Source organism: Alkalidesulfovibrio alkalitolerans DSM 16529, assembly GCF_000422245.1.
Taxonomy (GTDB): domain Bacteria; phylum Desulfobacterota; class Desulfovibrionia; order Desulfovibrionales; family Desulfovibrionaceae; genus Alkalidesulfovibrio; species Alkalidesulfovibrio alkalitolerans.
The window spans coordinates 282,064-338,763 of the sequence record NZ_ATHI01000026.1 but is presented as its reverse complement, the minus strand read 5'-3'; the positions used below and the strand labels follow the sequence as shown (position 1 = coordinate 338,763).

The window sequence follows — 56,700 nt, the reverse complement described above, 5'->3', positions numbered from 1 at the left end:
CGGCCGCGGCCGGGAAGGCCGCGCGGCATCTTGCCCATGCCGGGCATTCCGGGCATGGCGGGCAAGCCTTTCTTGCCCTTCTTCCCGCCGCCCATCATGTTCTGCATCATGGCCCGCATCTGGGTGAAGTTGGCGCACAACTGCTCGACCTCGGCCACCGTCGCGCCGGAGCCCTTGGCGATGCGCGCCTTGCGGCTCTTGTTCAAAAGCTCGGGGCGGCGGCGCTCGTCGCGGGTCATGGAATCGATCATGGCCTCGACGCGCCCGAGTTCCTTCTCCGGCATGTTCAGCCCGCCGAGTTGCTGCGAAAGCTTGCCCATGCCCGGGATGAGCTTCAAAAGCCCTTCGAGCGAGCCGAGCTTCTTCAGCCTCCGCATCTGCACGCGAAAGTCCTCGAAGTTGAACGAGGCCTCGCGCATCTTGTCCTGAAGGGCCTTGGCCTCGTCCTCGTCGATGGTCGTCTGGGCCTTCTCGATGAGCGTCATCACGTCGCCCATGCCCAGAATACGCGAGGCGATGCGATCCGGGTGGAAGACCTCCATCTCGGAAAGCGCCTCGCCAAGACCCACGAACTTCACGGCCTTGCCGGTCACGGACTTGATGGACAGGGCCGCGCCGCCGCGCGCGTCGCCATCCATCTTGGTCAGGACCACGCCGGAGATATCCAGGCGCTCGTCAAAGCTCTTGGCGACGTTGACCGCATCCTGGCCGGTCATGGCGTCGGCCACGAAAAGTATTTCCGCCGGGGCGCACTTGTCCTTGATGCGGGAAAGCTCCTCCATCAAGGGTTCGTCGATGTGCAGGCGGCCCGCGGTGTCGTAAAGGATGACGTTGCAGCCTTCCTCGCGCGCCCGCGAAAGCGCGTCGGCGCAGATGTCCACCGGATTCATGTCGGGCGTGGACGGATAGACCGGCACGCCGATCTGACCGGCGAGCTTGGTGAGCTGGTCGATGGCCGCCGGGCGGTAGACGTCGGCCGGGACCAGGTAGGGCTTCATCTTCTTCTCGCGGCGCAGCCACAGGGCGATCTTGCCCGCCGAGGTGGTCTTGCCCGAGCCCTGAAGGCCGACCATCATGATGCCCGCCGGGGTCTTGCCGCGCAGGTCGAGCTCGGTGGTCGAGCCGCCCAGCAGCCCCACCAACTCCTCGTGGACGATCTTGACCACCTGCTGGCCGGGCGTGAGGCTCTTCATCACCTCCTGCCCGAGCGACTTCTCGCGCACGCGGTCAACGAAGTCCTTGACGACCTTGAAGTTGACGTCGGCTTCGAGCAGCGCCAGGCGCACCTCGCGCAGGCCCTCGCCGACGTTTTCCTCCGTCAGCTTGCCCTGGCCGCGAAATCGCTTGAAGACTCCCTCGAGCCGTTCGCCCAAACTTTCGAACACGAGCGTCACTCCGCCGACGCGCCGCAGGGGAATGTCGGGCCCCGGATGCTCCAGACCCTCTCCCCGCGCCGGTTCACGATCAATACGTCTTTGCCGGGACGACCCGGCATCCCCGGCCACAGGGCGCACCACGCCCTCCTGTGCCGGAAAGACGGTGACCGTTACTTGAGATGCCCCTTGGAGTCAAGCAAGGCGGCCACACTACACAGCCATGACCAGCATGGTCTACAAACGTGAAAAAAATCATTCGAACGGGTGTACAGTTTGCAGAGCCGTCCGCAGCGATCGCCGCTTTCCCCAGCAAGACTTTTTTATAACGTTATTTCGACCTGTTCCACGGCATGTTTTCCGCAGCGACATTTCGAGAGCCAGTTTGAAAGGGGTGTGAAAAAATAAAAACAAGTTCTTTCGTTGCGGATTGTTAGCCTGTTCAGACTTGACGCCCCCCATTTCACGCCTGATATACCGTACCAGAAAACGGCAGGTCTCCAAATTTGCGCCATATGCCTCGCAGAGTTCACCAAGCGCGCCGGACTTGCCATACATCCGGCCACGCGGGCACAACCGGGTACGCATGAGCAGCGAAGCGACACAAACAGCCCCGCCGGACCTTAGGGCGACGCTCGCCGCGGCAGGTATCGAACTGTCTGGCGACACGGCTTGGCCCGTCTTCAAGGACGACCCCGTGGGACGCCACACGCCCTCGGTAGCCTCCCCCGATTCTCAGCCTGTCGCCATCTCCAGCGCGCACTTCAACGTCGATCCCCAAACCGGCGACATCACTTCACGCGGCTACGGGCTGGTCGTCCTGCGCGACGGCGAACTGCGCGTGAAGCCGCTGCTCAAGATCTGCGACGACAGGACAGTGCTCAAGGCCACGCTCTTCCACCGCGACTTCCAGGGCGCGGAAGTGACCCCGGAGCGGTTGTCCGAAATGCTACAGCGCATGGCCGTGAGTGCGCCGCTCGAACAAAACGCCGTGGCCGAGGCGCTGGCCAAGGCCCGCAAGACCAAGGCGGCCGTTCCCGAGGTGGCAGTGGCCCTGGGCAGCCTGCCCGAAGAGGGACGCGACGGCTTTTTCGAACCCGCGGTGCAGCTCGCCGAGCCAAGCCAGGAGAAATACGGCGCCGAGGCCGACAAGCAGGGGCAGGTGGACCACCGCGAGCGCTCCACCCTGCGTCTGGTGAGCCAGGGCGAATTCCTGGGACGGATCGTGCCGCCCGTTCCCGGAACAGAAGGCCGCGACGTCTTCGGCAACGTCATCCCCGCGCCCGAGGTCAAATCCGCGCAAATCGTCGCGGGCGAAGGCGTGGACGTCTCCGACGACGGCTTGTCCTTCTACGCCGCGATCCCGGGCAACCTCACCTTCGAGGACGGCCGCCTGAAGGTGAGCGACATCCTGAAAGTCGAAGGCGACGTGGACTTCAACACGGGCAACATCCGCCTGGAACGCGGCACCATCTACGTCACGGGCTCGGTGCAAGACGGCTTCATCCTCGAAACGCCGGGGGACGTGATCGTCAAGGACTCGATCTACGCTGCAAACGTCACGGCGGGCGGCGACATCACCGTGGACGGCGGCCTGTTCACCTGCGGCGCGGGCAACGCCGTGGCCGGGGGGACCATCACGGCGCAGTTCATCGTTGGTGCGCGCCTTGAGGCCGAAAAAGACGTCGTGGCCACGCACAACATTTCCAATTCAAACGTGCGCGCGGGCGGGAAGGTCCTGTGTACCAAAGGCAAGGGCGTCATCGTCGGCGGCGTGGTAAAGGCCATGGGCGGCGTGGAGTGCCGCGACGCCGGGTCCGAGTTCGGCGTGCGGACCGTCTTCTTCCTCGGCCCTGAGGACATTTCCGACGAACGCAAGGAACTGCTTGCCAAGCGCAAGAAGATCCGCCGCGTCATCGATCAGATCGACGCCGCGCTGGGCAAAGCCCCCCCTGCCGAGATCCTTCGCCGCACCCCGCCGGAAAAGCGCAGACAGGTCGCCCAACTGCTCAAGATCCGGATAGGCGGCCAGAATGACCTCAAGGAAATCGAAGGGATGCTGGAAGCCGAACGCGCCAAGGCCATGCAACTCGCCCGGGCCTCCCTACGCGTCCTCTCGAAGGTCTATCCCGGTGTCATGGTCAAGGCCTTCGGCCATGTCCACACCTTCGAAACCCTGCACAACGCCTGCACCATCCGCTTCAATCCGGAGACATCCGTCTTCGAGATCACTTGACCCGTTCGGGCCAGCTCCCGGGCGTCGTCCGACGCGTTGACGCGAGAAGTCGAAATCCCCTTTCTGCGCGCAACGCTGCTGCTTTTTCTGTCCAACCATGCTACGAGCACGGAAAAACGATTCCGGAGGCTTTCATCATGGATCCGATGTCCACACACGGCGCGTTTTCCTGGAACGAACTGATGACCACGGACGTGGAGGCGGCCAAAAAATTCTACGCCGCACTCTTCGGCTGGACTTTCGAGGCTATGACCATCGAGGGCGACGGCCCGGAAACGGGCATGACCTACACCTCGGCCAAACTCGGCGACGACTGGGTCTGCGGCATGATGGCGACGCCGTCCAAGGCCGAAGGCGTCCCTCCGCACTGGGGTTCCTACGTCACGGTGCGCGACGTGGACGAAACCCTGGCGCAGGTCCAACAGCTCGGCGGCAAGGTTCTGGTCCCGGCCTTCGACGTCGAGGGAGTGGGCCGTATGGCCGTGTTCCAGGACCCTCAGGGCGCTGTGCTCTCCATAGCCGCCTATCTCCCCCAAGGCTGACCGGCCGCGCTCGCCGACCGGAGAAGCTCAGGCCCAGGCCTCGTGCGCGGCTTGCATGGCCGCCGCGACCAAACCCTCGTCGCGCCGCCTGGCTAGGCAGGCCACGTACAGCGGCATGGAAAGGCGAGCTTGGGGCCAGATCACGCCAAGTCCCCGGGCTTCGAGGTCGAGCGCCGTGTCCTCGCGCATGAAGGCGAGTCCGAGCCCGGCCACGACGAGTTCGCGCATCACGTCCTCGCTGTCCGAAAGCGTGACCGTGCGCGGACTTATGTCCAGCTTGCGGAAGAGGGCCTGGCCGTCCTCGTAGCAGGGGCATTCCGTGGCCGTCCAAAGCCAGGGCATGGCAGCCAGATCCTCGATGGGCGCCCCTTCGATGCGCTCGCGCCAGGCAGCCGGGCCGACCACAAGCACACCCGTTTCGGCGAGCCGCTCCTTGACTATTCCCTCGGCGTCGCGCCCGGAAAAAATGAAGCCCACGTCCATTTCGCCCCGGCGCAGGGCGTCGGGCACCAGAATGGACTGGCTCTGCATGAAGGCCGGGGAAAGGCCGGGGTGGCCGCGCCCAAGCGCTTCTTGCAGACGCCCCACGCGCAGATGGCTCGGGTCGGTGTTCATGCCGATGCGCACCACGCCGAAGACATCGCCGCGCAGCGCCGCCGCCTCCTCACGCACCGCCCGGGCGGCTTCCAAAGCTTGATCGGCCTTGGCCTTGAGCCTTCTTCCCGCCTCCGTCAGGGCCATGCCGCGCGGGGTGCGCGCGAAGAGAGCCACTCCAAGCTCGTCCTCCAGGGCCTTGATCTGGGCGCTCACGGACGACGGGCTCAGGTGCAGCCGCTCGCCCGCGCGCGTCAGGTGTCCTTCCTCGGCCACGGCCGCGAATGATTTCAGCTGGTACAATTCCATCGCCGACTTCCCATCCGCCTTCGGTCAGACCGAACGACACGTTCGGAACTTCCCGTTGGATTGCGCTTTGTAGTGTGATGTAGAGTCCACGTCAAGGATGCACTCCACATTGCGAAGCGACATCCCTCACTCATAACACGCCAGCCAGAAACAACATGACGCGCACAAGGGAGCATATGGACATGAAAGATATGCAGAGATCGGCACTCTTTTTTGCACTCGCCCTCACCGCACCCCTCGTGACCATTACCACGCCCGCATGTGCGGAAGATCGTCTGCCAGAAACAGCAGAGATACAGTCATCCTGCTCCATGCAAGGCGGATTGTACGGAGTTGAAGAGGAGATATACTGCCTGAACTACTTCGGAGTGCGCCTGGGACGCCTGACCCACAGTCTCATGCCCTCGCTTTGCCTGGCTTGCACCCTGATCTGCGACGAAGAGGACCTGGACTACGCGCGTTGCCGTGAACGTTGTGCCCGCGCCTGCGGGCTGGAGAACGGGGGGACTTCGGTCGTGGCCCGCGTCGGCTCTTCCCCCTTGGCCTTGACCGGAAGCCGTTAGGAAAAACTCCTTTTCGTGCGGGCCACTCAAGAAACGTCGGATGCAAGGTGCAGGAATGCGGCTTTACAGTCGGGGGAAAAGCGTTAGACTTTCTCGATGAACGCGCCGCTCATCCTGCTTGATTTCGACGGCACCATCGTCGACTCCCTGCCCTCCATCGTCCACGCCACGCAACGGACCTTTGTCGAACGCGGCCTGGCCGCGCCGGAACGCGAGGACGTGCGCCTAGCCCTGCACGACGGCCGAGGACTGGAGTTCTACCTTTCGCGGCTCGCCCCCGGCCTTTCCCCGGAAGAACCCGAGATGGAGGATTTCATCACGCACTGGCGGGACATCTATGCGCGCGAGGCCCACGGCCTGACCCGGCCCTTTCCCGGGGCACGCGAGGCGCTCGAAAGCCTTCACGCCAGGGGAGCGGTCCTGGCCGTGGTCAGCAACAAGAACGAACCGGCGCTGATCGAGGCGTTGGCGCGCATGGGACTGGACGATCTGTTCGCGGCCGTGGCAGGACAGACCCCCGACCGTCCCAAAAAACCCGACCCCGCGCCTTTTGTCCAGACCATAGCGCCGCTGGTGCAAGATTTCGATCCCGGCCGGGTGCTCATGGTGGGCGACAGCGAGGCCGACCTGCTCTTTGGCCGGGCCATCGGAGCTCGGGCCTGCTTCGCGGCTTACGGTTACGGCGATCCCAAAGTCTGCGCCGCGCTGGCCGACACCGTGGTTGACGACGTCACGGGCATCCCCATGCCCTAGAAACAGCTATCGAGTGACGTAATACCAACCCTGCGTGTGGCAGTTCCGTGGAGAATTGCTCCGCGCCTCGACTACCTTCCCTCCGGCCTGCTCAATGGTCCGTACGACCACGTCCATGGGCAGGGCGTGCATCTCCATGACTGGCCGATCCGCTTCCGACCCAGCCTTGGCTCTGTTTTCCCGAGTCTCGGACGATGGCTCGATCGCGGCCTCGACGACCACCGGAGTGCATCCGCCGTCGGGCAGCGGCTTCTCGTTGAAGTCTACAACCTCAATCACCGCCAAAAAACGACCGCATGTCGCCGGCGATCTGAGGGGTATGTCGATGTCCGCTTCCTGCCCCGGCAGGAGTTCGCCAGGAATGGTTTGGCTGCAGTGAAACGGGTGCAGCACCTGACCGTCCGGCGTGCACCAATGGACAACGACGCGCATGGGCAGCGGAGGTTCAACGGTCTTGCCCCAAACATGATCGCCCGTGTTCTTGACGCGCACTGAGATCGCCGCCCGACCGCCTTCTTCCATGGACACGAATGGGGCGGACACCCGCACTTCGGCCTTCAGCCCCGTGTTTGGAAATTCAAACCGGTGCAATTTGCATGGAGCCTGGAACGCGAGCAATCCACCGGGAGCCAGCACGCGCACGAACTCTCGAACATAGCCCAGACTCACGCGCGGGTGTATGTGTTGCAAGACGTGTTCGGTGTAAATCAAATCGAATGTTCCGCTCTTGAAGCGACGCAAATCGGGAAAATCGTTGAGCACGTACGTGCACTTGGCGCCGTGCCTGTTGAACCTGCGCGCCTGGTCGATCATGGATTGGGCGATGTCCACCCCGACGCAACGCTCGAAGAGAGAAGCCAGGGACTGCGTCAACCGTCCGACGCCGCATCCGAAGTCAAGGGCTAGGCGACGGCTACGCGGCAGGCCATTGGCGTCCATCCACTTCTCAAGCAAAGCCACTTTTCTTCGCCCTGTGGCGAAGAACTCGTCCGGCTCCCATTTATTATTGAACTTTTCGGGAACGGTCGCGATCGCCCACAAGGGATCTTCGCGGCCAAACTTTTCCCAATTCCGCTGCAACGTCTGCAAATACATGGCTGATCCCTTTGTCATTTTTTGCCAAGCCCATGAGTTCGGCCAGATTCAGCAGAAATCGTGCCAGCATTCAAACTGAACGCGCTCTCCTCCCCTTGACCACCCTGCGGGCATGGACTATTTGAACAAATGACGAAGCGACGCCGCCTTCACCGGGCGGCGTGGTCTTTTTTTGTTTTTCACGCGCCGTATGCGCCACATCACCCAGGACAGAGGTTTGACGGACATGGATCGGATTCCCATCACTCCCGAAGGATTCCGCCAGCTCGAAGAAGAACTGGCGAAGCTGAAGAAGGAAAGGCCCGAGGTCATCCAGGCCATCAAGGAGGCCCGCGAGGAGGGCGACCTGAAGGAGAACGCGGGATACGACGCCGCCCGCGAGCGCCAAGGCATGCTTGAGGCGCGCATCAACTACATCGAATCGCGCATGGCCCGCTTCGAGATCATCGACCTGAAGACGCTCTCGGGCGACAAGATCATGTTCGGAGCCACGGTGGAGATCGAGGACTCGGACTCCGGCGAGGTGAAGATATACACCCTGCTCGGCCCGGACGAGGCCAACCCGTCCAAGGGTTCCATCTCCGTGCTCTCGCCTGTGGCCCGCGCCATGCTGGGCAAGGAGGAAGGCGACGAAATCGTCGTGGACGCCCCGCGCGGCCGCATCCAGTATGAGATCATTTCCGTGTCCTACAACGGCCGTGGCGCCTGCTAGACACGGTCCCCCCCGCGCGGCATAAAGACCATTCAGGGCGCGGCATCCGACGTGGACGCCGCGCCCTTCCCGCAGGGAGCGGGGTTATCCTGCCCTTGACGCGCGCCAACCGCGCGTCAGATATTGACCGGTCCTGCGAAAACGCCTGGGCAAGCCGAACGGCGACCCCGCCCGCTCCCCGCTCCGGCGCACTCGCCGATCATGACGTGACTGGCAGGCGATCCGAAGGCGGTGTAGATGTTCATACCCATTTTCACAGCCGTCATGAGTTCCCTGGCGCTGTACGTGTGCCTGCGGCTGATCGTGCCGCTGCCGATCAGCCTGGGCAAGCGGCTGCTCGTCTGCGCGGCCGTGGTGCTCGTGGCCAACAGGTTCATCGTGCAGCGCCAGTTCGGACTGGTTCTGCCGGACGGCGTCTTCCTCGTCGCGGCCTGGCTGCACGCCGCGGTCGTCCTGGCCTTCGCCCTGGCGCTGGCCACGGACATCGCGGGGCTCATCCTGCGCATCGCGGGCGTCAGGCTGCCGTCCCTTGCGCGTTGCGCCGTGCTGCTCGCGGCCAGTCTCGCGCTCGCCGCCGTTGGCGTGCATCAGGCCGTGCGCGTGCCGCCGGTGGTGGAAGTCACGCTTCGGTTTCCCAACCTGCCGCCCGCGCTTGAGGGATTTCGCATCGCGCACTTGGCCGACCTGCACATCGGCCCGCTCTTCGGGCGCGAATGGGTCGATCAGGTGGTCGATCGCACGCTGGCCGCGCGGCCGGATCTGATCGCCCTCTCGGGCGACGTGATCGACGCCCCGCCCGCCGTCGTGCGCGGCGACGTAGAGCCGCTCGCACGCCTTGCCGCGCCTTACGGCGTCCACGTGGTGGCGGGCAACCACGAATACATCCACGGCGTGGACCTGTGGCTGGAAATCTTCGAGCGGCTCGGGCTGAACGTGCTCTACAATCGCCATACGGTCATCGACGTTGACGACGCGCGCATGACCGTGGCCGGGTTGGCGGACCGCTTCGGGCTCGGCAGTTGGCAGGGCGAGGCCCCTGACCTGGACAAGGCGCTCGATGGCGCGCCGCGAAAAGACGCGGACGGATTCAGGCTTTTGCTCGCGCACCAGCCGTATGACGCCAAGGACGCGCCGATCCACGACATCGACCTGCAGCTTTCCGGCCACACGCACGGCGGGCAGATCCTGCCCTTGCAATCCATCTCGGCGCGGTTCCACGGCGGCTACGTCAGCGGGTATTACACCGTCGAGACCATGCGACTGCACGTCTCCAACGGCACGGGGCTCTGGGCGGGCTTTCCGGTGCGGCTCGGCGTGCCGTCCGAAATCACGCTCATCACCCTCTCGCGCTGCGAGGACGTCCTCCTCGCGCACTGCGAATAAGCCCGAAGCCCCCCGCGCACGGCGCGCGACAAACGCGCTTCGCCTTGTCGAGGCATCTGCTGGCGCATGAAAGCCGCCAGATCGGCCTTCTCCTGCTCCGTGAGCTTCGTCTCCATCATCAGGTTGAAGAACTCCACGGTGTCCTCAAGGGTCAGGAGCCTTCCGTCGTGCAGGTACGGCGGTGAGCCCTTGATACCGCCCCGGCTCCAAAATTCTATACGACAGAACCATTCTGTTGACTACTCGTTGCGCAGAGAATATAAGTGCAAACGCCTTTTGGGGCGAGCAAGAGCCAACAATGTTCTATTTCAGAGAATACGGTGTATCAGCGGCGTGCCGCACCGCATCCGGGCATCCGCCGGTCAACACGGTGTTGACCGGTATCGACAAACCTGAAAAAGGAGAGGGCGCCATGTTTACCTCGAATCGGAACGGCACGGACGCCGCGCACGGCAGGAGACGCCACGGCAGCGGGCAGGCCATGAGCACCGGCGACTTCATCCGCGAAGCGTTCGAGCAGGTGCGGCGAGAGCACGTGCCGGACGGCCATCTGCTCATGGAGCACCTGAAGGACGAAGAATATTCCACCGAAGACGCGATGGGCGTGACCTTCGGCAACCGTGGCACGCTGCAGCGCCTCTACGACCAAGGCAAGGTCAAGCCGGAGAGCGACGCCCTCTTTCGCGAGGCCCTGGGCCTGCCGCCGCGCGCCCAACCGACCGCCGCTTCGGCGGCTGGCTCCGCCCTGGCCCGCGCCCCCGGCGCCGCCGCGCACGAGGCCCGCCGCCTGCACGAGAAGCAAAGCGCCGCACCATCGCAGTCCGTCGCGCCTGCCGCCCCTTCCTCTCGCAGACAGGCCCCTGGCGTTGCTGCCGCCATTGACCGCACGGCCGACGGCATCGGCACGGCCGCCCGCCGCGCCTGGGACACGGTCACGGGCAACGAAGACCTGCACGAAGGCGCGGCCAAGGGCTTCAAGATGGCGGGAAAGGTTGCAGTGTATGCGGGGGGCAGAATCGCCGAGGATGTTCTGACTGCTACCGCGATGGGTAGAGCCAGCAAAATCGCGAGAACGGTTCCTCAGATTGGCGGGATGGCTAGAGCAGGAATAGATGCTATTGCCTCAAACAAGAAATACCTCGACGTATACGACGATTTCAACAATCTTCCAGGAGAGATGCGCGAACTCGGCAGTGACTTGGCACGGATCGGCAAAAGAACGAGAAATCGACGCTGACACACCAGGAGGAGGGGGCGCGCCCCCTCCTCCTTCCAGAGAAGATGTATGAATGCAAGGGGGCTTCATGGGAAAGGAAATGACTTCGTATATCATCCTGAATTATGTTGCTTTTACGTCATTCATAGTTGAAACAATTCTGATTGTTTACCTCAAGGTAGCCAGGAATTCACCGCGCGTTGGACTGAAATATCTTGATTTCTTTATATCAAAGAGCATCCCAACGATAGTGCTCACACGATCACTGTTCTTCATAGCAGCGATTTTCCTGTTCTGGACAAGGAGCTATACATACAGACATGCAACATCAATCTCATCTGCATATCTAGTTCTTTTCCTCGTGCATTGCTGCTGGGCATATGCCTATCTCAGAGGATATTTCACAAACAAGCTGGATGACAGACAATAATTATAGATACTCATGTTCCATGATGTTTACGTAGTCTGTCACCTGCTGTGCAAAGCATTCTGCTTCGCGTTCTCGACAAGATCTCCCGCGCAACGAGCAAAAGGCGCGAACAACACGGTAAATCGTATCATGCGCCCGGTGCGCAGCAGCCAGCGCCCTTCCCGCCTGCTCGTTCCCGTTGTTCCCGCGCTACGGCGGGTTCCAGAAGGATGGGCGACGCGGGCGCAGCCCCGGCCATGAGTTCCTGGCGCATCAGGTCCATGAAGGCGGCCAGCGGCGGGGAAAGCCATTTGTCCCGGTGGTGCAGCATGAGCACCGCCGTCTCCAGGACCGGCCCAGCCCACGGCAGCAGGGCCAGACGGCCGGCGGCCACGTCGTCCCGCACGGCCAGGGCCGGCAGGATGCTCACCCCCAGCCCGCCTGCCAGGCAACCGCGCAGGGCCGCGGCGCTGGAGAATTCCAGGCTGGCCGCCGGATGCACCCCGGCTTCGGCCAGCAGTTGCTCGAAGGGCTTGCGATAGGCGCAATCCGCCGAGGAAAGCACCAGGGTTTCGTCGGCCAAGGCATCCACCGTGCACGGACCGCCCAGCGCCAGCCGATGCCCTGCCCCGGCCACCAGCACCAGGGGCTCCACACCCAGGGCTTCCACCACCATATCCCCGGCCCGGACGCTGTCGGCCATGAGAAAGGCCAAGTCCGTCACGCCCTGGCGCAGATCCTTCTCCAATCCGTCCACGGTGCAGGAAGTGAAGCGCAGTTGCAGGTGCGGAAACCGCTCCCGATACCGGCGGATCAACCCGCCCATGCGCCAGGCGCAGAGCGACTCCGGCACCCGGATGGTCAAGGCCCCGCGTGCCTCGGAGGCCCCGGCCACCCAGGCCCGGGCCTCGTCTTCCAGGTCCAGGAGCTTGACCGCAAACTGCCGCAGCCTTTCCCCGGCCTCGGTGAGGGCTACCCGTCGGCCCAGGCGCTCGAACAGGCGGACCTGCAATTCGTCCTCCAGGGCGGCGATGCGCGCGGAGACCGTGGACTGCGCCACGTGCACCTCCTGCGCCGCCCGGTGAAAGCTCAGGTGCCGCGCCACGGCCGCGAAGGTTCGCACATCGCGCAGTTCCATCCAGGCCTCCTGTATGCGACCAGAGTGTTCGGAAATCCCGATCGACCCCTTCGGATATATTCGCTGGACCCGATCGTTCGCCATGCATAAACGCAAAAACAGATCAATACAATTCGCCGGATCGGGCCGCAACCGGCTGGCCCGGCGCAAACAGGGAGCGATGCACATGGAGAGACAGGACGTTGAGCAGCGGGCCGCAGCCTTGTTTCGCAGCGGGCTGAACTGTGCGGAGTCGGTGCTGGCGGCGGTGCTGGCAGGCCGGGGGCTGGAGGTCGAAGGCGTCACGCGGCTGGGCACGGCCTTTGGCGCGGGCGCGGGCCGCAGCAAGGTCGAGTTGTGCGGCGCGCTCTCGGGCGGGTTCATCGCCCTGGGCTATCTGCGGGGCCGCCGTAGCGGCGACGAACGATGGGACGACGTGGCGGCCTTGGCCGCCGGGGTGCGCCGCCGCTTCGAAGCCGAGCACGGCTGCACGGCCTGCGGCTCAGTGCTGATGGCGCTCGGCCCGCAGGAAAACATGGACAAGTGCATCCAGCTTTCCGCTGAAACCGCCGGCTACTTCCACGAGGCCCTGGACAACCCCCAGGCCCTGGCGTCCGCGGCCGCCGCCCCCTGCGGCTGCTCCGCCCGGCAGAGCACGCCCGCCGCGCCAGCCGGGGGTCCAGCCACCACCGGCGGATGCGGCGGCGACTAAAGGGGCCAGATGCAAGGTGCACAACAAATCCAAGCCCGACGCGCAGTTCGCCTACGCGCGGGCTTGGATTTTTCGCGGCATGCCCCGGATGGCGCTATCGGGGCGGCCTGCTAAAGCTGGCGCATGAAAGCCACCAGATCAGCCTTCTCCTGCTCCGTGAGCTTCGTCTCCATCATCAGGTTGAAGAACTCCACGGTGTCCTCAAGGGTCAAAAGCCTTCCGTCGTGCAGGTACGGCGGCGAATCCTTGATGCCGCGCAGCGGGAAGGTCTTGATCGGCCCGTCGGCGCTGGCCATGCGGCCGTTGATGAGGCGCGGCGTGTAGAACCGCTCGGCCCGCATGTTGTGCATCAGGTTGTCGGTGTAATACGGCGCGGGGTGACACGGCCCGCACTTGGCCTTGCCGAAGAACAGCTCCTGCCCGCGCAGTTCGGCCTCGGTGCTCCTCCTCGGATCGAGCAGGCCGTCCACGCCCAGCTTGGGCGCGGGCGGGAAGTCCAGAAGCGCCTGGAACTCGGCCATGAAATGGACCTGGCTGCCGCGTTCGAGGATGTTCACGCCCTTCTTGGTCGCGATCACCGGATCGCCGTCGAAATAGGCCGCGCGCTGCTCGAATTCGGTGAAATCCTCGACGCTCTTCAGGGCGCGCTGCGAACCGAACAGCCGCTGGATGTTCACCCCGCGAAGCGTAGGGGTGTCCAGCCGGTGGCGGAACTCCTGGGGCCGGATGTCGCCCACCAGGTGCGTGGCCGCGTTGGTGTGCCCGTTGACGTGGCAGTCGAAACAGGTCACGCCCCGGCTCGGGCGCTCGGAACGCCGGTCCTCGGTCTGGTTGAATTGCTGCTGAGGGAAGGGCGTCACCAGCAGGCGCAGCCCTTCGAGCTGCTTCGGGTTCAGGATGCCGTTGAACAGTTCGTAGAAGTTGTCGATGGTCACCACCTTCCCGCGCGAGACGTCGCCGAGGTCCGGCCTGGTGGTGAGGAAGATGGGAGCCGGGAATTCCGGCAGAAGATGGTCCGGCAGGTCGAAATCGAGATCGAAGCGGGTCAGGTCGCGGGCTTCCTGCTTCTTGATCTCGTCGATGTGGAACTTGGGGAAGAGCATGCCGCCCTCGGGATGGTTGGGATGCGGCAGGGGATAGAACCCGGCGGGGAACAGATCCTTCTCGCGGATCTCGTCGGGGTCCATCGCGGCCAGCGCCTCCCAGGTCATGCCGCGCGGCAGCTTCACCCGCACCCCGCCCTGGACGGGCTTGCCGCCGGACATGGTCAACCCCTGGACCGGCCGGTCGGACAGGTCGTAGCGCTGACTCAGCAGATCGGCCTGCCGTTTCATCACCCCGGCTTTGGCCGCCTTCATGCGCGCCATGGCGGACGCGAAGTCTTCCGTGATCACGACCGGCGAATAGCTCGACGGCCGTTCCTCGGCCATTACGGCCGCGCCTGCCCCCAGAACGCCGATCAGGAGAGCGGCCAGGGCCGCCAGCAGCAGACGGATTGGTCGTGGCGCATCGGTTCTCATGTCAAGGCCTCCTTTGTGGACGTATCGGTGCACGCCGCTTTTCGCGGCGCTGGACGACATCGGCTGAACAGGGCGGGAGGAGGCAGCGTGCGCGCAGACCCATCACGGGCGAGCGGGCGGAAGAAGAGCAGAGCCCGGTTCAAAACTGAAAGCAGGATTTCACGTCAACCAGAAATGCTCCAACATTTTCAAGGCAGTGAGAAAAATTTATGAACGAGCTTCAACGCCTTGTCCGTCAATCGTTCCGTGTTGATGCGTCGCGCCAGCGCGGCAAAAGCATCCTGATAGATGGCAGGCGATGAAAATTTTTCTCTGTATAACCTGCCACGGGCAAGGGAAAATGCAAGAGAAAAATTGGAAAGTGCGACTCAAAAATCCGGCGTCGCTCCGCCACAGGGTGTCTTCGGGCCGATCTGCGCAACCAGTGCACCTCCAAAGCTCCGCGCAGCAGAGATATTGCCCACCCGCCATTCATGCCCGCAGGTCCGGGGCAGACGGCGGCCACGGCAGGAACCGCGCAGACGGCAAAAAGAAAGAGCCAGCCCCGAAAGGCTGGCTCGAAAGTTGGCGTCCCCAAGGGGGTTTGAACCCCTGTTCCCGGCGTGAGAGGCCGGTGTCCTAGGCCACTAGACGATGGGGACGCATGGCGGCGCTCGCGCACCGGAAGATGGTCCCTAGCGGGTTCATCCCGAGGTGTCAAGAGAAATCCTCTCCGCAGGCCGCGCAAGAAGCGCCAGGGCACCTCGCGCAAAGCGTCCACGGCCAATGCCTGGCGCGGGACGATTTCGCTGGCCCCCAAGGGCGGCGGCGTGGTATGCGGACGGCAATCGGGGCCGCTTGCCCCAAAGCCACCGGAGGTCCGCCATGAGCACGCTGTCCCACATTCCTTCCCTTCGCGCCGTTCTTCCGGCTGCGTGTCTGGCCGCATGCAGGGCCGCAGGCGCGGCTGCGTGTCTGGCCATAATGGCCCTGGCCATGATGCCCCTGGCCGCGCCCGCAAAGGCGGCCGACATCATCCAGGAATGGGGCTCCACCATGCCCCCGGCCGCGCCCGAACTCTCGGCCGTGACCGTGAGCCCCAAGGACACCGCCCTGCTCGTCCTGGACATCGAGGAGCTGACCTGCAACGCCGAGCGCAGGCCGCGCTGCCTGGAATCCGTGCCCGCCATCGCGAGCCTCATGGCCAGGGCGCGCGCCGCTGGCATGCCCGTGCTGCACAGCCTGACCAGCCGGGGCACGCGCGAATCCATCCTGCCCCAGGCCACGCCGCTGCCCGGCGAGCCCGTGGTCGGCTCCAGCGTGGACAAGTTCCGCAACACCGTGCTCGAAGACGAACTCAATGCCAGGGGCGTCACCACGGTCATCGTGACCGGCACGGCCGCGCACGGCGCGGTGCTGCACACGGCCACGGGCGCGGCCCAGCGCGGCATGACCATCATTTTGCCCGTGGACGGCATCTCGGCCGAGACGCCCTACATCGAGCAGGCGGCTGTGTGGCTCCTGCTGGAGGGCCCGGCCACGCGCGGCAAGACGACGCTGACCCGCACCGGGCTGATCGAGATACAGTAGCCCGCGCGCGGCCGCGTCCTCGGCATCGCCGCCAACCGCTTCGCCCCCGGCGACCCGGCCGCGCCAGCTTGACAAACACGGTCACAGACGACATTGACCCGGCATGGTTGCCGTCAAGCACTTCAGCGCCATCGCGGCGATTCTCACTCTTGCGCTGTGCGTCTGGACAGCGGGGATGGGGCTCGATTTTCCGCACCTGAAGCCCGGCCACCACGCAAACGTCACGGTCTCCGCCGCTTTCGGCGACGGATCGTCCGCCCTTCTCTTCGGGCCCGCCGACCCCGCGCCGGGCAAGGACTGCTGCAGCGACGACAGCACCTGCGAGCAGTGCGCCTGCCACTTCCAGTTCCTGGTCCAGGCGGAGCAGGCCGCGACCCTGAGCGGTCCGGGTTCCCTCTTGCCCCCCAGTCCGGCACGCCATTACGAAGAGTTCATCCTGGGTCCGCCCATCCCTCCCCCGCCTCATCTCTCCTAGTGTGACGTCCGCGAAATACGCCGCCGTATTTCGCAAATGACTGCCGCGCCGCGCAGAGCAGCGCCGCCATTCGCAGGACCGCGCCAGCGCGCGTCCGGCGGCTGCCGCCCGGCCCCATGCGCGGAACAACCGGGCAGGCCAAAGCACGCGCATGGCGCACACCGCGATACCGCCACTGGAGACACCATGAAAAAGCAATACCTCATCGTCGCCGCCGGGATACTCCTGTTCGCCTCCGCCTTGGTCTTCACCGGAACCGGCGACACCAAGGCGCTGAACGTCAACGACGTGGCGCCCGATCCCCTCGCCTACACAGGGGTCATCACGGTCACGGGCATCATGGCCGTCGTGTCGCAGGAAGACCCCAGTCTCTTCGGCATCATGGACAAATCGGAGCTGCAATGCACCACCCCAGACTGCAGCAAGTTCTACCTCCCCGTATCGTATCAAGGGAGCACGCCCGCCGTGGGCGACGAGGTCGTCGTCAGCGGCAGGTTCACGCAGGAAGGGCGGGGGGTCATCTTCGTCGCAGAGACGGTCAAGATCCTGAGAAACCACAACATCGGAATGTAGCATGAACATATCGACACTCATCCTGCGCAACGTGACGCACCGAAAAGGGCGCTTCATATTCACCTTGTCCGGCATCTTTCTGGGCATCGCCTCGCTGGTCACCTTCCTGGCCCTGGGCGGCAGCCTGAAAAACGAGATCGAACGGGAGTCCACGGCCCTGGGGGCCAATCTGGTGGTGACGCCCAAGGGATCGTGCGCCTACGAGCAGGTCTCCATCCTCACCGGCGAGCAACTGCCCACGACGATCACCGCCGAGGAAGTCGAGACGCTCAGGGCCATCGAAGGCATGACGGTCCTGCCGTTCTTCACGGCCAAGACCGCCATCCAGAACCGCCCCGTGCCCGTGACCGGGATCGTGGCCGAGGTTACGCGCGCGCACAAGGGCTGGACCATGGAGCGCGGAGAGTACTTCGCCGCGCCGGACGACAAGACGGTCGTCGTCGGCTCGGCCCTGGCCGACCAGTTCGGGCTTCAGCCGGGCGGCGAAGTGACCGTCCGGGGCGAGCGCCTCCTGGTGCGGGGGGTGCTCAAGGAGACCGGCAACAGGGACGACCTGAGCCTGTTCCTCACCCTGCCCACGGCCCAGACCCTCTTCAATGTCGGCGGCAACGTCTCCTACGTCGCGGTCAGGCTCGACGACCTCGCCCGGATGGACGAATACGCCCAGCGCATCCGGGACGCCGTCAACCTGGGCGTGGTCACGGACAAGCAGATGCTCACCTCGGTCCTCTCCATCGTCGGCACGGTGAACGTCACGTTGCAGCTCATCGCGGCGGTCGCGGTGCTCGCCTCGGCCTTCGGGATCATCAATACAATGATGACGGCCGCCTACGAGCGGAAACGGGAGATAGGCATTCTGCAGGCGCTGGGCGCGGGACAGCGGACGATATTCTCCCTCTTCCTGCTGGAGTCGGGCCTCTACGGCCTTTTCGGCGGCGTCCTGGGGCTCGCCGGGGGGCTGCTCCTCTCGGCCTTCGTCGCCCCCCTCGTGTCGCAAAACGCCTTCACCTCCTTCGTCAAAGGCAGCGACGCCGTGTTGATGCCGGACATGACCACGGCCCTCGGCGTCATCCTCTTCTCGGTCGCCATCTCCCTCGCCTCGGGCCTCTACCCGGCGTGGCGGGCGTCAAGACTCTCTCCCGTGGAGGCCATCAGCCATGCATGACGCCATCGTCAGAACGGAAAGCGTGTTCAAGACCTACAACGGCGGCAGCGTGACGACCCACGCCCTGCGGGGGGTGGACATCGCCATCCCGCGCGGCTCCTTCACCTGCATCGTCGGCCCCTCCGGCCACGGCAAGAGCACCCTCATGCACCTCATCGGCGGCCTGGACCGGCCCAGCAAAGGGCGCATCCTCATCGACGGCGCGGACATCACCCGCCTAGGCGGCAGCCGTCTCGCGCGTCTGCGGGCAGAAAAGATCGGCTTCGTCTTCCAGTTCTTCAATCTGATGCCGGGTCTTGGCGCGGGCGAGAACGTGGAGCTCGCCATGATGCTCGCGGGCAGGCCGCAAAAGGAGCACGGAGAGCGGGCGGCGGAACTCTTGTCGCTGGTCGGACTGGCGGACAAGCAACTGGCCAGGCCGTCGGAGCTGTCCGGCGGGCAGCAGCAGCGCGTGGCCATTGCGCGGGCCCTGGCCAACGACCCGCCGCTGCTGCTCATGGACGAGCCCACGGGCAACCTCGACTCCGCGTCAGAGGCGGACGTGCTGGACACCATTCGCAGGCTTCACAAGGAGGGGAAGACCGTCGTCATCGTCACCCACAACAACGACATCGCCCGCGAGGCCGAGTTGGTCATCAGGATCAAGGACGGCCAGGCGATCGGGCAGGAGGCCCTGTAGCCGCCTCCTTTGCCTTTCGCGTCTCAACGCGCTAGGTTGTCCATCTTCACGCCCGCGCGCATTCACGCCGCCGCGCCGTCTCCCAGCGAGGCGGCGCGGCGGCACGCTGGGCTCCAAACGCCTGACCGGAGCACGAACACATGGACGACGCCAAGCGCCGCCAGATACGCCGTCGCATCGAGGAAGCCATCGCCGAGTTGCAGGCGCAGATAAACGGGCTTGAGGACAACGCCAAACCGGTCTCCCTCGACGAGCCCATCGGCCGCCTCTCGCGCATGGACGCTATCGCCAACCAGGCCCTTTCCGGCCGCGTCTTGGCCGAGGCCAAGACGCGGCTGTCCCGGCTGCAGCGCGCCCTGGTGGCCGTGGATTCGCCGGATTTCGGCCTGTGCGACGAATGCGGCGAGGAGATTCCCCTGCCGCGCCTGCTGGCCATGCCCGAGGCCCGGCGGTGCGTGGACTGCGCCGAATAAGCCCCTATGGTTGACCCCGCGGCGCGCGTCCTGTAGGTATCCGCCGCCCACGACATATTCCAAACCCCCTCTTCCCGCATCCGCCGCCCGGCGGAAGACTGGGAAAACGAAACGAACGCGAGCCGGCCCGACCGGCGGATAACGACATGTCAGACAAAGCTCTCGCGGCCCAGCTCAAGCGCGAGGTGGAGCGCCGCCGCACCTTCGGCATCATCAGCCACCCCGACGCGGGCAAAACCACGCTCACGGAAAAGCTCCTGCTGTTCGGCGGCGCGATTCACATGGCGGGCTCCATCAAGGCCAAGAAGGCCGCGCGCCACGCCACCTCCGACTGGATGACCATCGAGAAGGAGCGTGGCATCTCCGTGACCTCCTCGGTCATGAAATTCGAGTACGACGGCTACGAAGTGAACCTGCTCGACACGCCGGGCCACCAGGACTTCTCCGAGGACACCTACCGCGTGCTCACGGCCGTGGACTCGGCCCTGATGGTCATCGACAGCGTGAAGGGCGTGGAGACGCAGACCAAGAAGCTCATGGACGTGTGCCGCATGCGCGACACGCCCATCATGACCTTCATCAACAAGCTGGACCGCGACGGCCGTACGCCTTTCGAACTCCTCGACGACATCGAGCAGAGCCTGAGCATCGAGTGCGCGCCCATGACCTGGCCCATCGGCATGGGCAAGCTTTTCCAAGGTGTGTTCGACCTGCGCAACAACCTGATCCGCTTCTTCGACGCCCAGGGCGGCAAGAGCACGCGGCCCAAGGAGGCCGTGGTCGTGAAGGGCATCGACGACCCCACGCTCGACGAACACCTGGGCGCGCAGGCGGCGGCCGAGTTGCGCACCGAGATCGAACTGCTCGAAGGCGCGGGCTACCCCTTCGACGAGAAGCGCTACCTGTCGGGCGAGCAGACTCCGGTCTTCTTCGGCAGCGCGGTGAACAACTTCGGCGTGCGCGAGCTTCTGGAGGCGTTCTTGCGCCACGCGCCCGCGCCCATGCCCCGCAAGGCCGAAACGCGCGAGGTCTCGCCCCTGGAGGAGCAGTTCTCCGGCGTGGTCTTCAAGATCCAGGCGAACATGGACCCCGCGCACCGCGACCGCATCGCCTTCCTGCGCGTCTGCTCGGGCCGCTTCAACCGGGGCATGAAGGCCCGTCACCAGCGCACCGGCAAGGACATGCTGCTGCACAACGCCATCATCTTCATGGCCCAGGACCGCGCGGGCGTGGAAGAGGCCTGGCCGGGCGACATCATCGGCATCCCCAACCACGGGGCGCTGCGCATCGGCGACACCCTGTGCGGCAAGGAGCCGCTGCGCTTCCTGGGCATCCCGCATTTCGCGCCGGAAAACTTCCGCCGCGTGGTCCTGAAGAACCCCTTCAAGGCCAAGCAACTCGACAAGGGCCTCTCGCAACTCACCGAGGAAGGCGCGATCCAGCTCTTTCGCCCTGCCTCGGGCCGCGACCTGGTGCTCGGCGCGGTGGGCGTGCTCCAGTTCGACGTCATCGCCGCGCGGCTGGCCGCCGAATACGACGTGGACGTTCTGCTCGAACCCATGGGCATCGCGGCCGTGCGCTGGATCGACAGCGACGACAAGGACGCCTTCGCGCGCCTGGAGCGGGAGTACGCCTCGTCCATGGTCACGGACGCGGACGGGCATCCGGCCATGACCTTCGCCAGCGAATGGCGGCTGGAAAAAGCCGTGGAGGACTGGCCGCAGGTGCGCTTCCTGACGGCGCGCGAGGTCTGAAGGACGCTATGCCTTTTCGAGGGGGAAGCCGAGGCGCACCGTGGCGCCGGGCGTGTTGACGAAGGTCACGTTCCCGTCGAGTTGCCGGGCGAGTCCGGTTATGAGTTGGATACCGAGCGTGCGGCCCGAAGGCAGGTCGATGCCCGGCGGAAATCCGGGGCCGTCGTCGCGCACCTCGATCACCGCCCCCTCGGCGGTCTCCTCAGCGAAGATATCTATGCGCCCGGCCTCGCGTCCGGCCATGCCGTGCTTAAGGGCGTTGGTCACGGCCTCGTTGACGATCAGTCCGAGCGGCACGGCCTTCTCCACGTCGAGACCGAGGGCCGGAACGCGCACTTCGTGGGCCACGGAGCATTGGCCCGCGAACCCGCGCACCAGCCGCACCAGAAGCTTTTCCAGGTAATCTCCCAGGTTGATGCTCGCGAGGTTGGGCGAACGATAGATCTGCTCGTGCACCAGGGCCATGGTGCTGATCCTGGCGGCGCTCTCGCGCAGCGCCTCCATGCCCGCGCACTCGCGCAACTCGTTCATCTGGAGATGCAAGAGGCTTGAGACCACTTGCAAGTTGTTCTTGACCCGGTGGTGGATTTCCTTGAGCAGGGTCTCCTTCTCGCGCAGCGACAGGTGCAGCTTGTCCTCGGCGGCCTTGCGTTCGGTGATGTCGCGGGCCACGAGCACGCATTGCCGCTCACCGGCCACGAGCATGGAACTTGCGCTGACCTCCACGGGAAAGCGCTCGCCCGCGGCGGTGGTGAAGACCGTTTCCAAGCGACGGTCGGCTGGCGCCTCCCCGGCCAGACAGGTCGCCATGTCCAGTTCCGAGAAGTCCGAGAGCCGCATGCGCCGAAGCCCGGCCTGGGTGCGTCCCAGCCGCGCCAGGGCGCTGACGTTGGCGTCCTCGATGCGGCCGTCCTCGCCGTCCACGAGGAATATGAGGTCGCTTGCGCGGTCGAGGAGCGCCCGGAAACGCTCCAGTTCCACCAGCCTTTTCTTGAGTTCCGGAAAATAGCTCTTCTGGAACGAGCGCTCGCCAAGCCCAATCAGCCGCAGCCGCTGCTCGTCGATACCGTTTTCGGCCGGAAGCGGCTCCCTGGAGCCAAAGCCCCATTCGGCGTAGCCGGTCTTGGAGCTAGAGCGCCTGCGCATACAGCCGCCTCAGGTCGTCCTCGCCCGCGCTCTTGGGGTTCGTCAGCAGGCAGGGGTCGCGGGCGGCATTTCGCGCCAGCCCGGCCAGATCGTTCTCGTCCACGCCGAGTTGCCCGAGCGTGCTCGTTATGCCCGCCGCGTTCTTGAGCCGCACTAGGCCATCGAAAAGCGCACGCCGCGTCTGCGTGTCGGAAAGCCCGGCCTCGTCGACGCCCAGAGCCGTCGCGACGTCGCGGTAGCGCTTAGGGCATGCATCGAAGTTGTAGTCGGCCACGTACGGCAGGAGCAGCGCGTTGACCTCGCCGTGCGGCAGGTCCAAAAGACCACCCAGGCTGTGGGCCATGGCGTGTACCGCGCCCAGGATGGCGTTGGAAAAGGCCAGCCCGGCCTCAAGGCTCGCCAGGAGCATCTGCGAACGGGCCTCGATGTCGCCGGGCGAGCGGATGGCCGACAGCAGGTTCCCGGCGATGCGACGGATGGCCGAAAGGGCGAACTGGTCCGTGATGGCGAAATGGGCGTTGGAGACGTAGGCTTCCACGGCGTGCGTCAGGGCGTCGAGCCCGGTGCAGGCCGTGAGGTGCGCGTCCATGGTCGTGGTCAGCACCGGGTCGATGAGCGCCACGTCCGGGATCATGGTCTTGCTGACGATGGCGATCTTCACCGATCGCCCGGTGTCGGTGATGATGGAGAATTGCGAGACCTCGGCCGCGCTGCCCGAGGTGGTGGGCAGACAGATCAGGGGCGGACCGGGCTCGGGCACATTGTCCACTCCCTCGAAGGAGAGGACGTGCGCGCCGTTGGCCTGGGCCACGCCGATGGCCTTGGCGCAGTCCATGGGGCTGCCGCCGCCCACGGCCACGATGGCCTCGCAGCCCTCCGCGGCATAAATATCCGCACCGCGCATGACCTCATGGTCGCGCGGGTTGGGCGAGACGTCGGCGAAGAGCACCGGAGTCACGCCCGCGGCGCGCAGGCTCTCGGCCACCTGTTCCGTCCATCCGGCCTCCATCACGCCGGGATCGGAGACGAGCAGCACGCGGCTCGCATGGAAATTTCTGGCGTAACGGGCCGTAAGCGCGGATGCGCCGGGTCCGAAGACGAACTCGGGCGCGATGAACTTGCGAAGCTCTGTCAGGCGCGGCTCGGGCATGGCGAATCATCCTTGACTTTTTCATACGATACGCAAGCGCCAAGGGCCAGCAATTATTATCCGGAGCGCAAAGCACCTTCCCGGGCCCTTGCAAGGCGCGACGATCCGAAATTTTCACGCCGACGTGCCGGATGTTTTTTTCAACCGCCCGGAACGAATTATTTTACAAGCGCCTGAAAGTATTTTAATGGGTTGTGGCAGGGAGAGGGGACGACGCAAAGACGCGGCCGCGCGACACGGTCCGGCCTGCTCAGGTCTTTCGTCGTATTCGCCATTCATGAAAAAACTCGTTCACGTTGCAATCGCCCTCGGGACGCGTCCCGAGGCGGTCAAGCTCGCGCCGGTCGTTCACGAACTGAGGGACCGCGGCGACCTTTTCCGCCTCACGGTCATATCCACGGCCCAGCATCGCCAGATGCTCGACCAGGTGCTTGCGCTCTTCGCCATCGAGCCGGACCTGGACCTCGACGTCATGCGGCCCGACCAGGGACTGGCGGGGCTCACCTCGCGCGCGCTGTTGGGCATGGAAACGGCCCTTGCCGAGGTACGGCCCGACGTGCTCGTGGTCCAGGGCGACACGACCACGGTCTTCGCCGCCTCGCTGGCCGCCTTCTATGCCCGCGTCCCCGTGGCCCACGTGGAGGCCGGCCTTCGCAGCCGCGACATGGCCAACCCATACCCCGAGGAAGCCAACCGCCGCCTAGCCGGGGTCCTGAGCAGCCTGCACTTCGCTCCCACGAAAGGCGCGCGCGACAACCTGCTCGCCGAGGGCGTGGACCGTGCCCGCACCGCCGTCACCGGCAACACCGTGGTCGACGCCCTGCGCCTGCTCGACGCCTCCGGCCGCGCGGCCAGCGCGCCGCTGCCCTTTGACGAGACCCTGCTCGCGGGCCGCACGCCGATCCTGGTCACCACGCACCGCCGCGAGTCGTTCGGCCGGGAGATGGAGAACGTCTTCCTCGCCCTGCGCGACATCGCAACGGCCAGACCCGACACGCTGCTCGTCTATCCCGTGCACCTGAACCCCAACGTACGCGGCCCGGCCCACGCCATCCTCGGCGACGTGCCGGGCGTGGTCCTGTGCGACCCGCTGGACTACGGCGCGTTCGTCAGGCTCATGCGGCAAAGCCGCCTGATCCTCACCGACTCGGGCGGCGTGCAGGAAGAGGCCCCGACCTTCGGACGCCCGGTCCTGGTTTTGCGCTCGGTCACCGAGCGGCCCGAGGCATCCAGGCAGGGTCTGGCTCTGCTCGTGGGCACCGATCGCACGCGCATCGTGCGCGAAACCCTGCGCCTTTTGGACGACGAGACGGCTTATGCGGCCATGAGCAGGGCCAAGAACCCCTATGGCGACGGCCAGGCCGCGCGCCGCATCATCACGGGCCTTGCGCGCTTCGCGACTGGCGCGACCCCGCTCCTCGAACCCCACGACGAATTCGACCCCGGATCTTCGCACGATGTTTGAAGACATTCTCATCTATTTCCTGATCTTCGCCAAATACGCGCTCGTCGCCTTGAGCATCATCTTCATCATCAGCGGTTTCGACGAGCTCTTCATCGATTTCGTGTACGCCGCGCGGCTCGTCTACCGCCGCGCCTTCGTCTATTCGAAGCACAAACGCCTGACCGAAGAGCAGCTACTGGCCAAGCCGGAGCAGCCCATCGCGATCATGATCCCCTGCTGGGACGAGTCCGCCGTGATCCGGCGCATGCTCAGCAACACCATACGAACGCTCAACTATTCGAACTATCACATCTTCGTTGGCACCTACCCGAACGACCAGGCCACGCAGCGCGAGGTGGAACTCGCCCGCGAGGAGTTCGGCAAGGTCTCGCGCATCGTCTGCCCCAAGGACGGGCCGACCAACAAGGCAGACTGCCTGAACTGGGTCTACGAGGGCATCAAGCTCTACGAAAAGGAGCACGACATCCGCTTCGAAGTCTTCGTCATGGAGGACTCGGAGGACATCATCCACCCCCTGACGCTTCGGCTCTTCAACTACCTCATCCCGCGCATGGACATGGTCCAGCTTCCGGTCTTCCCCATGCCCACGCCGTGGTACAAATTCACGGCCGGCCACTACCTGGACGAATTCGCCGAGAACCACGCCCGCGACATGACCGTGCGCGAGATACTGTCCGGGGCCATCCCCTCGGCGGGCGTGGGCACCGGCTACAGCCGCCTGGCCCTGGACTCACTGGCCACGGACAATCAGCACCAGCTTTTCAACGTGGACTCGTTGACCGAGGACTACGACATCGGCATGCGGCTACAGAAGTACGACCTCAAGCAGGTCTTCGTGCGTCACGCCATCGAGCGCAAAAGTTCGACCAAAAGCTGGCTGACCGGCAAGACCCGCACCCGCACGGTGCGCGAATACATCGTCATCCGCGAATTCTTTCCCCAAACCTTCAGCACGGCGGTGCGCCAAAAAAGCCGCTGGGTGCTCGGCATCGCCCTGCAGGGCTGGGCCAGGCTCGGCTGGAAAGGGTCGATCTGGACCCGCTACATGCTCTTTCGCGACAGAAAGGCCCTGCTCACGAACCTCATCAGCATGAGCGCCAACGTCCTGGCCGTGCCCTTGATCCTCATGTGGGCCTACCAGGAGATGAACCCCGACGCCTACCGCTATCCACCCCTGGTCCAGAAGGATTCCTGGGTCTGGTACATGATCCTCATGAACATGGGCTTTTTGCTGTGGCGCGTGCTCATGCGCATGTCCTTCGTCAACCGCGCCTACGGACCGTTCAACGCCCTCTTCGCCCTGCCCCACCTCGTCTGGGGCAACGTCATCAATTTCTTCGCCACGGTCCGCGCCATCCGGCTCTACGTCCGCTACCTGATCACGGGCAAGATCGTGGCCTGGGACAAGACCGCCCACGTCTTCCCCTCGGAAGAGGAACTCACGGCCTACCGCCGCAAGCTCGGCGACCTCCTGCTCGACAAGCGCTTCGTCAGCGTCGGCCAGCTCGACAAGGCGCTGGAGGAGCAACGGCGCACGGGCAAGCCCCTGGGCCGGGCTCTTCTGGACCTTGGCTTCGTGAGCGAGGACGAGTTGTTGCAAGTACTCGGACAGCAGCTTCGCATCGACACCAGGGAGATCGATCCCTACGCCGTTCCCTTGGACGTGGTCGCGCTGCTCCCGCGCGACCTGGCCGAGATGCACCACGTTTTTCCCGTGGCCGTACGCGAGGACGGCGCGCTGGAACTGGCCGTGGAGCGGCCCTTGCCCATGGAAGTCGTGCAGGGGATAGAAGAGACCATCAGCCGTCCCCTGGCGCAGTGCCTGGCCGCGAAAAGCGACCTCAGCTTCGCCATCAGCCGGGGATACGAACGGCTCAACGCCAAGGTGCCGCCACAATGCCCCTGGACGGGCCGCGAAGCCCTGAAAAGGAATCTTTGCACCGAGAATCAACTTGCAGAGGCCCTGCGCCTGCAACGCCGCGCCTATGCCCGCCTGGGCGACGTGCTGGTCTCCAGGGGCGCCCTTGGCTACCAGGATCTGCTTGCGGCCGAGGACGAATATTTCGCCAAGTCCAACGGCCACCGCTTCGGCGAATTCCTGGTCCATACCGGCCGCATCGGCCAGGAACAGCTCGACGAGGCCCTGAAAGCGCAACGCGAAAGCCAGTTGAAACTCGGACAAGCGCTCGTCACGGCCTGCGAGCTCACCCCCGAGGAGGTCCGGGAACTGCTCGCCTTCAGGAAAGACCAACCCTGCGAAATCGCATGACGAAAAATCGCGCGTTCCCTTACCCCGCCGTTCTTGTCCTCTTCGCGCTTCTTGCCGTGGCCTTCGCCTCGGACTGCCTCGCCCAGTCCCGGACCGGACCGGAGCAGGAGCAGCGTGAGCCGGGCCTTTTGCGCCGCGAATACCTGCACTTCAAGGCCTATCCGCACCTGGACATGGCCGGACGCATGGTTGAGCAGGGCAGGCGGGCCGAGGCCGTGAAGGAACTCGATACCTACTTGGACCTCGTGCCCGACGATCAGGACGCCCGACTGATGCGGCTTCGCCTTCTGAACGCGCTCGACCGCCACGAGGCAGCAACCGAGGACGCCCGTCGCCTGCTCGGCGCGAATCCCGACCATGCCGAGGCACGCCTGCTGCTGGCCATGTCGCTCGAACGTCTCGGCGATCTGGACGCGGCCAGAAGGGAATACGAGCGGGCCGCGTCCACGCCCGGCCTGGACCGCGACGGGCGCAGGCTGGCTCTATTCTCGGCGGCCGAACTCGGCAGGACCCAAGGCTTGGTCGAGGAATCGGAGCGCAGACTCCTGGCCCTTGTCGAACAGGATCCTGCCGACAAGGAGGCCCTGCGCTCGTTGATCGAGTTGTACCGCGCCATGCACCGTCCCGAACTGGCGCTCACACGCGCCCAAGCCCTCGAACGTCTCGACCCTTCGCCCGAGACGCGAATGGTGGTGGACGACCTGCTCAAGGCAAGTGGCCAGTTCGCAGAGGCCGAGGCGCGCCTTACGGCCAGGCTCAACGCCGACCCTGGCGATCTCTCCGCCCTGCGCGCGTTGAGCGACCTCTTCGTGGTCGCCGGGCAGGACGTGAAGGCGCTTGACGCCATCCGACGCCTCACCCAAGTCGAACCGACTCCCGAAAACCGGGAACGAATGGCGGTTTTGCTGGTCAAGAACCGCGAAGGCCGCGAGGCTGCGTCCATCTATGCCGAACTGGCCGAGCAGGCCGAGCCGGGCGAGACGCGCGGCCGCCTTCTGCTGGCCCAGGGCAATGCGCTTGCGGCAGCGGGGCTTTCCTCCCAGGCCGCGGCTGCCTACCTGCGCGCGGCCGACGAGACCGGCAAGCCGGAACCGCTTCTGGCCGCGGCCCTGTCCCAGCAGCAAGGCGGCGACGTCGTTGCTGCGGCCGCGACCATCGCCAGGGCCGTGGCACTCTCCGACGACGCGTCCGTGCACCTGCAGGCGGGCTACATCCACATCCTCGCGGACCAGCGCGGCCCGGCCATCGACCACTTCCGCTCGGCCATTAGCCTTGGGCTGGCGCCCGAAAGAGAGCAGCAGGCGCGACTGGCCGTTTCCGAGGCGCTGTCCGCCGAGGGCCTTCATGCGCAAGCCCTGGACGAGCTTCGCGCCGCGCGCGCCTTGGGCGCGAACGGCATTCCGCCGCTGGCCGAAGCGCTGCTCCTCGAACGCACGGGCGATATCCCCGGCGCGCTCGCCGAACTGCAAAACGTCCTTTCCCGGCCCGGTCTCTCCCCCGCGCAAGCCGCCCTGGCCCATGAGCACATGGGGCATCTGCTCGTGAAGCAAGGCAGGCAGGCCGAGGCGGCAAAACATTTCATCCTGGCCGCGCGCATCCATCCCGACGACGCCCGGCCGCGCCTGTTCATGGCCGCGACCGCCGCCGTACAAGCGGGCGAGACTGCCATGGCGCGCGATCTTTTCGAGGAATACCTTGACCAGGGCGGCGAGCCGGGCCGCATCTCGTCGGCCTGGGCCAGCCTTGGTCATCTGCGCGCCAGAGAGCGTGACTGGGCAAGCGCGGAAGCTGCCTTCGTGGAGGCCTTGAGCGCGCCCGACCTCGATCCGCGCGCCCGGCCCGGACTGTTGCTCGGCCTCATGGAAACCCGCATCGAGCGCCACGACCACGTGGCCGTGATCGCCACGGGCGAAAGCCTCCTCGCGCTCCCCGACCTTCCGCCCGAAATGGCGGCCCAGGCCTCGCTTCGCGTCGGCCAGGCCCTGGCGAGGCTGGGGCGCGATGAGGAGGCCCTCCAAGCGCTTCGCCGCAGCGTGGTCCTCGATGGCGGCGACCCGAACGCCTGGCGCGGCATCGCCCTCATCACGTACAACCTGCGACGTTTCGACGAGGCCGTGCTTGCCTATTCGCGGGCCCTCGAACAAGAAGACTCGCTCGACGCCCGGCTCGGCCTCGGGCGTTCCCAGGCGGAACTTGGCAGGCCGGGACTGGCCGTGCACCACTATCTTCTGGCAGGGCCGCGCATCGAAACCCTGCCCCGCAACGAACAGCGGCTCTATTGGGCTGAGCTTGGCTTTTTCCTGGACACGGCACTACAGTTCGACCAGGCGGCCGAGGCCTACGGCAAGGCCCTGGCCCTTGGATACGACGACGAGACCGCCTTCCGGCTCGGCCGGGCCTTGCGCTTGGCCGGGCGCATCGATGACGCGGCCGGGCATATCGATCCGCTGGACCCGCTCGATCCGGCCTCCCCTGCCGCGCGGCCAGACCTTGCCCCGCTGGTGCTGGCCGAGAAAGCGGCTCTGGCCGGGGCCAAGGAAATGCACGAGGACGAGGCGCGCTATCTTGAGGAAGCCGTGTCGCGGCAGGCCGATCCGGAACTCTTCCACCGCCTGGCGCGGGCCTACGAGAAGCATCCCAGGCCCCGGCTCGACGAAGCCATCGCGGCTTACGGCCGCGCGCTCGAACTGAGCGAGACGCCTCGAAACCACAGCGACATGGGCTACGCGCTGTATCGCGCCGGATATTTCCGCGAGGCGGCCCAGGCCTTCGACTCGGCCCTCATGCTCGAACCCGACTACCTGAACCTGTGGCAGGACGCGGCTTACGCCTGGTACCGCGCCGGGGAGAACGAGACCGCGCTCACGCGCTTCAAGACGGCTATCGACACGGCCCCGAAGAAACCGGTACGTGACGACGCGGAGCGGCTGGAGCTTGAGCGCGACATATACGGTCTGCGCCAGGAAGTGGCCAAACTCGAAAAGACCTTCACGGCCACGGCCTTCATGACCTTTCACAGCGGCGAGAGCGGCGGCGCGGGCACCGGCGGCTCCGAGGTGGTGCGCTCCAACAGCGGCATCGAGGCGGCCTTCATCCCGCCCGTGATCGGTCTGCGCGACGACCGCCTGTTCCAGGTCCTGGCCCGGGTGGTCTGGAACCTGGAAAAGGACTCGCTGAGCATGGACGATCGCTCCATGCAGGGGGCCATCGGCCTGCGTTACAAGCCCCTGCGCGAGTACAACGTCCACCTGGGCGTAGAGCGGCTTTTCAAAATCGGCAGACGCGCCGAGGACAACTGGCTGCTCAGGGTCCTGGGCTCGGTGGCGGACGGGACCGACGTGCGCCTGAAGGAGCCGCTGTACAACTACACCCTGCTCTACGTGGAAGGAGCGCACTATACGGACAAGCCCTCGCGCTCCATGTTCTACGGCGAGGCGCGCCAGGGACTGACCCTGAACCACGACGACCGCTTCTTCTTCCGGCCGCACGTCTTCGCAGCGGCACGAGTCTGGTCGCCCGACCGCGACAAGTCCTCGCTTTACGAGGCCGGGCCGGGCCTCACTTTCTCCTGGCTGTTCAACGAGACGGCCTACTCGGCTCCGCGCTCGTCCGTCGAAGTCACGGCCCAGTATCGCATCGGCCAACTCTACAACCGCCTCGGCTCGGCCAAAAAATCCGATGGGGTCTTCGTGACCACGGTGTTGACCTACTGATGAAAAAGAGCGCCCTCATCCTCGCCCTGGCCCTTGCCCTGGCCGCCTGCGTTCTCCCTGCGGCGGCCCGCGACACGCCAGCCCTGCATGGCACCTTCCTGCAACCCCTGCGCGCCCAGGCCGCATTGCCCGCCGAACACTGGGAACGGCTCTTCGCGGCCCTGGCCGAAGCGGGCGTAAAGAGCGTGGTGGTGCAGTGGACCGTGCACGAGCACACGCCCTTCTACGACTCGAAGGCGCTCGGCCCGGCCGTGTTTCCCCTGGTGCGGATCGTGGCCGACCAGTGCGCACGACGCGGCATGTCCTACCGCCTCGGACTGGTCGAGGATCCCAACTGGTGGAGCATGATCAGGCGCGAGCCCGTGCTACTCAACCTCTCGCTTTTCCGGCTTCGGGAGCGGCATCTCGTAACGGCGCGCGAACTCGCGCCGCTCGTGGCGCACGATCCGGCCTTCGCTGGCTGGTTCATCCCCCAGGAGATCGACGACGCCTCCTTTGCCGAACGCGAAAAGCGCGCCCTTTTGGCCGAACACCTCTCCCTGCTCGGAGCCGAACTCTCGCCCCTCGCGCCAGGCAAGGGCCTGGCCGTCTCGGGCTTTTCCAACGCCTTCGCCGATCCCGCGACCCTGGCCGCCTTCTGGCGCGACCTTTTGCGCGACACGGGCTTCGACCTGCTCCTCTTCCAGGACGGCGTGGGCGCGGGCAAGCTTGGGCCCAAAGACGCCGCGATCTACCTGCGCGCGCTCGGCAAGGGCCTTCAAAACTCCGGGGTCAGGCTCGCGCCGGTGGTGGAGATATTCGAGCAGACCGACGGCCCGCCGCTCAGCGATCGTCCCTTCGCGGCCCGTCCCATCTCCATCGACGACCTCACCGCGCGTCTGGCCATGGACTTCTCGGTCTCGCAGGACGTCTTCGCCTTCTCCATGCCCGAGTACATGTCGCCCACGGCCGGGCCCGAAGCCGCCCGCCTCCACCGCGACTACCTGGACTGGCTGCAACGGCCCTGAATCCAGCCTCCTACAGCGGCCAGACCAGAAGCAGCATGGGCAGGCCCACGGCGATGACCAGGATGTCCGTGGGCAGCCCCATGCGCCAGTAGTCCCCGAAACGAAAACCGCCCGGCCCCAGGATCAAGGTGTTGTTCTGGTGCCCGATGGGCGTGAGAAAGGCGCAGGACGACCCGATGGCCACGGCCATCAGGAAGGAGTCGGCGTTCACGTTCAACTGCGCCGCCGTGCTCAGGGCGATGGGACACATCACGGCCGCCGTGGCCGCGTTGTTCATGAAGTCGGTCATGAGCATGGTCGCGGCCAGGATCACGGCCAGACCGAACACGGCCTGCCCCTTGGCCACGTTTTCAAGCAGGAAGCGGGCGATGAGATCCGCCGCGCCCGTGGAGGCCATGGCCCCGGCCACCGGCAGCATGGCCCCGAGCAGCACGATGACCGGCCAGTCCACGGCCTGGTAGACCGAGCGCAGCGAAACGATGCGCATGGCCATCAGGGCCAGCACACCGGCCGCAAAAGCGATGGCCACCGGCGCCAATCCGAGCGCGGCGGCCGCGATGGCCGCCGCCATGACCAGTGTGGCCCGCACGGCCTGTCCCTTGCCCGGCACATGGACATCGCGTGCGGCAAGCGGCACGCAGCCAAACTCCGAGGCGAAGCTGGACAGGACCTCCGGCGCACCCTGCATGAGCAGCACGTCGCCGCCCTGGATGGGGGTGGAACGCAACCGCCTGATGGAGCGGTGACCCTGGCGGGAGATGGCGAGCAGGTTGATGCCGAAGCGGGTGCGCAACTCCATGTCCCGGGCCGAACGTCCGATGATCATGCCCCCTGGCATGGCCACCATTTCCTGGATGAGTATCTCGCTGTGCTTGGCTTTCTCACCGTTGTCCTTGCCATTGCCGTTCTTTTCCTTGCCGCCTTCCTCCGGTTCGCGCTCCGCAGAAGTATTTCCAGAAACCCGGCTCTCGCCCTCGCCCACGGCTTTTTCCGCCTCATCCCCTTTCGTGTCGGACTGCGTCGCCTCCTCCTCGTCTTTCGCTTCGGCCACCTCCGGCTCCGGAGGAACATTCTCCTCAAGTTTCAGCCCCAGTCCGGAAAGGATGGAAGACAAAGACTTAGGCTCGGACTGGATGACCAGGATGTCTCCATCGCGCAGTATGCGGCCTGGATACGGCGCGGAAAGCCGAAATCCGCCACGCACGAGCCCCACGACCAAGGCGTCGGTCTCGTCCAGCATCCGCTCGACTTCGCGCAGGCTTTTGCCCACGGCCTTGCTGTCCTCGGTGATGCGCACTTCCGTGGTGTAGGCGGCGGTGTCGAAATCGCCAGTGTCGGACTGTTCGCGCGCCGGAACCAGCCGCCAGCCGATAAGGGAGATGAAGACGAGTCCAGCCAGGGTCACGGACGCTCCGACGGGCGAGAAGTCGAACATACCGAAGCCACCAAGCCCTGACTCGTTCCGGAACCCGGAGACGATCAGGTTGGGCGGAGTGCCGATCAGGGTCATGGTGCCGCCGAGGATGGAACCGAAGGCCAGCGGCATGAGCACCTTGCCCGGTGTCAGCCCCTGCCTGGCCGCCAGCTTCACGGCCACGGGCATGAGCAGGGCCATGGCCCCGACGTTGTTCATGAACGCGGAGAGCACGGCGGCAAGGCCCGTCAAGGCGGCGATGCTCACCGTCTGCCCGGAGGAGGACGGCAGGACGCGCCGCGACAATTCGTCCACCGCGCCGGTGATCTGCAGGCCGTGGCTGAGCACGAGCACGCAGACCACGGTGATCACGGCCGGATGCCCGAACCCCTCGAAAGCCTCGGCCCCGGGCACGATCCCCGCGAAGACGCACGCCAAAAGAGCGCCGCCCGCCACCATGTCGTGCCGCCAGCGGCCCCAAATGAACATACCCATGGCAGCCACGAGAATAGCGATGATCGTCATCTGATCGTGGGTCATCTCCGGCCCCCTGCTCCCCGTTCGCGTCGCAATCGGCCCGCAGCGGGCCTTTATAATGAGGATAGCAGGTTCCAACGCCGAGGTACATACGGACGACCGAAGTCGCGGAACGCGCGCGCCCCGAAGAAGGGCCGCCAGTCCGCCCTGCCAAACGTCCTGCCGTCGCGACGGCCAAGGGCGAGAGCGCCCCGGATGGAGAAGACCCGATGGGAAAAATTTGCGCGGATACACGCCCGAAGCACGGCGCAGGACCTCCGACACGCGAAAACGGCACCGCAAAAAAAACGGCCGCCTCGGGATTTCCCCGAAGCAGCCGCTTCATCTGGCTTTTCTGGTGGGCCGTGTTGGGATCGAACCAACGACTCTCTGCTTAAAAGGCAGATACTCTACCGCTGAGTTAACGGCCCATGGAAAAGGAACAGCCTTCTACCCGCCGTACTCCCGCCTGTCAAGCCGCGCCCGGTTCATCGGGACACCCGGCCAGCAGCCTGCCGAACGCGGCCGCCCTGGCCATGGCCTCGGCGTCGGCCGCGAGCGCCCCCGGCTCCCACGGCGCGAACGGGATCAGGCAGGATTCGAAACAGCACTCCACCATGTCGGCCGGAACCCGCAACTGGCGCTCGACAAGGTCGAGATTGTCCTCGATGGGTCCGCCCGCAACGGCCAAAAGCGCCAGGGTCTTGCGCGCAAGCGGCGTCCTGATCCCGTCGGGCGTGAACTTGAAGAGCGAATACATGCGGTCGATGAACATCTTGAGCTGCGCGGTGTAGCTCATCCAGAAAACAGGCGTGCAAAGCACGATGACGTCGTGGGCGGGCAGTCCGGCCACGGCCCGGCCGAGTTCGTCGCCCAGCGCGCAGGCGTATTCCCGGCTCTCCTGGCACTTGTGGCAGCCGATGCAGCCCGGCGCGCGAAAGTCGAGCTTCACGGCCTCGATCTCGGCCACCTCGGCCCCGCAGGCGCGCGCCGCGTCCATGGCCGCGCGGGCCGCGGCGCGGGTGTTGCCCTGCAAGCGCGGGCTGCCGTGGATGAAGACGATGCGTTTGCCGCTCATGCGCATTCCTTTATAATGATGCGGGTCACACGGGCCTAACAATGTCCAGGCCGCCCATGTAGGGCCGCAGCGCCTCGGGGATGACCACGGAGCCGTCCTCCTGCTGGCCGTTCTCGATGACCGCGACCATGGTCCGGCCCACGGCCAAGCCCGATCCGTTCAGGGTGTGCACGAGCGCGCTGCCCTTGCCGCCCTTCTCCTTGAAGCGGATGCCCGCCCGGCGCGCCTGGAAATCCTCGAAATTGGAGCACGAGGATATCTCGCGGTAGGCGTTTTGCCCTGGCAACCAGACCTCGATGTCGTAGGTCTTGGCGGCCGAGAAGCCCAGGTCGCCCGTGCACAGCTCGATCACCCGATAGGGCAGCCCGAGCGCCTTGAGCACGGCCTCGGCGTGGCCGGTCAACTCCTCCAGGCGCTGGTAGGACTCCTCGGGCCGGACGAAACGCACCAACTCCACCTTGTTGAACTGGTGCAGGCGGATCAACCCACGCGTGTCGCGGCCGTAGGAGCCCGCCTCGGAACGGAAACACGGTGTGAAGGCGCAGTGGTCCAGCGGCAGCGCCTCGGCCGCAAGGGTCTCCCCTGCGTAGAGGTTCGTCACCGGCACCTCGGCCGTGGGGATGAGCCAGTAGTCGGTCTCGGCGAGCTTGAAGAGGTCGGCCGCGAACTTCGGGAGCTGGCCCGTGCCGGTCATGGCGCGGGTATTGACGATGACCGGCGGCATGACCTCGCGGTAGCAGTGCGAACGGGTATGCAGGTCGAGCATGAACTGGGTCAAGGCCCGTTCCAGCGCCGCCGCCCAGCCGGAAAGCACCGCGAAGCGCGCTCCACTGATCTTGGCCGCGCGCTCGAAGTCGATGCCGTGAAGCGCCACGCCGAGGTCCACGTGATCGCGCGCAGGGAAAGAAAAGCGCGTGGGTTCGCCGAAGGTGCGGACAACAGGGTTGTCGGCCTCGCTTTTGCCCACGGGCACAGACTCGTGCGGGATGTTGGGCATGGCCAGGAGCAGGTCCTGCACCTCGGCGTCGATGGCCGCGGCCTCCTCATCCAACGCCTTGATGCGCTCGGAAAGGCCAGCCAGCCCCTCTATGATGGCCGAGGCGTCGCCACCGGTCCGCTTGGCCTGGGCAACCTCCTTGGAGGCTTGGTTGCGCCGTGCCTTGAGCTCCTCCACCTCGGAGATCACGGCACGGCGCTTGGCGTCCAGGGCGTCGTAGCCGCCCATGTCGATGGCGGCCCCGCGCTTGGCCAGGGCCTCGCGCACCTTCTCGGGATTGTTGCGCACGAATCTGATATCCAGCATTGCCGACTCCACTTCGCGAAATGTTGCGCCTGCCATACACCACACACGGCCGGGGGCCAAGAGCCGTGCGCGACCTTGCGCCCCAAAGCCACGAAGCGGCCGTTTTTGCCGCATCCCTCTTGACAAGCGCGGCGTTTCGGGCCAATCAGACGGTTCAGCGCGCCTTATTTCACAAGCAGCGCGGGTCATGCCCCGCGCGCGAGCCGAACCGCCCCGCCGGGGCGAACGAGGAGGACGGCATGGCCTGGACCTGGGAAGTCATTACGACGCTCGTTTCCAATATGATGAAATCCACGCCCCAGGGCTTTCTGGGCGTCGGTCTGATCTTCATTTACCTGGTCTGGATGGTCAGCATGGCCACCCGCCGCATCGCCGAGAACCTGAAGGAAGATCACCACCACTAGGCCTTTTGAGGGCGACCCGAGCGCTCCCGTCGCCCTTTCCAGGGGCGCGGCGTGTTCGGTTCGCGTCCAAAACGCGACGGGCGTCGTTCCCGTCCGAGAAAGCCAGTGGGTTGCATAACGTCATGCGGCCCGGATTATTCATCCGGGCCGCATGGCGTTTTTCAGGCTGCCTTGGGCGGCAATTCCATCCTCTCGGCGCGGCATCGTTCCTGCATTCGCTCCCCTTGCGGCCTGGCCTGGAGTTTTTTTCCGCTCGCCGTGATGCGTCATGAACACCAGAGGCTTCCCTGCGGAGGAGTCATGTTCAGGTTCGTTCAACCCGGACTGCCGACCGAGCTTTCGGCCATCTCCACCGACGACGTGTTGCGCCACCTGCGCAACCATCTCGGCAACTTCCTGCTCGACAGCCCAATCTGCGCCGTCTACCTGAACCGGCTGACCGAAATCTCCGGTCACGAAAGCAATGAAACCACTGTCCGCTGGCTTCGCTATCTGTTGCGTAAATACTCCCTGCTCAACCCTTTCGACGAGCAGACCGCGCAACTCATGATCCAGATGGGTTTCGACCTGCACGCCAGGCAGCGCGCGCTGGCCAAATGCCAGCCGCCGCAGGCCGTCGCCGAATGGCTGGCCCGCCCGCGCGAGAAGCAGCAGCCCTCGGCTCGCCGCGCCAGGCTTATCGACGCCCTGCGCGCCACGCCCTTCGTGCCCGCCATCGCGGAACGGCTGCTGGAGAGCGACGTCGAGACGGGTGTTCCCGCAGGCGGCGAATGGTTCTCCCTGCTGCGCATGCCCGCGCTCCTGCGCGCCCCGCTGGAACGCATGCGCGTGCGCGCGCTCCTGTTGCAGGGCGATCATGCGGCCGCGCGCGAAGCCATGGAGCAGGCCCCGGACGAGCCGGACAACGAGTACTGGCTGAACACCAAAGCCGAGATCGCGGCCCGCACGGGCGATACGGACCGCGCAGCCGAACTCTACCGCACCTCGCTCGATCTCGACCCCTTGCAGGACCCGGTGCGCCGCCGCCTGGCCGAAATCGAGAACCCCTTCAGGCCCGATCCGGCCACACTCGACGCCAAAACCGAAATCTTCCTCTACTCCTGGAACAAGTGCGACCTGTTGCGCGGCACCCTCGCCAGCCTGGCCGCCTCGCGGATCGGCGGCGCGGGCGTGGCCGTGCTCCTGAACGGCTGCAGCGACGGCTCGCGGAACATGGTCGATCAGATCAACCGCGAGATGTTCGGCGGACGCATCGAAATCGTGGAATTGCCGATCAACATCGGCGCGCCAGCGGCCCGCAACTGGCTGCTGGCCACCGAGCGCGGCAGGACAGCCGACCATGTGGCCTTTCTCGACGACGACGTGGAGGTGCCGGAAAACTGGCTCGAAAGCCTGCTGACGGCGCTGCGCGACACGCCCGGCGCGGGCGTGGTCGGGGCCAAGGTTCTCATGCCGGGGCTGCCCCGGCGCGCGCAGTACCTCTACCGCAACGTGGCCCATGCCTCGCAGGGATTGCTCCGTCTGAGCCTGGACTCCCCGCACGACAACAGGGACGACGGGCTGTACGACTTCGTCCGGCCCACGGCCTCGGTCATGGGCTGCTGCCACGCCTTCACCAGAGCCGCGCTCGACGCGGTTCCCGAGTTCGACATCCGCTTCACGCCCTCACAGATGGACGACATCGCCCACGACCTCGACCTGCGGCTGAAGGGATTTGAGGTCGTCTACTGCGGCCTCGTGGCTTGCGTGCATCATCAGATGTCGGGCTACGGTCGGGGTGCGAAATCGTCTCTGGGCAGCCAACTCGGCGTGCAGGGCAACGACGTCAAGTTCTACTACCGCTTCATGGAACGGCTGGGAGAGTTGGCGCGGCTGAACAATGCCGAGGAAATTTCCGCGCTGCCACCGCCCCTGCCCGGCCTGGAACGGCTGCCCTGTCCGGCCTGAACCAGAAGCAGCCCGACGCGTCCCAACACGCGAAAACGCAAAGCCCCTCGCTCTTATGCCGCATGTTGCGGAAAAGGGCGAGGGGCTTTCGGCGTGCGCCGCGCGCGTGCGGCGCGTTCCCGCGGCGGAGCGTGCTCCGCCTGGGCCAGCTACTGGGCGGCGCTGCGGGGGGAAGGCTTGGTGACGAAGCCGGAACGGATGCAGGAAGTGCAGACGTTCTTGGAGCACACCTCACCGCTGGCGAGCACCACACGCACCTTCTGCAGGTTGGCGTTGAAGACGCGCTTGGTCTTGATGTTGGAGTGCGAAACGTTCTGGCCCGTCTGGCGGGTCTTTCCGCAGATGAAACATTCCTTGCCCATGGCCTGGTCCTCCTTGTATGACCGCGCCGCGGGCCTGTGCGGCGGGCGGCGGATGGTGGTCGAACTGGTTGCTCACGCCACGGCGGGCGCGAAGACCAAGGCTTTTAGCCTCTCACGCAGAAAATGGCAAGCCATTTTTCTTGACAATGACGACGCGAGCCACTAGTTTGCCCTCTCCGCGAGGACGTATGCCCGAACTCTGGATAGAACTCCCCACCAACCCGGACGAAGTCCGTGAGATAGAGGTGGACGACCAAGCCCTGTGGGCCGCATTCTTTGCGGAACACAAGCTGGCCGTCGCGCCCGGGGAGCCCCTTGTGGGCAGGCTGAAGGCTCGCGTGCAGGGCGACGGAGCGCTGGTCGAGGGCAGTCTCGTCGGCTCGGTGGTCCTTCCCTGCGACCGTTGCGCCGCGGACGTTTCGCACACGCTCGACGTGACCTTCGAGGCATTCGAGGAAGTCGACGCGGCGGAGCTTGGTCCGGGCGAGAATCTGGTGCGCAAGGAGAAGGGCGTCCTCCTTCTGGACGCGGCCGGGCTTTTGTGGCAGCAGTTCCTGCTCGACCTGCCCGTGAAGACCTTGTGCGACAAGGCTTGCAAGGGCCTGTGCCCCGGATGCGGGGTGAACCTCAACGAGGGCGCCTGCGAGTGCGGCCCGGACGAGGGCGACCCCCGTCTGGCGGTGCTGCGGAACCTCAAATTGCGCCAATAGGCAAAAGCGGCCCGGGCGAAGACCTGTGGCCGGATTGCATATAGTAAGGAGAAACAGCCATGGCAGTTCCCAAGAAACGCACTTCCAAGTCCCGCAAGGGCATGCGCCGTTCCCACGACCAGGTGGCCAAGCCCGGCGTGGTTTACTGCTCCTGCGGCGAGCCCACCCTGCCGCACCGCATCTGCTCGTCCTGCGGCACCTACAAGGGCCGCCAGATGCTGACCAAGGCCAATGACGAATAGCGCTTCAGAGGCGCTCCCCCTGTCCGTGCAGTCGGCGCCCCGCATCGCGGTGGACGCCATGGGGGGAGACTTCGGCCCTTCGGCCATCGTGCCGGGGGCCGTTTCGGCGGCCAGGGAGCGGCCCATCCGGCTGGTCCTGGTCGGCGACACGCCGCGCATCGAGGCCGAGCTGAAAAAGCTCGATGTCTCCGGTCTTTCCGTGGAAGTGGTGCATTCCACCCAGGTCGCGGAGATGACCGACAAGCCCGCCGATGTGGTGCGCCGCAAAAAGGACGCCTCCATCGTGGTCGCCGCCCGGCTCGTCAAGGACGGCCGGGCCGACGGCGTCGTCAGCGCGGGCCACACCGGGGCCACCATGGCCTGCGGCATGTTCATCCTCGGGCGGCAGCCCGGCGTGGACCGTCCGGCCCTGGCCTCGATCATGCCCACGGAGAAGCGCCCCATGGTGCTCACCGATGTGGGCGCCAACCTCGAAGCCAAGTCCTTTCATCTTTTTCAGTTCGCGGTCATGGCCGACGCCATGTGCCGCGCCGTGCTCGGCTACGAGAAACCCCGGCTGGGCCTGCTCTCCATCGGCGAGGAGGAGGGCAAGGGCAACAGCCAGGTCAAGGAGGCGTTCCAGATGCTGCGCGCCTCCTCCCTCAACTTCCTGGGCAACGTCGAGGGCCGCGACATCTTCCGGGGCGAGACCGACATCGTGGTCTGCGACGGCTTTGTCGGCAACGTCTGTCTCAAGCTTTCCGAAGGCCTGGCCTCGTCCCTTGGGCGCATGCTCAAGCGCGAGCTGACCACTGGCCTGCTCTCCAAGCTCGGCACCGTCCTCTCCATGGGCGCGCTCAAGCGCTTCAAGCGGCTGGTGGACGTCTCCGAATACGGCGGCGGGCTGCTGCTCGGCCTCTCGGCCATCACCATCGTCTGCCACGGCTCGTCCAATCCCCGGTCGATCCACACCGCCATGCGCATGGCCGCCGACTACGTGTCCAACAAGGCCAACGAGACCATCGCCCAGACCCTCGCCCAAAACAGCGATCTGACCCGTTTCAGCCGCGCCAAGGCGGCCAACGGGAACGGCGCTTGAGGAATGCCACGATCATGAACACCCTCTCCCATGCCCGCATCAGGGGCACAGGATTCTACGTTCCCGAACGCATCCTGACCAACGCCGACCTCGAAAAGATCGTCGAGACATCCGACGAATGGATCACCACGCGCACCGGCATCAAGGAACGCCACATCGTGGCCAAGGGCCAGGCCGCATCGGATCTGGCGCTCGAGGCGGCCAAGGCCGCCCTGGCCGACGCCGGACTCGCCCCCGAGGACTTGACGCACCTCATCGTCAGCACGGTCACGCCCGACAGCTTCACCCCGGCCTGCTCCTGCATCCTGCAGCACAAGCTTGGCATCTCGGGCCGCGTGGCCATGGACATGAACGCGGCCTGCTCCGGATTTCTCTACGGACTCGAACAGGTCCGCGCGATCATCGCGCTCAAGCCCGAGTCCGTCGTCCTGCTCGTTGGCGCGGAAGTGCTCACCAGCCGCACCAACTGGGAGGACCGGGCCACCTGCGTCCTCTTCGGCGACGGCGCGGGCGCGGTGGTGGTCACGGGCAGCGCCGATGCCGCCGATTCCGGCCGCATCCTCGACACCCTGCTCTACTCCGACGGCGCGGGCGCGGACCTTTTGATGATCACCGGCGGGGCGTCGAGCGAGCCCTACGCCATGGGCCACGTGGTCGGGCCGAGCCATTTCATCCGCATGCAAGGTCAGGATGTCTTCAAGCTGGCCGTGCGCTCCATGGAGTCGGTCAGCCGGGAGATCCTCGAACGCAACGGCCTGTCCATCGACGATGTGGCCCTGCTCATCCCGCACCAGGCCAACAACCGTATCATCGAGGCCGTAGGCAAGAAGCTCGGGCTTTCAGGGGAGCGCGTCTACGTCAATGTGGACCGCTACGGCAACACCTCGGCCGCCTCCGTGCCCATCGCCCTGGCCGAGGCGCGGGCCTCGGGCCGCCTGCCCGCGGGTTCGCTCGCGCTGCTCACGGCCTTTGGCGGAGGCTTCACCTGGGGCGCGGCCCTGGTGCGCTTTTGATCTGTTGCGGTCGGGGGGGCTTTGGGCTACAACGTGCCGACCTTGCGCGGCAGGGCACGGAACACGCAGCCGACGAGCTTTCCGCCAGCGCACCGAAACGAACGCCCTGAATACCGCAGGCGCGGCCGCGCCGCCCAAGCCGGGTTCGGGATGAAAACGCCGGATTGAGAAGAAATACAATGGAAACGACGCGACGCATCGCAGTGGTCACCGGAGGCTCCCGGGGCATCGGCAGGGCCTGCGCCCTTTCGCTTGCCCGCGACGGGTTTACGGTCGTGCTGACCTACGTGAGCAAGCCTGAACTCGCCGCCGAGGTGGTGCGCGAGATCGAGAACACGGGCGGCGCGGCCAGGGCCGTGAAGCTCGACGCCGCCGACCGCGAGGCCGCGGCTGACTTCTTCAAGTCCCTCAAGGACGAGCCGCTGCACGTGCTGGTCAACAACGCCGGCATCACCAAGGACGGCCTGCTCATCCGCATGAAGGACGAGGATTTCGACCGCGTGCTCGACGTGAACCTCAAAGGCGCCTTCACCACCCTGCGCGAGGCCGCCAAGCTCATGAGCAAGCGCCGTGGAGGCCGCATCATCAACATCGCAAGCATCGTGGGCCAGATGGGCAACCCCGGCCAGGCCAACTACGTGGCCGCCAAGGCCGGACTCATCGGTCTGACCAAGACCGCCGCCCGTGAACTGGGATCGCGCGCCGTTACGGTCAACGCCGTGGCGCCCGGATTCATTGAGACCGACATGACCAAGGATTTGCCCGAGGACATCAAGCAGGCCATGCGCGCCTCGGTGCCGCTCGGCCGCTTCGGCTCCGCCGAGGATGTCGCGGCCGCGGTCTCCTATCTCGCTTCCGACGCCGCCGGATACGTCACTGGCCAGGTTCTGGCCGTGAACGGCGGCATGTACATGTAACATCACCCGGCTACACGCCGAAAAACGCGCACGGCAACACCGCCAAAGGAGCACACAATGTCCATCGAAGCCAAAGTGAAATCGATCATCGTTGACCAACTCGGCGTCTCCGAAGACGAAGTCAAGCCCGAAGCCAAGTTCGTGGACGACCTGGGAGCCGATTCCCTGGACCTCACCGAGCTGATCATGGCCATGGAAGAGGAGTTCGACATCGAGATCGACGACGAGGAAGCCCAGAAGCTCGTCAAGGTGCAGGACGCCATCGACTACATTTCCTCCAAGCAGTAAACCGCATCCGCGTCCCCTTACGGCATCAAGGGCGTCTTATGGCGGCACACGCCCCGTAGGACGCCCCTGCGTTTTTGCCCGGACGCGGCGACAGTGAGGCTCATCACGATGCAGCGAGTAGTCGTCACCGGCCTTGGGGTGGTTTCGCCCCTAGGCAACGACGTCAAGACGAGCTGGGAGAATCTCCTGGCCGGCAAGACCAGCGCGGGCCCCCTGACCCGCTACGACGTGGAGAAGAACCCCACGGACACCACCTTCGCCTGTGAAGTCAAGGACTTCGACGACTCGGAGTTCCTGGACAAGAAGAGCGCGCGAAGGCTCGAACCTTTCACGCGCTACGCCATGTACGCCTCCCACGTCGCCCTGCGCGACGCGGGCCTGACGCTCGACGGCGAGTTGGCCGAGCGCACGGGCGTGATCATCGGCGTGGGGCTCGGCGGCCTTCGGACCCTGGAGGACAACCACTCCGTTCTCCTGGAGAAGGGGCCAAGCCGCATCAACCCCTTCATGATCCCCGTGCTCATCGCCAACATGGCCGCCGGCCAGGTCTCCATCGCCACCGGCGCGCGCGGCCCCAACATCTGCACGACCTCGGCCTGCGCCTCGGGTCTGCACGGCATCGGCACGGCCTACAGCGAGATCCTGCTCGGCCGCGCCGAAGTCATGATCGCGGGCGGCTCGGAATCGACCATCACGCCCATGGCCGTGGGCGGCTTCAACGCCATGAAGGCGCTCTCCACGCGCAACGACGACCCGGCCACGGCCTCGCGGCCTTTCGACCGCGACCGCGACGGCTTCGTCATGGGCGAGGGCGCGGGCGTGCTCATCCTCGAAACGCTGGAGCGCGCAAAAGCGCGCGGCGCGCGCATCTACGCCGAAATCATCGGCTACGGCGCCTCGGGCGACGCCTACCACATGGCCGCCCCGCCCGAGGACGGCTCGGGCATGGCCCTGGCCATGAGGGCCGCCCTGCGCGACGCCCGCGTGAACCCCGAGATCGTCGATCACGTCAACGCTCACGCCACGTCCACCCCGGTGGGCGATATGTGCGAGATCAGGGCGCTGCGCACGGTCTTCGGCGAGCACGCCAGGAAGCTCACCATCACGGCCAACAAGTCGCAGATCGGCCACTGCCTGGGCGCCGCCGGAGCCATCGAGAGCGTCTTCTCGATCATGAGCATCGCCGACGGCAAGGTTCCGGGCACGGCCAACGTGAGCAACCTCGATCCCGAATGCGACCTCGACTGCCTGATAACCGGCAGCCGGGATCAGGACGTACGCTCGGTGCTGTGCAACTCGTTCGGCTTCGGCGGAACGAACTGCAGCATCATCTACGCCAAGTACGCGGACTGACGGCCAAAGCACGAAGACGGCGCGCATTCGCCGCTTTGCGAAATATCGCCCCGCCGCACGGCCGACCCGGCGGCGGGGATACACAAATCCGACCGTTCGCGGTCGCGTGAGGAGAGGTGGTGACATGGAAGAGCTTATCATGCGCGACCCCGAGTTGGCCAAGGCCATCGAACTCGAATGCGGCAGGCAGATGGGCAAGCTTGAGCTCATCGCCTCCGAGAACTTCGTCTCCACGGCCGTGCGCCAAGCCCAGGGCTCGGTGCTGACCCACAAGTACGCCGAAGGCTACCCCCACAAGCGCTACTACGGCGGCTGCGAATACGTGGACATGGCCGAGGATCTGGCCATCGAGCGCGCCAAGCGCCTCTTCGGCTGCACCTACGCCAACGTCCAGCCCCACTCCGGCTCGCAGGCCAACATGGGCGTGTACTTCGCCGCGCTCACCCCCGGCGACGTGATCCTGGGCATGGACCTCTCCCACGGCGGCCACCTGACCCATGGCTCGCCCGTGAACTTCTCGGGCAAGCTCTTCAAGGTCGTCTTCTACGGCGTGGACAAGGACACCGGCCTGATCGACATGGACCAGGTGCTGGCCCAGGCCAAGGAGCACCGGCCCAAGATGATCATCGCCGGGGCCTCGGCCTATCCCCGGATCATCGACTTCAAGCGCTTCCGCGAGATCGCGGACGAGGTGGGCGCGCAACTCACCGTGGACATGGCGCACATCGCCGGACTCGTGGCGGCCGGGCTTCATCCCTCGCCCATCGGCCACGCCCACTTCACCACCTCCACCACGCACAAGACCCTGCGCGGCCCGCGCGGCGGCCTCATCCTCTCCGAGGAGGAGAACATGAAGCCGCTGAACTCGAACATCTTCCCGGGCATCCAGGGCGGCCCGCTGATGCACGTCATCGCGGCCAAGGCCGTGGCCTTCGGCGAGGCGCTGCGCCCCGAGTTCAAGACCTACCAGACCCAGGTGGTGAACAACTGCAAGGTGCTGGCCAAGTGCCTGACCGACGCGGGCTACAACCTCGTCTCCGGCGGCACGGACAACCACCTCTTCCTCATGGATCTGCGCGACAAGGAGATCACGGGCAAGGACGCCGAGATCGCCCTGGACAAGGCGGGCATCACCGTGAACAAGAACACCGTGCCCTTCGAGACGCGCTCGCCCTTCGTGACCTCGGGCGTGCGCATGGGCACGGCCGCGCTCTCCACGCGCGGCATGAAGGAAGACCACATGGTCAAGGTCGCGGGCTTCATCGTGGACGCCCTGGCCAACACCGGCAACGAGACCAGGCTGACCGAGATCAGCCGCCACGTCGAATCCTTCGCGCGCCAGTTCCCGCTGTTCGCGTGGTAGAATAATGGCCTCCGGGCGCGGGGAGGAAGACGTCTCCTCTCCGCGCGCCGGACGCGGCGGGCCATACGCCCGCACCGGCCGCGCCGTCCGTTCCGTTTCCGGGGCGCGCGGCGCGACCATGCACGACCAAGAATGCTCATTGGAGTCAGCGATGGACAGCAGGTTGCCGTGGCCTGAATACTTCATGAAGATCGCGCACATCGTGGCCGAGCGCAGCACCTGTCTGCGCCGCAAGGTGGGCGCGGTGGCCGTCAAGGACCGCCGCATCCTGGCCACGGGCTACAACGGCGCGCCCTCGGGCCTTGCCCACTGCCTGGACATCGGCTGCCTGCGCGAAAAGCTCAAGGTGCCCTCAGGCGAACGCCACGAGCTCTGCCGCGCCCTGCACGCCGAGCAGAACGTCATCGTCCAGGCCGCGCGCCACGGCATCAACATCGAGGGCTCGACCATCTACTGCACCACCCAGCCCTGCCTGATCTGCACCAAAATGCTCATCAACGTGGGCGTGCGCGAGATATATTTCCAGCACAGCTACCCCGACGAACTGTCCCGGGAGATGATCCGCGAGTCGGGCATCGTCTTCAGCGAGATGCCGGATGGCTGCGCGGACTGACGAGCGCCTCATGGCCCGGGCCATCGAGCTTGCCCAAAGGGGCCTTCTGGCCACGGCTCCCAACCCGTGCGTGGGCGCTGTCCTCGCGCGCGAAGGCGAGATCGTGGCCGAGGGTTGGCACACGGCCCACGGCCACCCCCACGCCGAGCGCGAGGCCATTGCCGACGCGCGGCGAAAGGGCGTGGACACGGCCGCCTGCGACCTCTACGTGACGCTCGAACCCTGCAACCATCACGGCAGAACCCCGCCCTGCACCGAAGCCGTGCTCGAAGCCGGCATCAGGCGCGTGGTGGTCGGCTGCGCCGACCCGAACCCTGCGGTCGCGGGCGGCGGCGCGGACTTTCTGCGCCAGCGCGGCGTCGCGGTGGAGATGGGCGTGCTTGAGCGCGAATGCCGCGACCTGATCGCCGACTTCACGACCTGGACGCTGCAAAAACGCGCCTACTGCATCCTCAAGCTGGCCCAGACCCTGGACGGCCGCATCGCCTCGCGCAGCGCCCTGCCCGAGGCCGTGAGCGGGCCGGATTCCCAGTGCCGGGTGCACGAGCTGCGCAGGCTGTGCGGCGCGGTCGTCGTGGGCGGCGGCACGCTTCGCGCGGACAATCCGCGCCTGACCTGCCGCCTGCCCGAGGCCGAGCGCCAGCCGCTGGCCGTGGTCGTGACCCGCTCGCTGCCCTGGCCGGACGAGGAGCGCTTCTGGCTGCTCATGCACCGCCACCGCGAGCTGATATTTTGGACCTCGGAAGAAGGCGCGGACTCGGACCAGGGCAAGGCGCTTTCAGCCAGCCAGGTGCGCGTCTGGCCGCTGCCCGAGACCGGGCATGGGCTTGATCTGCGCGCGGGGCTCTCGCGCCTGCATTCGGAGACGGGCGTGCACCGCGCCCTGTGCGAGGGAGGCGGCCGCCTGGCCTTCGCCCTGGCGCGGCAGGGCGTAGCCGACGAGCTTCGCGTCTTCGTGGCCCCGAAAGTGCTTGGCGATGCGCGGGCCGTGCCGTCCTTTCAGGGCGACTGGGCACCGGCCATGAACGAGGCGCTCGGCTTTCGCTTCACCGGGGCTGAGACCTCGGGCGAGGACATGATGCTGACCTTGCGGCCAAGGGAGTAGAACGATGTTCACCGGACTCGTGCAGGGCATGGGCCGCATCGAGGCGGCCAGACGGCAGGGCGAGGAGACACGGCTGACCATCCGGCCGCAGTTCTCCCTGAACGACGTGGTGATCGGCGAATCCATCGCGGTCAATGGCGTCTGCCTGACCGTGGAGACTTTCTCGGGCGGCGCGTTCACGGCCTACGCCTCGGCCGAGACCATGCGCCGCACCAACCTGGGCGAATTGTCTTCGGGCAGCCTCGTGAACCTGGAACGAGCCCTGGCCCTTGGCGACCGGCTGGGCGGACACTTGGTGAGCGGCCATGTGGATTGCCTGGCGCGCGTGGCCGAGTCCGGCGAGGCCGGGCTCTCCCGGCGCTACGTGCTGCGCTTTCCCGAGGAACTGGGCATCTACGTGGTCGAGAAGGGTTCGGTGGCCCTGGACGGCATCAGCCTGACCGTGAACGAATGCGGGGCCGACCACCTCTCGGTGAACATCATCCCCGAGACGCAAAAGGCCACGACCATCGCCTCCTGGAGCAACGGCCGGGCCGTGAACATGGAGGTGGACATCATCGGCAAGTACGTGGCCCGCATGGTCGGGCCGTTCGCGGCCCGCGCGGCCAGGGAGGGAACGGGCCCAAAGCCCGGCGGCGGCCTGACCGAGGCGTTCCTGCGCGACCACGGTTTCTAGCAGACCGCTGAAACTCAATTCCACAGGACGTTCCACAGGCCGTTCAAAAAGCGCCAGATGCAAGGCGCAAGAAAAGTTCAAGGCCGACGCGTATTGCCAATACGCAAGGATTTGAACTTTTCGCGGCAACGCAGCAGATGGTGTTTTTTCAACGGCCTATGGCCGGGGAGGGCCCTGGCCCACATCTTTCAATACGGGCGATTTCCATGTAACATGATCGCCCGCCGCACAGATCGCCCGAGCGGTCGCGGCACAGGAGCAGTCTTTATGAAACGCGACTATCCCCTCTGCACGCCGGAGGAAGCCATCGAGGAAATCCGCCAGGGCCGCATGCTGATCCTGGTGGACGACGAGGATCGTGAAAACGAAGGCGACCTGACCGTGGCCGCCGAGAAGGTCACGCCCGAGATCATCAATTTCATGGCCACCCACGGCCGCGGCCTGGTCTGCCTGGCCATGGCCCCGGAATGGATCGACCGGCTGCAACTGCCGCTCATGGCCCAGAAGAACGAGTCGGGCTTCGGCACCAACTTCACCGTTTCCATCGAGGCGCGCCACGGCGTGACCACCGGCATCTCGGCCTTCGACCGGGCCACGACCATCCTCACGGCCGTGAGCGACGAGGTCAAGCCCGACGACATCGTCACTCCGGGCCACGTCTTCCCCCTGCGCGCCCGCGAGGGCGGCGTGTTGGTGCGCACAGGCCAGACCGAGGGCTCGGTGGACCTGGCCATGCTCGCGGGACTCAAGTCCGCGGCCGTGATCTGCGAGATCATGCGCGACGACGGCAACATGGCCCGCATGCCCGATCTCATCGAGTTCGCCAAGAAGCACGACATGAAGATCGCGACCATCGCCGATCTCATCGCCTACCGCCTCAAATTCGGCCAATACACGGTCAAGAAGACCGGCGAGGCCATCCTGCCCACCTGCCACGGCGAATTCACCATCAAGGCCTTCGAGTCCTCCTCGGACAACCGCACCCACATCGCCCTCATCAAGGGCGATATCAAGCATGACGAACCCGTGCTCGTGCGCGTGCACTCCGAGTGCCTGACCGGCGACGTCTTCGGCAGCCAGCGCTGCGACTGCGGCCCGCAGCTCTCCACGGCCATGCGCATGGTCGAGAAAGAAGGCGCGGGCGTGATCCTCTACATGCGCCAAGAGGGCCGGGGCATCGGCCTGGCCAACAAGATCAAGGCCTACCACCTCCAGGACCAGGGCCTGGACACGGTGGAGGCCAACGAGCGCCTTGGGTTCGCGGCCGACCTGCGCGACTACGGCGTGGGCGCGCAGATCCTGGTGGCGCTCGGCGTCTCCAAGATGCGCCTGATCACCAACAACCCGAAGAAGATGATCGGCCTGCAGGGCTACGGCCTGGAGGTCGTGGAGCGCGTGCCCGTGGAGTGCGAGGCCTGCGCGAGCAACATCAACTACTTGCAGACCAAGAAGGACAAGCTCGGCCACCTTCTGAACCTGAAAAAGACCGCGGAGTAACGCCATGCATCACCTGAAGACCATCGAAGGAATGCTCGACGCCAAAGGCCTCAACTTCGCCATCGTCGCGGCGCGCTTCAACGACATCATGGTGGACCGCCTGGTGGGCGGCGCCGTGGACTACCTCATGCGTCACGGCGCGGAGCGCGAGCGCATCACCCTGGTGCGCGTGCCCGGCGCATTCGAGCTGCCCCTGGCCGCCAAGCGGCTGGCCGAGAAGGGCGGCGTGAACGCCGTGATCTGTCTTGGGGCCATCATCCGGGGCTCCACCCCGCACTTCGATTTCGTGGCCTCCGAGTGCTCCAAGGGCCTGGCCGCCGTGATGATGGAGCACGGGATTCCCGTGGGCTTTGGCGTTTTGACCTGCGACTCCCTGGAGCAGGCCATCGAGCGCTCCGGCTCCAAGGCGGGCAACAAGGGCGTGGAGGCCGCGGCCGCCGCCCTGGAGATGGTCCGCGTCATGGAGCAGATCTAAATGAAGAAGGGCGGCACCCGCCGTGAGGCCCGGCAACGGGCCTTCCAGACGCTTTACGGCCTCACCTTTCCCACCGGCCATTCGAGCGAGGGGCTGCAGCAGGTCTTCACGGACAGCCCGGCCTTCACGGACCCCGAGAACGCCAAGGCCAAGGCCCCCGAACTGCCCGAGAAGGACCAGTCCTTCGCCTGGGAACTGGTGCGCGGGGTCTACGGCAGCCTGGAAGAGCTCGACAAGGCCGTGGGGAGCTTCTCGCAGCACTGGAAGGTGGGCCGCATCGCGCGCATCGAACTGACCATCCTGCGCCTGGCCCTCTTCGAGATGCTGCACATGCCCGACATCCCGCTCAAGGTCTCCATCAACGAGGCCATCGAACTGGCCAAGCAGTTCGGCGACCACAACTCGCCCAATTTCGTGAACGGCATTTTGGACGCCGCCGCCCGCTCCGTGGAGAAAGGGGATTTCGGCGTGCGCAAGAACATCTGAACCCGCACGGACGGCACGGAAACCATACGCATGCGCTTCGGCAAGTACGATCCCGAGGAAATTGAGACCAGGTGGCAGAAAGAATGGGCGGAGAAGAACATCTTCGCCGCCCCGGACGCCTCCGACAAGCCCAAGTACTACGTGCTCGAAATGTTCCCCTACCCCTCGGGCAAGATCCACATGGGGCACGTGCGCGTCTACACCATCGGCGACGTGGTGGCCCGCGTGCGGCGTATGCAGGGTTTCAACGTGCTGCACCCCATGGGTTGGGACGCCTTCGGCCTGCCCGCCGAGAACGCGGCCATCAAGCACGGCATTCCGCCCGCCAAGTGGACCTACGCCAACATCGCGGACATGCGCGCGCAGCTCAAGCGCATGGGCTATTCCCTGGACTGGGAGCGCGAGGTGGCCACCTGCCGTCCCGAATATTACCGCTTCGAGCAGCTTTTCTTCCTCGAATTCCTCGAAAAGGGGCTGGTCTACCGCAAGAAGTCGCCCGTGAACTGGTGCCCGGACTGCCACACGGTGCTGGCCAACGAGCAAGTCGAGGACGGCCTTTGCTGGCGTTGTGACGCCGTGGTCGAAAACCGCGACATGGAGCAGTGGTTCCTGCGCATCACGGCCTACGCCGACGAGCTTCTGGACTGGCTCGACAAGCTCGGCGAGGGCTGGCCAGAGCGCGTGCTGGCCATGCAGCGCAACTGGATCGGCAAGAGCCTGGGCTCGGAACTCGGCTTCAAGATCGAGGGCCTGGACGAGACCGTGAAGGTCTTCACCACCCGGCCCGACACCCTTTTCGGCGCGACCTTCATGAGCCTGGCCGCCGAGCATCCGCTGATCGAAAAACTCGTGGCCGGACGACCGGAAGAGGCCGAGGTCAAGGCCTTCTGCGCCAAGGTCCGCAACATGGACCGCATCAAGCGCACGGCCGACGACCTGGAGAAGGAAGGCGTGTTCACCGGCGCCTACTGCGTCAATCCGGTCAGCGGCGCGCGCATGCCCATCTACGTGGCCAACTTCGTACTCATGGGCTACGGCACCGGCGCGGTCATGGCCGTGCCCGCGCACGACCAGCGCGATTTCGAGTTCGCCCGCAAGTACGGCCTGCCGCTGAAGGTCGTCATCACCCCGAAGGACGCGGCGCTGCGCGCCGAAGACCTGACCGAGGCCTACACCGCGCCCGGGGTTCTCGTGGACTCGGGCGAGTTCAGCGGCCTGGACAACGAAGAGGCCAAGGCGGCCATCACCGGGCATCTGGCCCGCCAGGGCCTGGGAACCACCACGGCCAACTACCGCCTGCGCGACTGGAACGTGAGCCGCCAGCGCTATTGGGGCGCGCCCATCCCGGTGGTCTACTGCGACGCCTGCGGCATGGTTCCCGTGGCCAAAAAGGATCTGCCCGTGGTCCTGCCCGAGGATCTGCAGACCCTGCCCGACGGCCGCTCGCCGCTCACGGTCACCGAGTCGTTCCTGAAAACGACCTGCCCCGCCTGCGGTGGCGAGGCCAGGCGCGAGACCGACACTTTCGACACCTTCATGGAGTCGTCGTGGTATTTCATGCGCTACTGCTCGCCGCGCACCGAGGACGCGCCCTTCGACCGCGCGGCTCTGGACTACTGGATGCCGGTGGACCAGTACATCGGCGGCATCGAGCACGCCATCTTGCACCTGCTCTACGCCCGCTTCTTCGTGAAAGCCCTGCGCGATCTGGGCTACACGAGCGCGGACGAGCCCTTCAAGGCGCTTCTGACCCAGGGCATGGTGCTCAAGGACGGGGCCAAGATGTCCAAGTCCAAGGGCAACATCGTCGATCCCGGCGAGATGGTCGCCCGTTACGGCGCGGACACCACCCGGCTGTTCATGCTCTTCGCCTCGCCGCCGGAAAAGGACCTGGACTGGCATGAGACCGGCGTCGAGGGCGCGGGCCGCTTCATCGGCCGCGTCTGGCGGCTGGCCGAGGAACTGGCCGAGGTCGTCACGCCGTGCCCGCCCTGCGCCCCGGCCCCGGCCGGACTCTCGCAGGCCGCCAAGGATCTTCGCCGCAAGGAGCACGAGACCGTGCGCAAGGTTGGGTCCGACCTGGAGCGCGGATTCCAGTTCAACACGGCCATCGCCGCGATCATGGAACTGGTCAACGACATCTATCAGGCCAAGGAGACGCTCAAGGCCACGGACGACGGCAAGGCCGTGCTCTCCTCGGCCATGGCCAGCGTGCTCACGGTGCTCTCGCCCATGACGCCGCACGTCTGCCAGGATATCTGGTCCAGGCTCGGCAACGAGGGGCTCATCTCCGAGCGGCCCTGGCCGCGCCACGACGAGTCGGCCCTGGTCCGCGACGAGATAGAGGTCGTAATCCAGGTCAACGGCAAGCTGCGCGGCCGCCTCACCGTGCCCGCTGCGGCCGACAAGGCCGAGATCGAGCGGCTGGCCTTCGCCGAAGAGAACGTCGTGCGCCACCTTGAGGACAAAAGCGTGAAAAAGGTCGTGGTCATCCCTGGTAAACTGGTCAATATCGTTGTAGCGTGACATCCGAGGTCGAATCGCCATGAACGCCGCCGCCAGACCCACGCCCCGCCGAATCGCCCCTTCCGCGTTGCTCCTGCTCGTGCTGGCCGCGGCGTGTCTGCTGGTGGGCTGCGGGCGTTACGGCTTCACGGCACAGGAAGGCAAGCTCGCCCTTCCGGAGGACGTGCACACGGTCTACGTGCGTAGCGTCGAAAATCCGACCATGCTCACTTGGCTGCCCGCGCGACTTGTCTCGACATTCCGCGACGAGGTCACGCAGCGCCACATGCTCGAATGGTCCACGCGCGATGCAGCCGACGCCCTAGTGGATCTGGAGATCGTCCGCTTCGCCATCTCTTCCTCCCTGCTCACCAAGGAGGAGACAACCCTGCAATACAGCGCCAGCGTCACCCTGAACGCTCGCGCCTACGGCCGGGCGGACAACAATCTCCTGTGGCAGCGCTCGTCCTCCTGGAGCGAGACGTTTCTCGCGGCCAACGACCAAGTGGCCCGCGAGCGCGCCCTGGATCTGGCCGTGCAGCGCCTCGTGGACCAGTTGACGGACGCCTATTGACCGGAGCCCCAAACCCTTCATGACCCGCCCCGGATTCAGCTTCCTCGCCTGTCCGGACAGTGAACTGATCCGGCGCCGCATCCGCTCGATGCTCGACGGCCAGGGGCTGGAGCGCCGGGTCTATTGGGGCGACGAGGATCTGCCCCCCAAATTCTGGCAGGACATGTCCAGCCAGGGGCTGTTCGGCGGCTGCAAGGCCGTGGTCGTGCGCCACGCCCAGGCCCTGCCCGAAAAGACCCTGGCCCAGCTCTCGCCGCTGCTCGCGGGCATGAACGAATCCGCCTGGCCGATCTTCTGCGTCGAGGTGCCCTTCGAAAAAGGAGGGCCGAAGATTCCTGCCGCGCTCAAAAAACAGAAATACTGGATATTCGCCGAGAAAAAGGGATGGGTCTGGACGTCGCCGGGCCTGACCGAGAAGACGCTGCCCGACTATCTGCGCGCCTGGAGCAAGGACACGGGCATCGCCGTGCCGCAGCCCGTGCTGCGCGATCTGGCCGCCATGCTGCCGCCCGACGCGGCCGCCGTGGACAGCGAACTGGCCAAGCTCGAGCTGGCCCTGGCCGGACGGCGCGAACTCAGGGCCGAAGACCTCGACCTCGTGGCCTCGGAGAGTTCCATCGACTTCTTCAGCCTGCTTGACGCGCTCTTGCGCGGCCGCCTGGAGACCAGGGTGCTGCGCGAGGTGCTGCGCGAGCGTTCCTCGTCCGACGGCCTGCTCTTCAAGCTGCTGGCGAACATGGCCCGCGACGCCCGGCTGATGTGGATGATCCTCTCGGGCGAGAACACGGGGCTGCCCGGCTGGATGACGCAAAAGAAGGAACCGCTGGCCCGCGCGGCGGGTCCGGCTCGCGTGGCCGCCCTCTTCGGGCTGCTCATGGAGGCCGAGCACGGGGTCAAGTCAGGCGAACGCACCGAGGCCCAGGCCCTGGAAAACCTCGTGGCGGAACTTTCCCGGCTCTTCGCCCCGGCCCGGCGCGGGGCGTGATCGTGGCCAAGGACCCCCACTACCACGGCCACCGGCAGCGCCTGCGCGACCGGCTGACCCGCGATCCAAGCCAGCTTGCCGACTACGAGGTCCTTGAGCTTTTGCTGGGCCACGTCATCCGGCGCGGCGACACCAAGCCTCTGGCCAAGGAACTCATCGCCCGCCACAAGACGTTGCGCGGCGTGTTCCTGGCCGATCCCTCGGAACTGCGCAATCTCGACGGCTTCGGCCAAAGCCTGGAGGATTTCTGGCGGCTGTGGCGCGAGACCTGGGCCAGGCTGCACGAATCCCCGGTGGCCGAGCGGCTGTCCATCCAGAGCCCGCAGGACGTGGCCGATTTCGCCAAGGCGAGGCTCGGCCCCTGCCGCCGCGAGGAGTTCTGGGTGGCCATGGTGGACAACAAGAACCGCATCATGGCCTGGGAGCGGGCCAGCCAGGGCACGGTGGACCAGACCATCGTGTACCCGCGCGAGGTCTTCTCGCGCGCCCTGGAGGTCAAGGCCAGCGGCATCGTGCTCGTGCACAACCACCCCGGCGGCGACCCAAGGCCCTCAAGCCAGGACGTGGAACTGACGCGGCGCATGGTGCGCGCGGCCTCGGACCTCGGCGTGCGCGTGCTCGACCACATCATCGTCACGGACACGGCCTTCTACAGCTTCCAGCAGGAAGGCATGCTCTAGCTCAAACCGCCCCACAAGCGTCATCTGCTAAACTGTCGCGAAAAACGCGATTCCCCCCGATCCGCCAGACTCAAGTCCTGCCTGCAACCGCCCTGCTTCCGCGATTAGCGGCGTTCGGTTATGGTACATTTATATAAATGTACCATAACCAAGCCGAGGCGATCCGGACGGGAAGGCGGAAAATCTGCGCCGTGTCTTGCCCGGAGGTTCGTGGCGGCGTATGGTGGAATGAAGATCGAGCCTACGGCCGCGCAAAAGCCGGGAGAGACATATGAAGACCATCCGCTGTCTGGTTTCCGGACGGGTGCAGGGCGTGTTCTTCCGCGCCTTCACCCGCGACAAGGCCCGTTCGCTTGGGCTTGTCGGCCAGGTGCGCAATCTGCCTGATGGCCGGGTCGAGGTCGTGGCCAGGGGACCGGACGAGGACGTGGCGAAACTCGCCCGCTGGCTCGCCGAGGAAGGCTCGCCCGGCAGCATGGTCACGGACGTCGCCTGCACCCCCGCCGAGCTCGATCCTGCGTTGCGTGAGTTCAGCATCACGCGCTGAAGAAGGCTTCGCCGAGACCTCCGCCTCCTCCAGAAACCGCCTCGCGCCAGCACTTTCCGCCATCAACCCGTCGGTTCGCCCCGCTTTTGCGAAGGTTTTGCGCGCCTGCACGCTGTTTTCCGGTTTATTTCCCTTTACGCCCGCGCAAAAATGCTTACTCTTCGACTTTCGGAAGGACCGCAAGCCCTTCGGGGCGGGAATGCGGTCTTCCCTGCCGCCGGAAATATCCGGCGACCTATCTTACCGAATATCTAGGAGGTCTCGATGACCAAAGATACCGACCGCGACCGGCAGGACGCGGAAAAGCTCTCCGAAGAGATCGAGAAAATGGAGCTTTTGGCCTCTCTGCCCGATGGGGAATCCTCCGGGGAGGAGGACAAGGCGCGCCTGGACATTCCAGACGAACTGCCCGTGCTGCCCGTGCGCGATATCGTGGTTTTCAACTACATGATCCTGCCCCTGTTCGTGGGCCGCGAAAAATCCGTGGCGGCCGTCGACGCGGCGCTCAACTCCAACCGCTTCATCCTCATCCTGACGCAAAAGGACGAGGCCGTGGATGATCCCGGCCCGAACGACCTGCACCGGACCGGCACAGTG

At 65.7% G+C, this 56,700-nt stretch carries 52 protein-coding genes and 2 tRNA genes (2 of these 54 cut by a window edge); 41 read left to right on the top strand and 13 right to left on the bottom strand.

Annotated features, from left to right (window positions below):
- Positions 1–1,385 carry the 5' portion of a signal recognition particle protein gene (gene ffh / locus DSAT_RS09035; RefSeq protein ID WP_040371035.1) on the bottom strand. Its footprint begins 175 nt before the window's first position, so the window shows 1,385 of its 1,560 coding nt (coding positions 1–1,385); its start codon is at positions 1,383–1,385; the stop codon falls past the left edge of the window.
- Between the two features lie 574 nt (positions 1,386–1,959).
- Here ffh and DSAT_RS09030 point away from each other — a divergent pair.
- Together DSAT_RS09030 and DSAT_RS09025 are read left to right on the top strand one after the other, a co-directional pair.
- Positions 1,960–3,609, top strand: coding sequence for a flagellar assembly protein A (locus tag DSAT_RS09030; RefSeq protein ID WP_020887193.1), 1,650 nt, complete (start codon positions 1,960–1,962; stop codon positions 3,607–3,609).
- A 137-nt stretch (positions 3,610–3,746) separates the two neighbouring features.
- Entirely contained in the window at positions 3,747–4,151 is a 405-nt protein-coding gene (locus tag DSAT_RS09025) for a VOC family protein (protein WP_020887192.1), read from the top strand.
- Positions 4,152–4,178: 27 nt separating this feature from the next.
- Here the strand turns inward: DSAT_RS09025 and DSAT_RS09020 are convergent, their stop codons facing one another.
- Positions 4,179–5,054: a LysR family transcriptional regulator gene (locus DSAT_RS09020; RefSeq protein WP_020887191.1), complete on the bottom strand. Its 876-nt coding sequence runs from the start codon at positions 5,052–5,054 to the stop codon at positions 4,179–4,181.
- 323 nt (positions 5,055–5,377) lie between these two features.
- Here DSAT_RS09020 and DSAT_RS09015 point away from each other — a divergent pair, with 323 nt between their 5' ends.
- Both DSAT_RS09015 and DSAT_RS09010 read left to right on the top strand, forming a co-directional pair.
- A complete protein-coding gene (locus tag DSAT_RS09015; protein ID WP_161656100.1) occupies positions 5,378–5,617 on the top strand; it encodes a hypothetical protein in 240 nt (79 codons plus the stop codon).
- Between the two features lie 96 nt (positions 5,618–5,713).
- Positions 5,714–6,370, top strand: a complete 657-nt coding sequence (locus DSAT_RS09010; RefSeq protein ID WP_020887189.1) for an HAD family hydrolase — start codon at positions 5,714–5,716, stop codon at positions 6,368–6,370.
- A 6-nt stretch (positions 6,371–6,376) separates the two neighbouring features.
- On the opposite strand, the gene DSAT_RS14885 is transcribed toward DSAT_RS09010, so the two are convergent.
- Positions 6,377–7,465, bottom strand: a complete 1,089-nt coding sequence (locus tag DSAT_RS14885) for a methyltransferase domain-containing protein (RefSeq protein ID WP_020887188.1) — start codon at positions 7,463–7,465, stop codon at positions 6,377–6,379.
- A gap of 226 nt (positions 7,466–7,691) precedes the next feature.
- Here DSAT_RS14885 and greA point away from each other — a divergent pair, with 226 nt between their 5' ends.
- From greA to DSAT_RS08990, 3 genes are all read left to right on the top strand, one after another.
- Positions 7,692–8,177, top strand: a complete 486-nt coding sequence (gene greA / locus DSAT_RS09000; RefSeq protein ID WP_020887187.1) for a transcription elongation factor GreA — start codon at positions 7,692–7,694, stop codon at positions 8,175–8,177.
- Positions 8,178–8,414: 237 nt separating this feature from the next.
- A complete protein-coding gene (locus tag DSAT_RS08995; protein ID WP_020887186.1) occupies positions 8,415–9,560 on the top strand; it encodes a metallophosphoesterase in 1,146 nt (381 codons plus the stop codon).
- Between the two features lie 298 nt (positions 9,561–9,858).
- Positions 9,859–10,797, top strand: coding sequence for a hypothetical protein (locus tag DSAT_RS08990; RefSeq protein ID WP_152490273.1), 939 nt, complete (start codon positions 9,859–9,861; stop codon positions 10,795–10,797).
- A gap of 536 nt (positions 10,798–11,333) precedes the next feature.
- On the opposite strand, the gene DSAT_RS08985 is transcribed toward DSAT_RS08990, so the two are convergent.
- Positions 11,334–12,323 (bottom strand): LysR family transcriptional regulator, encoded by a 990-nt coding sequence (locus DSAT_RS08985; protein ID WP_020887184.1) that lies wholly within the window; start codon positions 12,321–12,323, stop codon positions 11,334–11,336.
- A 166-nt stretch (positions 12,324–12,489) separates the two neighbouring features.
- On the opposite strand from DSAT_RS08985, the gene DSAT_RS08980 reads away from it, so the two are divergent.
- The gene (locus tag DSAT_RS08980) at positions 12,490–13,014 is read left to right on the top strand and encodes a C-GCAxxG-C-C family protein (protein WP_020887183.1); all 525 of its coding nucleotides are present in this window, start codon (positions 12,490–12,492) and stop codon (positions 13,012–13,014) included.
- Between the two features lie 110 nt (positions 13,015–13,124).
- Here DSAT_RS08980 and DSAT_RS08975 read toward each other — a convergent pair whose 3' ends face one another.
- Both DSAT_RS08975 and DSAT_RS08970 read right to left on the bottom strand, forming a co-directional pair.
- Positions 13,125–14,534, bottom strand: coding sequence for a cytochrome c Hsc (locus tag DSAT_RS08975; RefSeq protein ID WP_020887182.1), 1,410 nt, complete (start codon positions 14,532–14,534; stop codon positions 13,125–13,127).
- A 565-nt stretch (positions 14,535–15,099) separates the two neighbouring features.
- Positions 15,100–15,175, bottom strand: a tRNA-Glu gene (locus DSAT_RS08970).
- Positions 15,176–15,398: 223 nt separating this feature from the next.
- On the opposite strand from DSAT_RS08970, the gene DSAT_RS08965 reads away from it, so the two are divergent.
- The 7 genes from DSAT_RS08965 (at position 15,399) to DSAT_RS08935 (ending at position 21,222) form a co-directional block, all read left to right on the top strand.
- Positions 15,399–16,103 carry a cysteine hydrolase family protein gene (locus tag DSAT_RS08965; RefSeq protein WP_020887181.1) on the top strand — a complete coding sequence of 235 codons (705 nt, stop codon included), beginning with the start codon at positions 15,399–15,401 and terminating at the stop codon, positions 16,101–16,103.
- Between the two features lie 103 nt (positions 16,104–16,206).
- Positions 16,207–16,578: a hypothetical protein gene (locus DSAT_RS08960; protein ID WP_020887180.1), complete on the top strand. Its 372-nt coding sequence runs from the start codon at positions 16,207–16,209 to the stop codon at positions 16,576–16,578.
- Positions 16,579–16,764: 186 nt separating this feature from the next.
- A complete protein-coding gene (locus tag DSAT_RS08955; RefSeq protein ID WP_020887179.1) occupies positions 16,765–17,151 on the top strand; it encodes a hypothetical protein in 387 nt (128 codons plus the stop codon).
- Position 17,152: 1 nt separating this feature from the next.
- On the top strand, positions 17,153–18,316 hold the full coding sequence (locus DSAT_RS08950) for an ABC transporter permease (protein ID WP_020887178.1): 1,164 nt from the start codon (positions 17,153–17,155) through the stop codon (positions 18,314–18,316).
- A complete protein-coding gene (locus DSAT_RS08945; RefSeq protein WP_020887177.1) occupies positions 18,309–18,995 on the top strand; it encodes an ABC transporter ATP-binding protein in 687 nt (228 codons plus the stop codon). The genes DSAT_RS08950 and DSAT_RS08945 overlap by 8 nt, the downstream gene beginning before the upstream one ends.
- A 140-nt stretch (positions 18,996–19,135) precedes the next feature.
- The gene (locus tag DSAT_RS08940; RefSeq protein WP_020887176.1) at positions 19,136–19,468 is read left to right on the top strand and encodes a TraR/DksA family transcriptional regulator; all 333 of its coding nucleotides are present in this window, start codon (positions 19,136–19,138) and stop codon (positions 19,466–19,468) included.
- Between the two features lie 146 nt (positions 19,469–19,614).
- The gene (locus DSAT_RS08935; RefSeq protein ID WP_020887175.1) at positions 19,615–21,222 is read left to right on the top strand and encodes a peptide chain release factor 3; all 1,608 of its coding nucleotides are present in this window, start codon (positions 19,615–19,617) and stop codon (positions 21,220–21,222) included.
- A gap of 6 nt (positions 21,223–21,228) precedes the next feature.
- Here the strand turns inward: DSAT_RS08935 and DSAT_RS08930 are convergent, their stop codons facing one another.
- Both DSAT_RS08930 and ercA read right to left on the bottom strand, forming a co-directional pair.
- Entirely contained in the window at positions 21,229–22,368 is a 1,140-nt protein-coding gene (locus DSAT_RS08930; protein ID WP_020887174.1) for a sensor histidine kinase, read from the bottom strand.
- The gene (gene ercA, locus DSAT_RS08925; protein ID WP_020887173.1) at positions 22,352–23,518 is read right to left on the bottom strand and encodes an alcohol dehydrogenase-like regulatory protein ErcA; all 1,167 of its coding nucleotides are present in this window, start codon (positions 23,516–23,518) and stop codon (positions 22,352–22,354) included. Before ercA ends, DSAT_RS08930 begins: the two co-directional genes overlap by 17 nt.
- Before the next feature lie 277 nt (positions 23,519–23,795).
- Between ercA and wecB the strand changes: the two genes are divergently transcribed.
- Genes wecB through DSAT_RS08905 form a run of 4 tightly spaced genes read left to right on the top strand, consistent with a single transcriptional unit; the run spans position 23,796 to position 31,972 of the window.
- Positions 23,796–24,983 carry a non-hydrolyzing UDP-N-acetylglucosamine 2-epimerase gene (gene wecB / locus DSAT_RS08920; protein WP_020887172.1) on the top strand — a complete coding sequence of 396 codons (1,188 nt, stop codon included), beginning with the start codon at positions 23,796–23,798 and terminating at the stop codon, positions 24,981–24,983.
- Positions 24,976–27,252 carry a glycosyl transferase family protein gene (locus tag DSAT_RS08915; RefSeq protein WP_020887171.1) on the top strand — a complete coding sequence of 759 codons (2,277 nt, stop codon included), beginning with the start codon at positions 24,976–24,978 and terminating at the stop codon, positions 27,250–27,252. The genes wecB and DSAT_RS08915 overlap by 8 nt, the downstream gene beginning before the upstream one ends.
- Positions 27,249–30,965 (top strand): tetratricopeptide repeat protein, encoded by a 3,717-nt coding sequence (locus DSAT_RS08910; protein WP_020887170.1) that lies wholly within the window; start codon positions 27,249–27,251, stop codon positions 30,963–30,965. Before DSAT_RS08915 ends, DSAT_RS08910 begins: the two co-directional genes overlap by 4 nt.
- Positions 30,965–31,972, top strand: a complete 1,008-nt coding sequence (locus DSAT_RS08905) for a DUF4434 domain-containing protein (protein ID WP_020887169.1) — start codon at positions 30,965–30,967, stop codon at positions 31,970–31,972. Before DSAT_RS08910 ends, DSAT_RS08905 begins: the two co-directional genes overlap by 1 nt.
- 10 nt (positions 31,973–31,982) lie before the next feature.
- On the opposite strand, the gene DSAT_RS08900 is transcribed toward DSAT_RS08905, so the two are convergent.
- The 4 genes from DSAT_RS08900 to serS all read right to left on the bottom strand — a co-directional run bounded on the left by DSAT_RS08900 (position 31,983) and on the right by serS (position 36,283).
- A complete protein-coding gene (locus tag DSAT_RS08900; protein WP_020887168.1) occupies positions 31,983–33,926 on the bottom strand; it encodes an SLC13 family permease in 1,944 nt (647 codons plus the stop codon).
- Between the two features lie 332 nt (positions 33,927–34,258).
- Positions 34,259–34,333 (bottom strand) — tRNA-Lys (locus DSAT_RS08895).
- Positions 34,334–34,374: 41 nt separating this feature from the next.
- The gene (locus tag DSAT_RS14880) at positions 34,375–34,980 is read right to left on the bottom strand and encodes a flavodoxin family protein (RefSeq protein ID WP_020887167.1); all 606 of its coding nucleotides are present in this window, start codon (positions 34,978–34,980) and stop codon (positions 34,375–34,377) included.
- Between the two features lie 25 nt (positions 34,981–35,005).
- Complete coding sequence (gene serS, locus DSAT_RS08885) at positions 35,006–36,283, bottom strand: serine--tRNA ligase (protein WP_020887166.1); 1,278 nt, start codon at positions 36,281–36,283, stop codon at positions 35,006–35,008.
- A gap of 239 nt (positions 36,284–36,522) precedes the next feature.
- On the opposite strand from serS, the gene DSAT_RS15630 reads away from it, so the two are divergent.
- The gene (locus tag DSAT_RS15630) at positions 36,523–36,687 is read left to right on the top strand and encodes a hypothetical protein (RefSeq protein WP_167324222.1); all 165 of its coding nucleotides are present in this window, start codon (positions 36,523–36,525) and stop codon (positions 36,685–36,687) included.
- 300 nt (positions 36,688–36,987) lie between these two features.
- A complete protein-coding gene (locus DSAT_RS08880) occupies positions 36,988–38,634 on the top strand; it encodes a glycosyltransferase (RefSeq protein WP_020887164.1) in 1,647 nt (548 codons plus the stop codon).
- Between the two features lie 149 nt (positions 38,635–38,783).
- Here DSAT_RS08880 and rpmB read toward each other — a convergent pair whose 3' ends face one another.
- On the bottom strand, positions 38,784–38,996 hold the full coding sequence (gene rpmB, locus DSAT_RS08875) for a 50S ribosomal protein L28 (RefSeq protein WP_020887163.1): 213 nt from the start codon (positions 38,994–38,996) through the stop codon (positions 38,784–38,786).
- Between the two features lie 188 nt (positions 38,997–39,184).
- Here rpmB and DSAT_RS08870 point away from each other — a divergent pair, with 188 nt between their 5' ends.
- The 20 genes from DSAT_RS08870 to lon form a co-directional block, all read left to right on the top strand.
- Positions 39,185–39,706 carry a YceD family protein gene (locus tag DSAT_RS08870; RefSeq protein ID WP_020887162.1) on the top strand — a complete coding sequence of 174 codons (522 nt, stop codon included), beginning with the start codon at positions 39,185–39,187 and terminating at the stop codon, positions 39,704–39,706.
- A gap of 59 nt (positions 39,707–39,765) precedes the next feature.
- Positions 39,766–39,948 carry a 50S ribosomal protein L32 gene (rpmF, locus tag DSAT_RS08865; protein ID WP_020887161.1) on the top strand — a complete coding sequence of 61 codons (183 nt, stop codon included), beginning with the start codon at positions 39,766–39,768 and terminating at the stop codon, positions 39,946–39,948.
- Positions 39,938–41,026 (top strand): phosphate acyltransferase PlsX, encoded by a 1,089-nt coding sequence (gene plsX, locus DSAT_RS08860; protein ID WP_052167359.1) that lies wholly within the window; start codon positions 39,938–39,940, stop codon positions 41,024–41,026. The genes rpmF and plsX overlap by 11 nt, the downstream gene beginning before the upstream one ends.
- A 14-nt stretch (positions 41,027–41,040) precedes the next feature.
- Entirely contained in the window at positions 41,041–42,039 is a 999-nt protein-coding gene (locus tag DSAT_RS08855; protein ID WP_020887159.1) for a beta-ketoacyl-ACP synthase III, read from the top strand.
- 179 nt (positions 42,040–42,218) lie between these two features.
- On the top strand, positions 42,219–42,956 hold the full coding sequence (gene fabG / locus DSAT_RS08850; RefSeq protein ID WP_020887158.1) for a 3-oxoacyl-[acyl-carrier-protein] reductase: 738 nt from the start codon (positions 42,219–42,221) through the stop codon (positions 42,954–42,956).
- 57 nt (positions 42,957–43,013) lie between these two features.
- Positions 43,014–43,244 (top strand): acyl carrier protein, encoded by a 231-nt coding sequence (gene acpP / locus DSAT_RS08845; RefSeq protein WP_020887157.1) that lies wholly within the window; start codon positions 43,014–43,016, stop codon positions 43,242–43,244.
- Positions 43,245–43,352: 108 nt separating this feature from the next.
- Positions 43,353–44,597 carry a beta-ketoacyl-ACP synthase II gene (gene fabF / locus DSAT_RS08840; protein ID WP_020887156.1) on the top strand — a complete coding sequence of 415 codons (1,245 nt, stop codon included), beginning with the start codon at positions 43,353–43,355 and terminating at the stop codon, positions 44,595–44,597.
- A 124-nt stretch (positions 44,598–44,721) separates the two neighbouring features.
- Positions 44,722–45,960: a serine hydroxymethyltransferase gene (gene glyA, locus DSAT_RS08835; protein ID WP_020887155.1), complete on the top strand. Its 1,239-nt coding sequence runs from the start codon at positions 44,722–44,724 to the stop codon at positions 45,958–45,960.
- A gap of 151 nt (positions 45,961–46,111) precedes the next feature.
- Positions 46,112–46,573: a deoxycytidylate deaminase gene (locus DSAT_RS08830; RefSeq protein WP_020887154.1), complete on the top strand. Its 462-nt coding sequence runs from the start codon at positions 46,112–46,114 to the stop codon at positions 46,571–46,573.
- Positions 46,557–47,678, top strand: coding sequence for a bifunctional diaminohydroxyphosphoribosylaminopyrimidine deaminase/5-amino-6-(5-phosphoribosylamino)uracil reductase RibD (gene ribD, locus DSAT_RS08825; RefSeq protein WP_020887153.1), 1,122 nt, complete (start codon positions 46,557–46,559; stop codon positions 47,676–47,678). Before DSAT_RS08830 ends, ribD begins: the two co-directional genes overlap by 17 nt.
- Positions 47,679–47,682: 4 nt before the next feature.
- Positions 47,683–48,354 carry a riboflavin synthase gene (locus DSAT_RS08820; protein WP_020887152.1) on the top strand — a complete coding sequence of 224 codons (672 nt, stop codon included), beginning with the start codon at positions 47,683–47,685 and terminating at the stop codon, positions 48,352–48,354.
- 267 nt (positions 48,355–48,621) lie between these two features.
- A complete protein-coding gene (locus DSAT_RS08815; RefSeq protein WP_020887151.1) occupies positions 48,622–49,851 on the top strand; it encodes a bifunctional 3,4-dihydroxy-2-butanone-4-phosphate synthase/GTP cyclohydrolase II in 1,230 nt (409 codons plus the stop codon).
- A 4-nt stretch (positions 49,852–49,855) separates the two neighbouring features.
- Entirely contained in the window at positions 49,856–50,326 is a 471-nt protein-coding gene (gene ribH, locus DSAT_RS08810) for a 6,7-dimethyl-8-ribityllumazine synthase (protein WP_020887150.1), read from the top strand.
- Positions 50,327–50,812 carry a transcription antitermination factor NusB gene (nusB, locus tag DSAT_RS08805; RefSeq protein WP_020887149.1) on the top strand — a complete coding sequence of 162 codons (486 nt, stop codon included), beginning with the start codon at positions 50,327–50,329 and terminating at the stop codon, positions 50,810–50,812. It begins immediately after the preceding gene.
- 30 nt (positions 50,813–50,842) lie between these two features.
- On the top strand, positions 50,843–53,338 hold the full coding sequence (gene leuS / locus DSAT_RS08800; protein WP_020887148.1) for a leucine--tRNA ligase: 2,496 nt from the start codon (positions 50,843–50,845) through the stop codon (positions 53,336–53,338).
- A 19-nt stretch (positions 53,339–53,357) separates the two neighbouring features.
- The gene (gene lptE / locus DSAT_RS08795) at positions 53,358–53,891 is read left to right on the top strand and encodes an LPS assembly lipoprotein LptE (RefSeq protein WP_020887147.1); all 534 of its coding nucleotides are present in this window, start codon (positions 53,358–53,360) and stop codon (positions 53,889–53,891) included.
- A 19-nt stretch (positions 53,892–53,910) separates the two neighbouring features.
- The gene (locus tag DSAT_RS08790) at positions 53,911–54,876 is read left to right on the top strand and encodes a DNA polymerase III subunit delta (protein WP_020887146.1); all 966 of its coding nucleotides are present in this window, start codon (positions 53,911–53,913) and stop codon (positions 54,874–54,876) included.
- A gap of 2 nt (positions 54,877–54,878) precedes the next feature.
- Positions 54,879–55,556, top strand: a complete 678-nt coding sequence (radC, locus tag DSAT_RS08785; RefSeq protein WP_161656099.1) for a RadC family protein — start codon at positions 54,879–54,881, stop codon at positions 55,554–55,556.
- Between the two features lie 271 nt (positions 55,557–55,827).
- Positions 55,828–56,103, top strand: a complete 276-nt coding sequence (locus tag DSAT_RS08780; RefSeq protein WP_020887144.1) for an acylphosphatase — start codon at positions 55,828–55,830, stop codon at positions 56,101–56,103.
- Positions 56,104–56,367: 264 nt separating this feature from the next.
- Positions 56,368–56,700 carry the start of an endopeptidase La gene (lon, locus tag DSAT_RS08775; RefSeq protein WP_020887143.1) on the top strand. The gene runs 2,211 nt beyond the window's last position, so only the first 333 of its 2,544 coding nucleotides appear in the window; it begins with the start codon at positions 56,368–56,370; its stop codon lies beyond the right edge, outside the window.

Coding starts and splice junctions, on each gene's coding strand:
- DSAT_RS08945 (WP_020887177.1), top strand. CDS start 18,309: ATGCATGACGCCATCGTCAGAACGGAAAGCGTGTTCAAGACCTACAAC.
- DSAT_RS08955 (WP_020887179.1), top strand. CDS start 16,765: ATGAAAAAGCAATACCTCATCGTCGCCGCCGGGATACTCCTGTTCGCC.
- DSAT_RS08905 (WP_020887169.1), top strand. CDS start 30,965: ATGAAAAAGAGCGCCCTCATCCTCGCCCTGGCCCTTGCCCTGGCCGCC.
- DSAT_RS08950 (WP_020887178.1), top strand. CDS start 17,153: ATGAACATATCGACACTCATCCTGCGCAACGTGACGCACCGAAAAGGG.
- DSAT_RS08915 (WP_020887171.1), top strand. CDS start 24,976: ATGTTTGAAGACATTCTCATCTATTTCCTGATCTTCGCCAAATACGCG.
- fabG (WP_020887158.1), top strand. CDS start 42,219: ATGGAAACGACGCGACGCATCGCAGTGGTCACCGGAGGCTCCCGGGGC.
- DSAT_RS08965 (WP_020887181.1), top strand. CDS start 15,399: ATGAGCACGCTGTCCCACATTCCTTCCCTTCGCGCCGTTCTTCCGGCT.
- DSAT_RS08960 (WP_020887180.1), top strand. CDS start 16,207: ATGGTTGCCGTCAAGCACTTCAGCGCCATCGCGGCGATTCTCACTCTT.
- DSAT_RS08880 (WP_020887164.1), top strand. CDS start 36,988: ATGTTCAGGTTCGTTCAACCCGGACTGCCGACCGAGCTTTCGGCCATC.
- ercA (WP_020887173.1), bottom strand. CDS start 23,518: ATGCCCGAGCCGCGCCTGACAGAGCTTCGCAAGTTCATCGCGCCCGAG.
- DSAT_RS09025 (WP_020887192.1), top strand. CDS start 3,747: ATGGATCCGATGTCCACACACGGCGCGTTTTCCTGGAACGAACTGATG.
- DSAT_RS09010 (WP_020887189.1), top strand. CDS start 5,714: ATGAACGCGCCGCTCATCCTGCTTGATTTCGACGGCACCATCGTCGAC.
- lptE (WP_020887147.1), top strand. CDS start 53,358: ATGAACGCCGCCGCCAGACCCACGCCCCGCCGAATCGCCCCTTCCGCG.
- serS (WP_020887166.1), bottom strand. CDS start 36,283: ATGCTGGATATCAGATTCGTGCGCAACAATCCCGAGAAGGTGCGCGAG.
- DSAT_RS08940 (WP_020887176.1), top strand. CDS start 19,136: ATGGACGACGCCAAGCGCCGCCAGATACGCCGTCGCATCGAGGAAGCC.
- ribD (WP_020887153.1), top strand. CDS start 46,557: ATGGCTGCGCGGACTGACGAGCGCCTCATGGCCCGGGCCATCGAGCTT.
- DSAT_RS08990 (WP_152490273.1), top strand. CDS start 9,859: ATGTTCTATTTCAGAGAATACGGTGTATCAGCGGCGTGCCGCACCGCA.
- DSAT_RS08935 (WP_020887175.1), top strand. CDS start 19,615: ATGTCAGACAAAGCTCTCGCGGCCCAGCTCAAGCGCGAGGTGGAGCGC.
- DSAT_RS14880 (WP_020887167.1), bottom strand. CDS start 34,980: ATGAGCGGCAAACGCATCGTCTTCATCCACGGCAGCCCGCGCTTGCAG.
- greA (WP_020887187.1), top strand. CDS start 7,692: ATGGATCGGATTCCCATCACTCCCGAAGGATTCCGCCAGCTCGAAGAA.
- DSAT_RS15630 (WP_167324222.1), top strand. CDS start 36,523: ATGGCCTGGACCTGGGAAGTCATTACGACGCTCGTTTCCAATATGATG.
- DSAT_RS08900 (WP_020887168.1), bottom strand. CDS start 33,926: ATGACCCACGATCAGATGACGATCATCGCTATTCTCGTGGCTGCCATG.
- nusB (WP_020887149.1), top strand. CDS start 50,327: ATGAAGAAGGGCGGCACCCGCCGTGAGGCCCGGCAACGGGCCTTCCAG.
- DSAT_RS08855 (WP_020887159.1), top strand. CDS start 41,041: ATGAACACCCTCTCCCATGCCCGCATCAGGGGCACAGGATTCTACGTT.
- DSAT_RS08830 (WP_020887154.1), top strand. CDS start 46,112: ATGGACAGCAGGTTGCCGTGGCCTGAATACTTCATGAAGATCGCGCAC.
- leuS (WP_020887148.1), top strand. CDS start 50,843: ATGCGCTTCGGCAAGTACGATCCCGAGGAAATTGAGACCAGGTGGCAG.
- DSAT_RS08975 (WP_020887182.1), bottom strand. CDS start 14,534: ATGAGAACCGATGCGCCACGACCAATCCGTCTGCTGCTGGCGGCCCTG.
- glyA (WP_020887155.1), top strand. CDS start 44,722: ATGGAAGAGCTTATCATGCGCGACCCCGAGTTGGCCAAGGCCATCGAA.
- rpmB (WP_020887163.1), bottom strand. CDS start 38,996: ATGGGCAAGGAATGTTTCATCTGCGGAAAGACCCGCCAGACGGGCCAG.
- ribH (WP_020887150.1), top strand. CDS start 49,856: ATGCATCACCTGAAGACCATCGAAGGAATGCTCGACGCCAAAGGCCTC.
- DSAT_RS08930 (WP_020887174.1), bottom strand. CDS start 22,368: ATGCGCAGGCGCTCTAGCTCCAAGACCGGCTACGCCGAATGGGGCTTT.
- plsX (WP_052167359.1), top strand. CDS start 39,938: ATGACGAATAGCGCTTCAGAGGCGCTCCCCCTGTCCGTGCAGTCGGCG.
- DSAT_RS08790 (WP_020887146.1), top strand. CDS start 53,911: ATGACCCGCCCCGGATTCAGCTTCCTCGCCTGTCCGGACAGTGAACTG.
- DSAT_RS08815 (WP_020887151.1), top strand. CDS start 48,622: ATGAAACGCGACTATCCCCTCTGCACGCCGGAGGAAGCCATCGAGGAA.
- DSAT_RS08995 (WP_020887186.1), top strand. CDS start 8,415: ATGTTCATACCCATTTTCACAGCCGTCATGAGTTCCCTGGCGCTGTAC.
- DSAT_RS08985 (WP_020887184.1), bottom strand. CDS start 12,323: ATGGAACTGCGCGATGTGCGAACCTTCGCGGCCGTGGCGCGGCACCTG.
- DSAT_RS08780 (WP_020887144.1), top strand. CDS start 55,828: ATGAAGACCATCCGCTGTCTGGTTTCCGGACGGGTGCAGGGCGTGTTC.
- acpP (WP_020887157.1), top strand. CDS start 43,014: ATGTCCATCGAAGCCAAAGTGAAATCGATCATCGTTGACCAACTCGGC.
- DSAT_RS09030 (WP_020887193.1), top strand. CDS start 1,960: ATGAGCAGCGAAGCGACACAAACAGCCCCGCCGGACCTTAGGGCGACG.
- DSAT_RS14885 (WP_020887188.1), bottom strand. CDS start 7,465: ATGTATTTGCAGACGTTGCAGCGGAATTGGGAAAAGTTTGGCCGCGAA.
- DSAT_RS09020 (WP_020887191.1), bottom strand. CDS start 5,054: ATGGAATTGTACCAGCTGAAATCATTCGCGGCCGTGGCCGAGGAAGGA.
- fabF (WP_020887156.1), top strand. CDS start 43,353: ATGCAGCGAGTAGTCGTCACCGGCCTTGGGGTGGTTTCGCCCCTAGGC.
- DSAT_RS08820 (WP_020887152.1), top strand. CDS start 47,683: ATGTTCACCGGACTCGTGCAGGGCATGGGCCGCATCGAGGCGGCCAGA.
- rpmF (WP_020887161.1), top strand. CDS start 39,766: ATGGCAGTTCCCAAGAAACGCACTTCCAAGTCCCGCAAGGGCATGCGC.
- DSAT_RS08980 (WP_020887183.1), top strand. CDS start 12,490: ATGGAGAGACAGGACGTTGAGCAGCGGGCCGCAGCCTTGTTTCGCAGC.
- DSAT_RS08870 (WP_020887162.1), top strand. CDS start 39,185: ATGCCCGAACTCTGGATAGAACTCCCCACCAACCCGGACGAAGTCCGT.
- wecB (WP_020887172.1), top strand. CDS start 23,796: ATGAAAAAACTCGTTCACGTTGCAATCGCCCTCGGGACGCGTCCCGAG.
- DSAT_RS08910 (WP_020887170.1), top strand. CDS start 27,249: ATGACGAAAAATCGCGCGTTCCCTTACCCCGCCGTTCTTGTCCTCTTC.